This is a genomic window from Sphingomonas sp. BL-S-29 (assembly GCF_055521495.1).
The window spans coordinates 4,990,040-5,047,710 of the sequence record NZ_CM145482.1; the positions used below are offsets into that span (position 1 = coordinate 4,990,040).

At 66.4% G+C, this 57,671-nt stretch carries 50 protein-coding genes and 1 tRNA gene (2 of these 51 running past the window's edge); 31 read left to right on the forward strand and 20 right to left on the reverse strand.

Annotated elements, in window-relative coordinates:
* From ACZ1I2_RS23550 to ACZ1I2_RS23560, 3 genes are all read right to left on the reverse strand, one after another.
* Positions 1-320: the 5' portion of a hypothetical protein gene (locus ACZ1I2_RS23550; protein WP_465175619.1), read on the reverse strand. It extends 460 nt beyond the left edge of the window; 320 of the gene's 780 nt are visible here — the first part of the coding sequence; it begins with the start codon at positions 318-320; its stop codon lies beyond the left edge, outside the window.
* A 216-nt stretch (positions 321-536) separates the two neighbouring features.
* The gene (cobS, locus tag ACZ1I2_RS23555) at positions 537-1,541 is read right to left on the reverse strand and encodes a cobaltochelatase subunit CobS (RefSeq protein WP_465175618.1); all 1,005 of its coding nucleotides are present in this window, start codon (positions 1,539-1,541) and stop codon (positions 537-539) included.
* 106 nt (positions 1,542-1,647) lie between these two features.
* A complete protein-coding gene (locus ACZ1I2_RS23560; protein WP_465175617.1) occupies positions 1,648-2,367 on the reverse strand; it encodes a winged helix-turn-helix transcriptional regulator in 720 nt (239 codons plus the stop codon).
* A gap of 75 nt (positions 2,368-2,442) precedes the next feature.
* Here ACZ1I2_RS23560 and ACZ1I2_RS23565 point away from each other — a divergent pair, with 75 nt between their 5' ends.
* From ACZ1I2_RS23565 to ACZ1I2_RS23590, 6 genes are read left to right on the forward strand one after another with little or no spacing between them, the layout of a single operon-like run.
* Positions 2,443-2,883 (forward strand): VOC family protein, encoded by a 441-nt coding sequence (locus ACZ1I2_RS23565; RefSeq protein ID WP_465175616.1) that lies wholly within the window; start codon positions 2,443-2,445, stop codon positions 2,881-2,883.
* Positions 2,884-2,935: 52 nt separating this feature from the next.
* Entirely contained in the window at positions 2,936-3,655 is a 720-nt protein-coding gene (locus tag ACZ1I2_RS23570) for a DUF1428 domain-containing protein (RefSeq protein WP_465175615.1), read from the forward strand.
* A gap of 41 nt (positions 3,656-3,696) precedes the next feature.
* Entirely contained in the window at positions 3,697-4,476 is a 780-nt protein-coding gene (locus ACZ1I2_RS23575; RefSeq protein WP_465175614.1) for a VOC family protein, read from the forward strand.
* Between the two features lie 16 nt (positions 4,477-4,492).
* Positions 4,493-4,981, forward strand: coding sequence for a VOC family protein (locus ACZ1I2_RS23580; protein ID WP_465171778.1), 489 nt, complete (start codon positions 4,493-4,495; stop codon positions 4,979-4,981).
* Entirely contained in the window at positions 4,978-5,439 is a 462-nt protein-coding gene (locus ACZ1I2_RS23585) for an SRPBCC domain-containing protein (RefSeq protein ID WP_465175613.1), read from the forward strand. The genes ACZ1I2_RS23580 and ACZ1I2_RS23585 overlap by 4 nt, the downstream gene beginning before the upstream one ends.
* A gap of 27 nt (positions 5,440-5,466) precedes the next feature.
* Entirely contained in the window at positions 5,467-6,852 is a 1,386-nt protein-coding gene (locus ACZ1I2_RS23590) for a DUF899 family protein (RefSeq protein ID WP_465175612.1), read from the forward strand.
* 63 nt (positions 6,853-6,915) lie between these two features.
* On the opposite strand, the gene ACZ1I2_RS23595 is transcribed toward ACZ1I2_RS23590, so the two are convergent.
* The 3 genes from ACZ1I2_RS23595 to ACZ1I2_RS23605 form a co-directional block, all read right to left on the reverse strand.
* A complete protein-coding gene (locus tag ACZ1I2_RS23595) occupies positions 6,916-7,293 on the reverse strand; it encodes a hypothetical protein (protein WP_465175611.1) in 378 nt (125 codons plus the stop codon).
* A 4-nt stretch (positions 7,294-7,297) separates the two neighbouring features.
* Positions 7,298-9,493: a hypothetical protein gene (locus ACZ1I2_RS23600; RefSeq protein ID WP_465175610.1), complete on the reverse strand. Its 2,196-nt coding sequence runs from the start codon at positions 9,491-9,493 to the stop codon at positions 7,298-7,300.
* A 150-nt stretch (positions 9,494-9,643) separates the two neighbouring features.
* A complete protein-coding gene (locus ACZ1I2_RS23605; RefSeq protein ID WP_465175609.1) occupies positions 9,644-10,255 on the reverse strand; it encodes a J domain-containing protein in 612 nt (203 codons plus the stop codon).
* Between the two features lie 40 nt (positions 10,256-10,295).
* Here ACZ1I2_RS23605 and ACZ1I2_RS23610 point away from each other — a divergent pair, with 40 nt between their 5' ends.
* The 5 genes from ACZ1I2_RS23610 to ACZ1I2_RS23630 are packed head-to-tail and all read left to right on the forward strand — an operon-like array spanning position 10,296 to position 13,601.
* The gene (locus ACZ1I2_RS23610) at positions 10,296-10,580 is read left to right on the forward strand and encodes a BolA family protein (RefSeq protein WP_465171771.1); all 285 of its coding nucleotides are present in this window, start codon (positions 10,296-10,298) and stop codon (positions 10,578-10,580) included.
* Between the two features lie 2 nt (positions 10,581-10,582).
* Positions 10,583-11,284, forward strand: coding sequence for a glutathione S-transferase (locus ACZ1I2_RS23615; RefSeq protein ID WP_465175608.1), 702 nt, complete (start codon positions 10,583-10,585; stop codon positions 11,282-11,284).
* Complete coding sequence (locus ACZ1I2_RS23620) at positions 11,281-11,724, forward strand: NUDIX hydrolase (protein ID WP_465171769.1); 444 nt, start codon at positions 11,281-11,283, stop codon at positions 11,722-11,724. The genes ACZ1I2_RS23615 and ACZ1I2_RS23620 overlap by 4 nt, the downstream gene beginning before the upstream one ends.
* Positions 11,724-12,623: a pirin family protein gene (locus ACZ1I2_RS23625; RefSeq protein WP_465171768.1), complete on the forward strand. Its 900-nt coding sequence runs from the start codon at positions 11,724-11,726 to the stop codon at positions 12,621-12,623. Before ACZ1I2_RS23620 ends, ACZ1I2_RS23625 begins: the two co-directional genes overlap by 1 nt.
* 51 nt (positions 12,624-12,674) lie before the next feature.
* Positions 12,675-13,601, forward strand: coding sequence for an alpha/beta fold hydrolase (locus tag ACZ1I2_RS23630; RefSeq protein WP_465175607.1), 927 nt, complete (start codon positions 12,675-12,677; stop codon positions 13,599-13,601).
* A 295-nt stretch (positions 13,602-13,896) separates the two neighbouring features.
* On the opposite strand, the gene ACZ1I2_RS23635 is transcribed toward ACZ1I2_RS23630, so the two are convergent.
* Entirely contained in the window at positions 13,897-14,994 is a 1,098-nt protein-coding gene (locus ACZ1I2_RS23635) for a DUF2332 domain-containing protein (protein ID WP_465175606.1), read from the reverse strand.
* Between the two features lie 61 nt (positions 14,995-15,055).
* On the opposite strand from ACZ1I2_RS23635, the gene hisG reads away from it, so the two are divergent.
* The 12 genes from hisG (at position 15,056) to ACZ1I2_RS23695 (ending at position 27,269) form a co-directional block, all read left to right on the forward strand.
* Complete coding sequence (hisG, locus tag ACZ1I2_RS23640; protein WP_465175605.1) at positions 15,056-15,718, forward strand: ATP phosphoribosyltransferase; 663 nt, start codon at positions 15,056-15,058, stop codon at positions 15,716-15,718.
* A 132-nt stretch (positions 15,719-15,850) separates the two neighbouring features.
* Complete coding sequence (hisD, locus tag ACZ1I2_RS23645; protein ID WP_465175604.1) at positions 15,851-17,161, forward strand: histidinol dehydrogenase; 1,311 nt, start codon at positions 15,851-15,853, stop codon at positions 17,159-17,161.
* Positions 17,158-17,613: a transcription antitermination factor NusB gene (gene nusB, locus ACZ1I2_RS23650; RefSeq protein WP_465171762.1), complete on the forward strand. Its 456-nt coding sequence runs from the start codon at positions 17,158-17,160 to the stop codon at positions 17,611-17,613. Before hisD ends, nusB begins: the two co-directional genes overlap by 4 nt.
* 126 nt (positions 17,614-17,739) lie before the next feature.
* Positions 17,740-18,639, forward strand: coding sequence for a thiamine-phosphate kinase (gene thiL, locus ACZ1I2_RS23655; protein WP_465175603.1), 900 nt, complete (start codon positions 17,740-17,742; stop codon positions 18,637-18,639).
* 99 nt (positions 18,640-18,738) lie between these two features.
* On the forward strand, positions 18,739-20,877 hold the full coding sequence (locus ACZ1I2_RS23660) for a sodium-translocating pyrophosphatase (RefSeq protein ID WP_465171760.1): 2,139 nt from the start codon (positions 18,739-18,741) through the stop codon (positions 20,875-20,877).
* 223 nt (positions 20,878-21,100) lie between these two features.
* Positions 21,101-23,023: an alpha/beta hydrolase family protein gene (locus ACZ1I2_RS23665; RefSeq protein ID WP_465181545.1), complete on the forward strand. Its 1,923-nt coding sequence runs from the start codon at positions 21,101-21,103 to the stop codon at positions 23,021-23,023.
* A 31-nt stretch (positions 23,024-23,054) separates the two neighbouring features.
* Entirely contained in the window at positions 23,055-24,983 is a 1,929-nt protein-coding gene (locus ACZ1I2_RS23670; protein WP_465175601.1) for a S9 family peptidase, read from the forward strand.
* A 164-nt stretch (positions 24,984-25,147) separates the two neighbouring features.
* On the forward strand, positions 25,148-25,366 hold the full coding sequence (infA, locus tag ACZ1I2_RS23675) for a translation initiation factor IF-1 (protein ID WP_010162480.1): 219 nt from the start codon (positions 25,148-25,150) through the stop codon (positions 25,364-25,366).
* Positions 25,367-25,422: 56 nt separating this feature from the next.
* Positions 25,423-25,992, forward strand: a complete 570-nt coding sequence (locus tag ACZ1I2_RS23680; RefSeq protein ID WP_465171757.1) for a Maf family protein — start codon at positions 25,423-25,425, stop codon at positions 25,990-25,992.
* Positions 25,985-26,953 (forward strand): ribonuclease, encoded by a 969-nt coding sequence (locus ACZ1I2_RS23685; RefSeq protein ID WP_465171756.1) that lies wholly within the window; start codon positions 25,985-25,987, stop codon positions 26,951-26,953. Before ACZ1I2_RS23680 ends, ACZ1I2_RS23685 begins: the two co-directional genes overlap by 8 nt.
* A gap of 1 nt (position 26,954) precedes the next feature.
* Positions 26,955-27,152 (forward strand): DNA gyrase inhibitor YacG, encoded by a 198-nt coding sequence (locus tag ACZ1I2_RS23690; RefSeq protein WP_465171755.1) that lies wholly within the window; start codon positions 26,955-26,957, stop codon positions 27,150-27,152.
* Positions 27,153-27,193: 41 nt separating this feature from the next.
* Positions 27,194-27,269, forward strand: a tRNA-Phe gene (locus ACZ1I2_RS23695).
* 7 nt (positions 27,270-27,276) lie between these two features.
* On the opposite strand, the gene ACZ1I2_RS23700 is transcribed toward ACZ1I2_RS23695, so the two are convergent.
* Positions 27,277-28,860 carry a Na+/H+ antiporter gene (locus tag ACZ1I2_RS23700; RefSeq protein WP_465175600.1) on the reverse strand — a complete coding sequence of 528 codons (1,584 nt, stop codon included), beginning with the start codon at positions 28,858-28,860 and terminating at the stop codon, positions 27,277-27,279.
* A 230-nt stretch (positions 28,861-29,090) separates the two neighbouring features.
* Here ACZ1I2_RS23700 and ACZ1I2_RS23705 point away from each other — a divergent pair, with 230 nt between their 5' ends.
* Both ACZ1I2_RS23705 and ACZ1I2_RS23710 read left to right on the forward strand, forming a co-directional pair.
* Positions 29,091-29,849 carry a FadR/GntR family transcriptional regulator gene (locus ACZ1I2_RS23705; RefSeq protein ID WP_465171753.1) on the forward strand — a complete coding sequence of 253 codons (759 nt, stop codon included), beginning with the start codon at positions 29,091-29,093 and terminating at the stop codon, positions 29,847-29,849.
* Positions 29,850-30,001: 152 nt separating this feature from the next.
* Positions 30,002-30,985: a right-handed parallel beta-helix repeat-containing protein gene (locus tag ACZ1I2_RS23710; protein ID WP_465175599.1), complete on the forward strand. Its 984-nt coding sequence runs from the start codon at positions 30,002-30,004 to the stop codon at positions 30,983-30,985.
* A 42-nt stretch (positions 30,986-31,027) separates the two neighbouring features.
* Here ACZ1I2_RS23710 and ACZ1I2_RS23715 read toward each other — a convergent pair whose 3' ends face one another.
* Positions 31,028-32,341, reverse strand: a complete 1,314-nt coding sequence (locus tag ACZ1I2_RS23715; RefSeq protein ID WP_465175598.1) for a sensor histidine kinase — start codon at positions 32,339-32,341, stop codon at positions 31,028-31,030.
* Entirely contained in the window at positions 32,331-33,731 is a 1,401-nt protein-coding gene (locus ACZ1I2_RS23720) for a sigma-54-dependent transcriptional regulator (protein ID WP_465175597.1), read from the reverse strand. The genes ACZ1I2_RS23715 and ACZ1I2_RS23720 overlap by 11 nt, the downstream gene beginning before the upstream one ends.
* A 161-nt stretch (positions 33,732-33,892) precedes the next feature.
* Here ACZ1I2_RS23720 and ACZ1I2_RS23725 point away from each other — a divergent pair, with 161 nt between their 5' ends.
* The 5 genes from ACZ1I2_RS23725 (at position 33,893) to ACZ1I2_RS23745 (ending at position 41,158) form a co-directional block, all read left to right on the forward strand.
* Positions 33,893-34,021, forward strand: a complete 129-nt coding sequence (locus ACZ1I2_RS23725; protein WP_465171749.1) for a hypothetical protein — start codon at positions 33,893-33,895, stop codon at positions 34,019-34,021.
* A gap of 131 nt (positions 34,022-34,152) precedes the next feature.
* Positions 34,153-35,478 (forward strand): efflux RND transporter periplasmic adaptor subunit, encoded by a 1,326-nt coding sequence (locus ACZ1I2_RS23730; protein ID WP_465175596.1) that lies wholly within the window; start codon positions 34,153-34,155, stop codon positions 35,476-35,478.
* 3 nt (positions 35,479-35,481) lie between these two features.
* Positions 35,482-36,162 (forward strand): ABC transporter ATP-binding protein, encoded by a 681-nt coding sequence (locus ACZ1I2_RS23735; protein ID WP_372857923.1) that lies wholly within the window; start codon positions 35,482-35,484, stop codon positions 36,160-36,162.
* 22 nt (positions 36,163-36,184) lie between these two features.
* Entirely contained in the window at positions 36,185-38,641 is a 2,457-nt protein-coding gene (locus ACZ1I2_RS23740; protein ID WP_465171746.1) for an ABC transporter permease, read from the forward strand.
* A gap of 9 nt (positions 38,642-38,650) precedes the next feature.
* On the forward strand, positions 38,651-41,158 hold the full coding sequence (locus ACZ1I2_RS23745; protein ID WP_465175595.1) for an ABC transporter permease: 2,508 nt from the start codon (positions 38,651-38,653) through the stop codon (positions 41,156-41,158).
* A gap of 48 nt (positions 41,159-41,206) precedes the next feature.
* On the opposite strand, the gene ACZ1I2_RS23750 is transcribed toward ACZ1I2_RS23745, so the two are convergent.
* The 10 genes from ACZ1I2_RS23750 to ACZ1I2_RS23795 form a co-directional block, all read right to left on the reverse strand.
* A complete protein-coding gene (locus tag ACZ1I2_RS23750; protein WP_465175594.1) occupies positions 41,207-41,752 on the reverse strand; it encodes an NADPH-dependent FMN reductase in 546 nt (181 codons plus the stop codon).
* Positions 41,752-43,320 (reverse strand): aldehyde dehydrogenase (NADP(+)), encoded by a 1,569-nt coding sequence (locus ACZ1I2_RS23755; RefSeq protein ID WP_465171743.1) that lies wholly within the window; start codon positions 43,318-43,320, stop codon positions 41,752-41,754. The genes ACZ1I2_RS23750 and ACZ1I2_RS23755 overlap by 1 nt, the downstream gene beginning before the upstream one ends.
* A gap of 187 nt (positions 43,321-43,507) precedes the next feature.
* Positions 43,508-44,734, reverse strand: coding sequence for an SGNH/GDSL hydrolase family protein (locus ACZ1I2_RS23760; RefSeq protein ID WP_465177092.1), 1,227 nt, complete (start codon positions 44,732-44,734; stop codon positions 43,508-43,510).
* 116 nt (positions 44,735-44,850) lie between these two features.
* On the reverse strand, positions 44,851-45,963 hold the full coding sequence (locus ACZ1I2_RS23765; RefSeq protein WP_465175593.1) for an endo-1,4-beta-xylanase: 1,113 nt from the start codon (positions 45,961-45,963) through the stop codon (positions 44,851-44,853).
* Entirely contained in the window at positions 45,960-47,426 is a 1,467-nt protein-coding gene (locus ACZ1I2_RS23770) for a mannitol dehydrogenase family protein (protein ID WP_465175592.1), read from the reverse strand. The genes ACZ1I2_RS23765 and ACZ1I2_RS23770 overlap by 4 nt, the downstream gene beginning before the upstream one ends.
* Positions 47,427-47,529: 103 nt before the next feature.
* Complete coding sequence (uxaC, locus tag ACZ1I2_RS23775; RefSeq protein ID WP_465175591.1) at positions 47,530-48,942, reverse strand: glucuronate isomerase; 1,413 nt, start codon at positions 48,940-48,942, stop codon at positions 47,530-47,532.
* Positions 48,939-50,285 carry an MFS transporter gene (locus ACZ1I2_RS23780; RefSeq protein WP_465175590.1) on the reverse strand — a complete coding sequence of 449 codons (1,347 nt, stop codon included), beginning with the start codon at positions 50,283-50,285 and terminating at the stop codon, positions 48,939-48,941. Before ACZ1I2_RS23780 ends, uxaC begins: the two co-directional genes overlap by 4 nt.
* Before the next feature lie 34 nt (positions 50,286-50,319).
* Positions 50,320-51,531: a D-mannonate dehydratase ManD gene (gene manD / locus ACZ1I2_RS23785; RefSeq protein ID WP_465171736.1), complete on the reverse strand. Its 1,212-nt coding sequence runs from the start codon at positions 51,529-51,531 to the stop codon at positions 50,320-50,322.
* Positions 51,532-51,583: 52 nt separating this feature from the next.
* Positions 51,584-53,953, reverse strand: a complete 2,370-nt coding sequence (locus ACZ1I2_RS23790; protein ID WP_465175589.1) for a glycoside hydrolase family 3 N-terminal domain-containing protein — start codon at positions 53,951-53,953, stop codon at positions 51,584-51,586.
* Positions 53,950-56,346 (reverse strand): glycoside hydrolase family 3 N-terminal domain-containing protein, encoded by a 2,397-nt coding sequence (locus tag ACZ1I2_RS23795; RefSeq protein WP_465177091.1) that lies wholly within the window; start codon positions 56,344-56,346, stop codon positions 53,950-53,952. Before ACZ1I2_RS23795 ends, ACZ1I2_RS23790 begins: the two co-directional genes overlap by 4 nt.
* A gap of 156 nt (positions 56,347-56,502) precedes the next feature.
* Between ACZ1I2_RS23795 and ACZ1I2_RS23800 the strand changes: the two genes are divergently transcribed.
* A protein-coding gene (locus ACZ1I2_RS23800) for an alpha-glucuronidase family glycosyl hydrolase (protein WP_465175588.1) crosses the window boundary here: on the forward strand, positions 56,503-57,671 show its 5' portion. The gene runs 979 nt beyond the window's last position; 1,169 of the gene's 2,148 nt are visible here — the first part of the coding sequence; the start codon lies at positions 56,503-56,505; its stop codon lies off the right edge, out of view.

Genomic DNA, 57,671 nt, shown 5'->3' on the forward strand with positions numbered 1-57,671 from the left:
CCGACCATTGCCTTGGCGAGCGACGGATCCTGCTCGGTTTCACAGAACACCACGGGCGGATCGCCCGGAATGCCATCGACGCGGGCGGATTCGAACACCGTCTCGCGCGTGAAATGGCGCTTCTGGCCGAGCCGGTCGAGGTCGATCGGATCGACCAGCAGCACCGTTTCCGGCCGGCCGAGCGGGCTTTGGGCGATGATCGCGCCGGGGACGGCGATCTGCTCGCCCTTGAGCGTGCGGCCGGGAAGCAGCGGGACCGAAGCCGGCTTGACCTTGTAGTCGGGGGTTTTGGCGGCGGTGAGCAGGATTACGGCGGCCATGACGGCCGTCGCTTTTGCCAATCTACTATTGCCGGGAGGGAAGCCGGGCCTGACGTTCATTGCCAACACCTCGACATCACCCGATTAGAGCTTCCCCGGCGGAGGCCGGGGTCCAGTTCCGGAACAGAAAGAGACGGGCGCTTCGGCCGATCAGAAAAGTCCCCCAACTGGACCCCGGCCTTCGCCGGGGAAGAAGATTATGGGTGGAACCGAGGCTCAACCCTTGCCGACCACGCTCTCGGGCAGATCCTTGCCGAACACGCGCTGATAATATTCGGCGACCAGGGCCCGCTCCGCCTCGTCGCACTTGTTGAGGAAGCTGAGGCGGAAGGCGAAGCCGACATCGCCGAAGATCAGCGCGTTCTGCGCCCAGGTGATGACCGTACGCGGGCTCATCACGGTCGAGATGTCGCCGTTGACGAAGCCACGGCGCGTGAGATCCGCCACACGGACCATGTTGTCGACGACCTGCTTGCCCTCGGGCTTGTCATATTCGCCCGATTTGGCGAGCACGATCTGCGCCTCGACCGCGGCGGGCAGATAGTTGAGCGTGACGACGATATTCCAGCGGTCCATCTGGCCCTGGTTGATCTGCTGCGTGCCGTGATAGAGGCCGCTCGTATCGCCGAGGCCGACCGTGTTGGCGGTGGCGAACAGGCGGAACCAGGGGTTCGGGCGGATCACCCGATTCTGGTCGAGCAGGGTCAGCTTGCCCTCGGTCTCGAGCACGCGCTGGATGACGAACATGACGTCCGGACGGCCGGCATCATATTCGTCGAACACGAGCGCGGTCGGGGTCTGCAGCGCCCAGGGCAGCAGGCCTTCGCGGAATTCGGTGACCTGCTGGCCATCCTTCAGCACGATCGCGTCGCGGCCGACCAGGTCGATGCGGCTGATATGCGCATCGAGGTTGATGCGGATGCAAGGCCATTTCAGGCGCGCTGCGACCTGCTCGATATGAGTCGACTTGCCGGTGCCGTGATAGCCCTGGACCATCACGCGGCGATTGTGCGCGAAGCCGGCGCAGATCGCGAGCGTGGTGTCGCCGTCGAACACATAGGCCGGATCGAGATCGGGCACGCGCTCGTCGGCTTCCGAAAAGGCGGGAACCTCCATGTCCGAATCGATGCCAAAGAGCTCACGGACCTTCACCCTCTTGTCGGGTGCGTCCATGATCGTCGTCTCGCGGCTGTCGGGCTGGGTGTTGGGTATGTCCGTCATGACCTCGTACCGTTCGGGCTGATCTGCAGAAGCCCTGCTCCTCTTCAACGATCGAGAAGGAAGAACGGCACTTCGACAAACTCAGTGCGAACGGAAACAGAGTTCGTCAAGCCGAACCCGTCTTGGGCGGCAACGGAAACAGCGTGACGAACTGCTCCGCAAGCCCCCGATTGCCCGATAATGTCAACGATCCGGCCGATTCCGCGTCTCCGATCGGGCGGCCGCCATAGACGACCGAGGCGAGCGTCACCGGGTCCGTATCGAGCATCACATCCGCCTCGCGCGGATCAGTGCGGCGAATCGCAATGCCCGCCACGTCGACGGTCGCGACGAACTCGTCGTCGCCGAAGCGGAATCCGATCGTGCGGTTCACCTCGCCCGAGCGCGAGCGGTCGATCATCGTGCGGAACGACAGCATGATCGACGCGGCGCTGAGCGGCAGCGTGGTGTCATGCCGGTGCGACTGGACCGCCCAGCGGCCAAGCTCCTGGATCGCGGTTTCGCTCGCATAGCCCCAGGGGGTGAGGCCATAGACCTGCACCGAGGCGGGCGGCGGCAATTTCTGGCGGGTGAGGATGCCGACCTCCTCCATGCCCTCGAGCCGCTGCGTCAGCACGTTCGCGCTGATCCCGCCGAGCGCCTTCTTCAATTCGCCGAAGCGACGCGGACCGAACATCAATTCGCGCACGATCAGCAGCGACCAGCGCTCGCCGACCAGTTCCATCGCCAGCGCGGTGCCGCAAGCATCGTCATACCAACGCTTTTCCGTCTTTTTGGGCGCATTGTCCGGCGCCTCCGACGAGTCGGTTATTTTTTCTAACTCCATGGTTGCTTTTAATAACCCGATGAGTCATCACCGTCAAACAGTGATTCGCCAGAAACGCACAGGAAAGGATTGGCCATGCCAAAGATGATCTTCGTGAACCTGCCCGTGGCGGACGTCGAGCGCTCGGCCGTCTTCTACCAGGCGATCGGCGCGACGAAGGACGAGCGCTTCTGCCAGGAAAACACCACCGCCCTGCTGATGTTCTCCGATACGATCAGCCTGATGGTCCTGAGCCACGCCCGCTTCGCCGATTTCACGTCCAAGACGATCGCCGATGCGCGTACCATCTGCGAAGTGCTGATCTGCCTGACGGAGGATAGCCGCGATGACGTCGACGCGACGCTTGGCAGGGCGATCGCCGCCGGAGCCCGGCCCGACCCGGTTCCCGCGCAGGACCATGGCTTCATGTACGGCCGCAGTTTCGAGGATCCCGACGGCCATATCATCGAGCTGACCTGGATGGACGTCGACGCGGCGATGGCCGCCATGTCCGGCAGCGAAACCGTCGACGCCTGAACGTCACAACGACTGCCTTCATGAGCGGGCAGCGAGCGAGGAGAGAGAAGCGATGACCTATATTCAGGGTTTCGTGCTGGCCGTACCGGCCGCCAACAAACAGGCCTATATCGAACACGCCACCAGGGCAGTGCCGTTCTTCCGTGAATTCGGCATGACGCGCATGGTCGAGAATTGGGGCGACGAGGTGCCGGACGGCACCGTCACCGATTTCAAGCGCGCGGTGAAGGCGAAGGACGACGAGGTCGTGCTGTTCAGCTGGATCGAATGGCCTTCGAAAGAGCTGCTCGAATCCGGCATGCAGAAGATGATGGAAGACCCGCGCATGGCCGAGATGGCCAATTGCCCGTTCGACGGCAAGCGCATGATCTATGGCGGTTTCGCGCCGTTGCTCGATCATGGTTCGGGCGGATCGACCGGCTATGTCGATGGCTATCTGGTGCCGGTCGAGGACGGCAGGCAGGACGCCTATCGCAGCCTCGCGGGCCTGGCGTCCGAGGTGTTCCGCGATCACGGCGCGACGCGTGTGGTCGAGGCCTGGGGCGATCATGTGCCCAAGGGCGAGGTCACCGATTTCCAGGGCGCCGTGGCGGCGACCGACGGCGAAAACATCGTCTTCTCCTGGGTCGAATGGCCCGACAAGGCGACCCGCGATGCCGGCATGGCCAAGGTGATGGAGGATGAGCGGATGAAGCCGTCCGCCGACCAGGAGATGCCGTTCGACGGCAAGCGCATGGTCTATGGCGGCTTCGCCCCTATCCTCGACGCCTGAACCCAAATCCTCCCCAAGCCCCCAATCCCAGGAGAGCGACGATGACCAATCCCGAAGGCACGCCGATCTGGTACGAGCTGATGACGACCGATCCCGAGGCGTCCAAGGCCTTTTACGACGACGTGATCGGCTGGACGGTGCAGGACAAGCCGGCCGGCGACATGGATTACCGCATGATCGACAGCGGCAACAATGGCGAATTCGTCGGCGGCGTGCTCCGTCTGACCGAGCCGATGGTCGCGGGCGGCGCGAAGCCGACCTGGCTCCTCTATATCGGCGTGAACGACGTCGATGCCTCGGTCGAGAAGATCAAGGCGGCCGGCGGCAAGGTGGTGATGCCCGCCTGGGACATTCCCGATGTCGGCCGGGTCGCGATGGTGACCGATCCGCAGGGCATTCCCTTCTACATCATGCGCGGCGCCAGCGACGGGACCAGCACCGCCTGGGACCGGATGGGCATGGGCAAGTGCAACTGGAACGAGCTGTCGACACCCGACCAGGCCGGCGCCAACGCCTTCTACGCCGAGGTGTTCGGCTGGACCTATCCGGACAAGATGCCGATGGGCGACATGGGCGACTATATCTTCGTCGAAGCGGGCGGCCAGACGATCGGCGCGACCATGCAGACGCCGCCACAGGGCCAGCCTTCCGCCTGGCAATTCTATTTCCGCGCCCCGGATATCGAGGCAGCCGCCGCCAAGGTCGTGAAGAATGGCGGAACCGTCCATGCCGGCCCGATGGAAGTGCCCGGCGGGGACCGGATCATCGTCGCGAGCGATCCGCTCGGCGTGATGTTCGGCGTGGTCGGGCCGGGCCAGTAAGAAAGGAGAGAAGGTCATGACGAAGATCACCCCCTGCCTCTGGTATGACGGCACGGCCGAGGAGGCCGCGGCCTTTTACGCCGCCACCTTTCCGGATTCGCGGATCGACGCGGTCCACCGCGCGCCGGCCGACTTTCCCGGCGGGCATCAGGGCGATGTGCTGACGGTCGATTTCACGGTGCTGGGCATGCCCTTTCTGGGGCTCAACGGCGGACCGACCTTCACCTTCGACGAGGCGGTGTCCTTCCAGGTTCATACCGAGGACCAGGAAGAGACCGACCGATACTGGAACGCGATCGTCGGCAATGGCGGCGCGGAGAGCGCGTGCGGCTGGTGCAAGGACAAATGGGGCTTGTCCTGGCAGATCACCCCGCGCGCGCTGAGCGATGCGATGACCAACCCGGACCGGGAAGCCGCCGGGCGCGCGATGGAGGCGATGATGACGATGCGCAAGATCGACATCGCGACGATCGAGCGGGCGCTGGCCGGGGAGGTCGCGGCATGAGCGCGGCGCATGAATTGTCGGTCACCCGGCTGATCGACGCGCCCGTCGCCCTGGTGTGGCAGATCGCCACCGAACGACTGGCCGAATGGTGGTGCCCCAGGCCGTGGACGACCGAGATCGTCGAGCAGGACTGGCGGCCGGGCGGGCGATCCGCGATGATCATGCACGGACCGGAGGGTGAGGCGCATGCGATGGAGGGCGTGTTCCTGGAGGTGGTGCCGCGCCGGCGCTTCGTCTTTACCGATGCGTTCAGAGCGGGGTGGATACCACAGACCGCGTTCATGCTGGGCTTTTTCGAGTTCGCCGACGAGGGCGGCAAGACCCGTTACACCGCCGGCGCGCGCCACTGGAGCGAGGATGCGCTGAAGCAGCATGAGGCGATGGGCTTTGTCGAAGGCTGGGGCAAGGTGGCCGAACAGCTCGCCGCGCTGGCCGAGGCGGAGACGGCCAAAGCCTGAATCGGCCGGCCTAAAGGGAGTATTCCCATGAGAAAGATCATCGCGGGCGCATTCCAGTCGCTCGACGGCGTCATGCAGGGCCCGGGCGCGCCCGAGGAGGACCCGACCGGCGGCTTCACCCTGGGCGGCTGGAGCGCCACCCTGTGGGACGACGTGATGGGCCAGCATATGGGCGACGTGCTGGACGGCGATTTCGACCTGCTGCTCGGGCGGTTCACCTATGACATCTTCGCCGCCTATTGGCCTTTCCAGCCTGGCGATCCGATCGGCGCGAAGTTCGATGCGGTGACCAAATATGTCGTCACGTCGTCGACCGAACCGCTGGATTGGATCAATTCGGTCGCGATCAACGGCGATGCGGCGGCGGGCGTCGCCCGGGTGAAGGCGAGCCAGGGCCCCGACCTGCTGATCCAGGGCAGCACCAGGCTCTATCCGGCGCTGCTCGAGGCGGGGCTGATCGACCGGCTGTTCCTGATGACCTTTCCGGTGGTGCTGGGCGGCGGGAAACGGCTCTTCGCCGAGGGCGTGACATCCGGCGCGATGACACTGGTCGAGTCGAAGGTATCGACCACGGGCGTGATCATCGCGACCTATGAGCCTGCCGGGCCGGTGCCGATCGGATCGTTCGCGACACAGGCGCCGTCCGCACTGGAGATCGCCCGGCGCGAGAAGATGGCGCGACAAGGAGCTATCGTCATGGAACATCTCGCCTTTCCCAATGAGAGCCAGGACTATCGGACGGCGCGCAATGCGTTGCTGGATGCGGAAATGGCGTTGCGCCGGCAGATCGAGACAGTCGCCGCGATGCGCCGCGCGCTGCCGCCGGGTGGGGTGGTGGCGGAGGAATATGTGTTCGAGCGGATCGGCGCGTTCGAACGGCCCGAGCAGGTGACGCTTTCCGAGCTGTTCGACGGCAAGCCGAGCCTGATCCTGTACAGCTTCATGTACGGGCCGGAGCGCGACCTGCCCTGTCCCGGCTGCACGCATCTGCTCGACGGCCTGGATGGTGCCGCGCGGCATGTGTCGCAGCGCGTGCCGATGTGGATCGTCGCCAAGTCACCGATCGCACGGCTGGTCGCCTGGGCGAAGGATCGTGGCTGGAACCATCTCCGTTTCCTGTCCACCGCCGGAAACAGTTATGACGCCGACTATTTCGGCGACACGGCGGGATTCTCGCCGGCGATGCGCGCCGAGCGCGGTCTGGAAGACGGTCAGAACTGGGACGAGACGATGTTCAACGTCTTCCGGAAAGACGGGGACACGATCCGGCATTTCTGGGGCAGCGAACTGGTCTTCGCGCCCGAGGAGCCGGGGCAGCATCACCGTGCGGGCGACCTCGTAGATCCGGTCTGGGGGCTGCTCGACCTGATTCCCGAGGGGCGCGGCGAGTTCTTCCCGAAGCTGACTTACTGACCCGCGGCCAGCGAATGCTGGTGCGGGCCCTCGCGCAATTTCCGCGGTCCTGATCGATGCCTCCTATAACGACGGCAAGCGATCCTTGAACCTCCGGACTGCCTCACCAACAGCGACGCCGTCGATAACCTTGCTTTCGAGTTCGATCTCGATGTCCTGCCCGACTCCCGCCTTCTGGGCAGCATCCGAAGTGAGACTTATAACAATGCCCGTATCGGTTTCGCGGATATCTTCAACCAAGTCATACCCTTCAACACGTAGCGCCCCAGCATCGATATGGATGCCATCGAGGCCCAGCCTCAACTCCTGCTCGTCCGGCTCATTTGCCAAGTCGAGCATGACATAGTTAGCAGGCTCAAACGGGTCGTCCGCAAACGCCAACAGCGTCGCATCTCCATCATCACTGAAGCTGGCTGCCTTGGCCAAAAATGCTGTCTTCATTCTCTCACTTCCGTTTCGGCGTCGCTAGCCAAGTTAGTGTCTTTCCGCCCTCACGCCATTGATATTTGATTGTTGCGCCCGCTTCAGTCGCAGCTCGATTCATCGCCCCCCGACATGGCTTGCAGGGCGGCAATTGCCCAGTGATCGTCACGGTATCACCTGGACGCAGATCGAGTCCCCGGACGGCACGAGCTTCGGTATGTGAAGCCAGCATACTCTTGGGGAACCCCAAGGCCTTTTCCTCCGCGGTCATGCTTCCGCTGACGAGGCGCTGGTGGGTGACGATCTTTCCTGACGCATCACTGACAAGCACGTTTGCATTATGATGAGCAGTATCCACGCCCTTCCACCCCAAGCGCGGAACAAGGTTTGCAACTCCTTTATCCGCAGCGCTAAACTCGGTTCTCAGAAAGCCCGCCGCCTTGCCCCAGGGCAGGACAGCGGCCAAGTCGAGAACTCCGGCGGCAATGCCATTGCCAGTCAAATGCCACCTGTAGATACCCCGATTCTCTGCCGGATAGTCGAAGAAGGAGAGGCCAGGATTTACTGCATGATAGTCCGAGCTGAGGGGCGCGGACATTGCGTCGTTTATTTCACGCTGCCCCGCCAAAGCTGCGTCTGATCTATCCTTGTAGGCTCCATTTTCGGTGCCGTCCCAATTTCGGCCCGCGAGTATATTGCCCAAACCTGATAGAAAACCATGCGTCGTGTCATATTCGCGCTTCTGTCGTTCGGTCATCGGCTGGCTGATGGTTGTTCCATCTTCCGGTTCGATGTCGGCCGGAGTAGAGGCCTTCCCTGGCTCGTCTGCCTGGATTGGTTCGGGTACGTCCTGATAGCTCGCGTCGACCACTTCCCCGCGTACGATGGGCACAACAAACTGGAGGTCATCCCCAGCCATCGCGCTGAACACGCACCGCCGCGTCGAAGTGCCTGTTGTCGCTAACCCCTGCGGGATCCGGCCGAACCTCGCATACTCCTCAGGCGTGACCTTGGCGCGGATCAGTCGCAGGTCCTGCTTGGCGAACGCGGCCGGGTTTTCGGAGGCCATGATGTTCATCATCAGCGCCGCCTCGCCGCCCGGGGCGGCCGGCGTAGGATCGAGATTGGCCAGCGCCAGGCGCCGCAACGCCTGATCGGTCGCGTCGTCGAGATCGCGGCGCACGGCGGCGGGGATCTGCGTGATCGAGGTGAAGTCCGATCCGAGCTGCCCGGCGGTCGCGAGGCTGGCTTCGCGAGCGGTGTCCGCCGCCTGCTTGCGGGCACGCGCCTGGAACGCGCCGCGATCCTCCAGATCGTCCAGGGCATAGCGCTTCAGTGCGCCGCTCAGGGGCTGGGCCTCGATCTCCTGCGCGATCGCCGCGCGCCGTTCGGGGGAGAGCGTGCCGTCCCACTCTTCGGGAAGCAGGTGCTTGTCCACCTCCTGCGCCGCCAGTTGGTGGGCGAGCGGCTCGAACATCATCTCTTCGGTTGCCTGCCGATCCGCGGGCGTCATCCCGTCGCGTGCCAGACGATAACGATTGGCCGCCGCGATCGGATCGTGGTCGACCATGTCCTGCACCGCGCGGCGCTGGACGCCGGAGCGATAGGCGGTCACGCTGCGCTTGATCATGGCCGGGTCCTCGCCGCGCGCCCTTGCCCGGGCCACCAGCGATTCCACCCCGGTCTCCAGATGCTTGTCGAACAGCGCCGGATCGTCCCGGGTGTCGACTGCATCGTCGGCCGCATTGCGCTCGATCCGCTGGCTCTGCTGCTCCTGGCCGCGCCGCATCGCCTGTTCGGCGCTGCCGAGCGCGCCGGAGAGGTCATAATCGAAGCGCTCGGCGATGACATGGTCGAACTGGCCGCGCTGGCGCTCGTTCTTCAACCCGCTGCGGATCCAGTCGCGCAAGCCGCCATAATCCCGCGTCAGGCTGTCCAGCATGCCCTGCGGATCGGTGTCGAACTTGCCGAGCGCCTCCGCCCGGATGCCCCGCGCGCCTTCGGCATAGGCGTTCCACGCCTTCTTGACCTCGAGCTCGTCGTCGCGATCCTGCCGCGGCCGCATCTCGCCGGCGATGGTCGCGCCCGTACCGCCGAGCTGCCGCATCCCGGCGCCGAGCGCCTGCAGGCCAGTGCCGGCATAATCACCGGGCTGGAGTTTTGCATCCGTCACGCCGGCGATGCCCGCGCGGTTCTGCTCCGTGGGGACTGTCGGCATCTCAGTGCGCCGATCGCGTATCGAGGGAAATGGCGGTCATGCGCTCCTCCTTTGGTTCAGGAGGGGCTTAGGACGGAGCGCGCGCAGGTTGAATCGACCGGCGCCGTGACTCGAGCACCACACAAGCTATTTCAGTGACGGGTCGAGGGCTCAGGCGAAGGCCGGCGCGCCCTTCAGCTGCGTGTACGCCGCGATCACTTCCTGCAGTATCTTTTCATGGCTGCGGTCGCCGCCATTGCGGTCGGGATGGTAGCGGCGGACCAGTTCGGCGTAGCGCTGGCGCAGGCCGCGACGGTCGACGTCGGTGGGCAGGCCGAGCACCTTCAGCGAGCGGCGGTCGCTTTCCGACAAGGGCCGGCCATCCTTCCGGGCTTCCTCCATCCTGCGCTGGAAGCGCGCACCGATCGCGTCGAGCGGGTCGCTGAAATCGGCCCATTTGGGCGGGCGGTCCGCGCCGCCGCTATGCGTGAAGGCGCGGGTCTCGCGTTCCCAGCCCGAAAAGGGGCGCTGCGCATCGTGGATCTCGTCGGCGCTCATGCCCTGGAAGAAATTGTACCGCGCGTTGAATTCGCGGACATGGTCGAGGCAGAACCAGCGGTACGGCCGCGGTCCCTCGAAGCCATTGGCCGGCCCTTCCTCCGGCGGCGCGCGGAATTCACCCGGCACCTCGCAGCCCGGATGCGCGCACAATCGCCCCGTCCCTTCCACGCGTCCGTGGAAGCGAGCATTCGGCCGATCCTTCTTTTCACTATCCCGCGCCACGCGGCTCCCCGATTTGAACAAAGCGGCCTATATAGGTGTCATGACAAATCTCGCCACCGGCTCCGTCGCTTCCGAAATCGCGGCCCGTCTCGCCTCGGCGCTCGACCCGACGCATCTCGACGTGATCAACGACAGCCACCAGCACGCCGGGCATATGGGCGACGACGGCACGGGCGAATCGCACTTCACCGTGATCGTCGAAAGCCCGGCGTTCGAGGGGCTGAATCGCGTCCAGCGTCAGCGGCTGGTGAACCAGGCGCTCGCCGATCTGTTGTCCTCGCGCATTCACGCGCTCGCCATCCGGGCACGCGCGCCGGGAGAATAAGCATGGCCTACAGGCTCTGGTACTGGCCCTCGATCCAGGGGCGCGGCGAGTTCGTACGGCTGCCGTTGGAAGCGGCCGGCATCGCCTATGAGGATTGCGCGCGCGATCAGGGCGCGAAGGCGCTGATGGACAACATGGAAAAGCACGGCGCCCAAGGGCCGTTCGCGCCGCCCTATCTGGAGACGAAGGACGGGACGATCGCGCAGGTCGCCAACATCCTGTTCTATCTCGGCGAGCAGCATGATCTGGCGCCGACGGGGCAGCGGTACTGGGTCAACCAGTTGCAGCTCACCATCGCGGACCTCGTCGCCGAGGTGCACAACGTCCATCATCCGGTGAGCATCTCCGACTATTACCACGATCAGAAACCAGAGGCGGCGCGCGCGGCGAAGACGATGCGCGAGGAGCGTTTGCCCAAATTCCTCGGCCATTTCGAGGACGCGGCGACGGCGCAGGATGGCGACTGGCTGACCGGCGCCCGGTGGTGCTATGCCGACACCTCGCTGTTCCAGATCGTCGAGGGGTTGCGGTACATGTTCCCGAAGCGGATGGCGGCGATCGAGGGCGACTATCCCGGACTGATCGCGCTGCACGACCGGGTGGCGGCGCTGCCCGGCATCGCTGTCTATCTGAAGAGCGAGCGGCGCATCGCGTTCAACGAGGACGGCATCTTCCGCCATTATCCCGAGCTCGACGCGGCATGAGCCTGGCCGAGCGCCCCGCGGCGCGCATCCTGCTGATGGACCCCGCCGGACGCGTGCTGCTGTTCCGCTTCGTCGCGGCCGACCGCCCGCCTTTCTGGGCGACGCCGGGCGGGGCGGTCGACCCGGGCGAGACCTATGAGGAGGCGGCACGGCGCGAGTTGATCGAGGAGACGGGCATCCATGCCGAGCCCGGGCCTGAGATCTTCCGGCGGCTGGTCGAGTTCGTCACGCTGGAGGGCGTGCATGTCACCGCCGACGAGCGCTATTTCCTGATCCGCACCGACACGGCCGAGATCGACACCGCGCGGCACACCGAGCTGGAACAGCGGGTGATGCAGCACTGGCAATGGTTTGACCGTGACGCCATCGCCGCGCACCATGAACTCATCTATCCCGAGGACCTGGCCGAGATCCTGCTCGGCCTGAACGGAGCCGCCTGATGCTCGACGATTTCGTGCTGCAGACCATCCTGCCGACCACCCACGACCTTGGCGGGTTCAAGGTGCATCGCACCCTGCCGTCCAGGCCGCGCACCATGGTCGGCCCGTTCCTGTTCTTCGACCAGATGGGGCCGGCGCATCTCGAGGTCGGCACAGGGATCGACGTGCGGCCGCATCCTCATATCAACCTGGCGACAGTAACCTATCTGTTCGAAGGCGCGATCGACCATCGCGACTCGCTCGGCACCTTCGCGACGATCGAGCCGGGCGCGGTGAACCTGATGACCGCAGGGCACGGCATCGTGCATTCGGAACGCTCGCCTGCGAGCCAGCGCGCGCAGGGACCGGACCTGTCGGGCATCCAGACCTGGATCGCGCTGCCCGAGGCGCAGGAGGAAATGGACCCGGCGTTCGAGCATGTCGAGAAATCGGCGCTGCCGGTGATCGAGGCGCCCAATGCCCGCGCCCGGATCATCATGGGCAGCCTGTGGGGCCAGACCGCACCGACCACGACCTATGCCGGGACGATCTATGCCGACATCGTGCTCGATCCGGGCGGCGAAGTGCCGGTCGACGCCGATGCCGACGAGCGCGCGGTCTATCTGGCGCTGGGCGAGGCGAGCCTGGACGGCGTGCCGCTCGCGCCGATGACGCTCTATGTTTTGAAACCCGGTGTGGCCACTTCGCTCAAGTCGCGGGACGGTGGGCGCGTCATGCTGTGCGGGGGCGATGCCTTTTCGACGCCGCGGCATGTGTGGTGGAACTTCGTCTCGTCGAGCCGGGAGCGGATCAACCAGGCGAAGGCGGACTGGCAGGCCGGGCGGTTTCCGAAAGTACCGGGGGATGAGAAGGAGTGGATTCCGATTCCCGAGGTCCCGAAGACCGTGAGTTATCCGTGACGCATTCCCCTCCCGCTTGCGGGAGGGGTCAGGGGAGGGCATGTTCCTCGAATGGACAGCGAACAGGCCCTCCCCCACCCCCTCCCGCAAGCGGGAGGGGAGTTGAGCCTCCAGCGAATCGACCTCCCCACCGGCGTCTCGCTGGACGTCGCCGTCGCGGGCGACCCCGCCAATCCCGCGATCATCCTGCTGCACGGCTTCCCGGAATCGCACCGCACCTGGCGCCACCAGATTCCGGAGCTGGCAAAGACCCATTTCGTGCTCGCCCCCGACCAGCGTGGCTTTGCGCGGTCGTCCAAGCCCGCGAATGTCAGCGACTATACGCCCGACAAGATGGTCGGCGACCTGATCGCGCTGGCGGACCATTTCGGCATCGCGACCTTCACCCTGGTCGGCCATGACTGGGGCGGCGCCATCGCGTGGATGGCGGCGCTGACCCGGCCCGACCGCATCGCGCAGCTGATCATCGTCAACGCGCCGCACCCGTTCGTCTTCCAGAAATCGATGTTCGACGACCCGGCGCAGCGCGAGGCGAGCCAGTATATCCGCGCCTTCCGCAACCCCGATTTCGAGAAATATATCGACTCGATCGGCCTGCCCGCCTTTTTCGACGGCAGCTTCATGCGCCACACCGATTTCGGGAACGTCGCGGCGGAGAAGGAGGCCTATCTCGACGAATGGGGTCAGCCGGGCGCGATGACCGCGATGCTCAACTGGTACCGTGCCAGTGCGATCGTCGTGCCGGATATCGGCGAGGAAGCGGCACGCCCGGCGTTCCTAAACGCGCCTTTCCCGCCGGTCAAACAGCCGACACTGGTGATCTGGGGCATGGGCGACAAGGCATTGCTGCCGAGCCAGCTCGAAGGACTCGAGACGCTGGTGCCCGACATGACGTTGGTGAAGGTCGATGCGGGGCATTTCGTGCCATGGGAAGCACCGGAGGCGGTGACACACGCGATCCAGGAGTGGCTCGGCTAAGGTCATCATGCGCGTGGGATAGCCGCAGCCGACAGCGTGTTGAATCAGGCCTGGGCTCAAGCGGTCCGACGATTGAGAATGTCAGGGCGGTTATCCCTCTTCTTCCCTGCGAAGGCCGGAGCCCAGCAGGGAGACAGAAGGAAACGGCCGGAGCGCCCATCTCAAAAGTCCCCCAACTGGACCCCGGCCTTCGCCGGGGAAGCCATGCTGGGAGGCTGAGATCGCCAAAATGTCAGTAGGGTCACTGACATTCTGACCGGACATTGTACAACAACTTGTACAATGTCGGCTTTCGCTAGACCGAGATCTTCGCCGCCTCGGGCAAGTCGATGCCGGCGCGGTCGCGTTCGGGCTGGCCGGTGTCGATCCAGGCGGCATGGGCGTGCGAGGTCGCGACGGTCTGCCAGGCACCGTCGCCGGGCCAGCTGCGCACGCGGATGACCTGGTGCGCGAGCGCGCGGTCGGGTTCCATCATCACCCAGCCGAGCGGGCGATCGGCGGTGGCGCGGGCGCCGGCCGCCTTCATCGCGATCCTGATCCGTTCGGCGATCGCTTCCGGCAGATATTGCCAGACGACCGAATGCATCAGCACGCGCGTGACGCCTTCGGCCTGGGGCTCGGCGAGGCGCGCCTCGACCCAGTCGGCGGCATCGGCATGGTCGAGTCGCACCGGGCGGGCGCGCAGCATGGCGATGGCGGTCTTCAGGCGCGTCGCGCGATCGGGCTTCTCCGCCCAGACATAGGCGGCGAGGCGCACCTCGGCCGCCGGATCGGTCGCGTCGATAGGCTGGACGTCGCAGCCCCGGGTACTGACGATATGGATCGGCACGTCGGGCGGGGGCGGCCCCTTCCACTCGGGCACGATCGTCACCGGCGAGGCGGCCGGGCCGACCATGGTGCCGCCCAGATCGAAGCGGTAGCGATCGATCATCAGGTTAAGGCCAGCGCTGGAGCCGATTTCGAGGATTTCGATTTTTGGCCCGTGACGGCGCGCAATCTCCAGCAGGCCGGTCATCAGCGCGGCGGAGCGGCCGGGCTCGTTGGTCTGGGGCGGGCCATCGAGCCAGGGAAGCAGCTCGGCGTCATGCGCGACGAGCACGCCGGCGAGTTCGGCCTCGATCGCCTCCGGGTCAGTGATGCTGCCGTCGAACAGCGCTGCGAGCCCGGCGTCCTTCCCCGCCAGCACCAGCGCGTGCAACCCGCCGACGAGTCGCAGCGGCAGCGCGGCGCGCGTCGGTTCGCCCGGCCAGTCGAGCAAGGTCGCGCCGACCCGACTGTCGCGGTTGAGACCCCTGGCCAGCGCCGCGCAGATGCGCGCATAAGCGGGCGCGGCCATGGCATTGCAATAATGTTCCTGGATCAGGAACGCGCCGCGGACATTCTGCTCGGACATAGGGCCTCCTCGCCGCGTCTGTTGCGCCCACGCAGGGGCGCAAGTAAAGCCCCGCTCATCCATGGCCGATCCAATCATCATCGCCGTCCCCAAAGGGCGCATCCTCACCGAGGCCGTGCCGCTGCTCGAGCGCGCCGGAATCTCGCCCGAAGCGGCGTTCGGCGACGAGGATAGCCGCGCGCTGCGCTTTTCCACCAGCAACCCCGGCATCGACCTGATCCGGGTGCGCGCCTTCGATGTCGCGACCTTCGTCGCGCATGGCGCGGCGCAGCTGGGCATCGTGGGATCTGACGTGCTGGCGGAGTTCGATTATTCTGAACTCTACGCGCCGGTCGATCTGGGCATCGGCCATTGCCGGCTGTCGGTCGCCGAGCCCGCCGATATGGCCGCGGGCGATGATCCGCGCGGCTGGAGCCATGTGCGCATCGCGACCAAATATCCGCATGTGACGCGCCGGCATTTCGAGGCGCGCGGGGTTCAGGCGGAGTGCGTGAAGCTCAACGGGGCGATGGAACTGGCGCCGACGCTTGGGCTGGCGCCACGGATCGTGGATCTCGTCTCGTCGGGCAAGACGCTCAAGGAGAACGGGCTGGTCGAGGTCGAGGTGATCGCCGAGGTCACGTCGCGGCTGATCGTCAACCGGGCGGCGTTCAAGACACGGCCCGAGGTGGTGCCGCTGGTGGATGCGTTCCGGCGGGCGGTGGAGATGCGCGATGCGGCGTGATGCTCTGCGCCTCCCGGAGTGTGACTCCTTCCCCCGTTCGTTTCGAGCAAAGTCGAGAAACTGGCCAAAGACGCCTGACCCAGGTTTCTCGACTTCGCTCGAAACGAACGGGTTAGGTAGGTCACGCCGCTCATGATCCGTCTTTCCACTTCCGACCCCGGGTTCGAGCGCGACTTCACCGCGCTCGTCAACGCGCGGCGTGAGGCTGACGCCGATGTTGCGCGCGACGTACGCACGATCGTCGCCAGTGTGCGCGACGAGGGGGATGCGGCGCTTCACGCGTTCACCAGGAAGTTCGACCGGCACGATCTCAACGAGACCGGCTGGCGGATCGAGAAGGCCGACTGGCTGGACGCGCTGAACGGGCTCGAGCCGGAACTGCGCGCGGCGATCGAGCTCGCGGCGGAACGGATCGCTGCCTATCACCTCAAGCAGAAACCCGAAGACAGCGACTCGACCGACTCGGCCGGCGTCCGGCTCGGCGCGCGGTGGAACGCGATCCAGAATGCGGGCATCTATATCCCGGGCGGCCGCGCGGCCTATCCTTCCTCGGTGCTGATGAACGCGATCCCCGCCAAGGTCGCCGGTGTCGAGCGGCTGGTGATGGTGACGCCGACGCCCGACGGCGAGGCCAATCCGCTGGTGCTGGCCGCCGCCTATATCGCCGGCGTCGACGAAATCTGGCGGGTCGGCGGGGCGCAGGCGATCGCCGCCCTGGCCTATGGCACCGGGCGGATCGCCGCCGTCGACGTCATCACCGGCCCGGGCAATGCCTGGGTCGCGGAGGCCAAGCGCCAGCTTTACGGCGTGGTCGGCATCGACATGGTTGCCGGGCCAAGCGAGATCGTCGTTGTTGCCGACGGCAGGAACGATCCCGACTGGATCGCCGCCGACCTGCTCAGCCAGGCCGAGCATGACCCGACCAGCCAGTCGATCCTGTTCACCGACGATGCCGCGTTCGGCAAGGCCGTCGCCGAGGCAGTCGACCTGCAGATCGGTCAGCTTTCCACCGCGAAGGTCACCCGCGAGAGCTGGGATGCCAACGGCGCGATCATCGTCACCGCCGACCTGTTCGAGGCGATCCCGCTGGTCGACCGGCTCGCGCCCGAGCATCTCGAACTTGCCTGCGACGATCCCCAGGCCTTGTTCGACCGGGTCCGCCATGCCGGATCCGTGTTCCTGGGCCGTCACACGCCCGAGGCGATCGGCGATTATGTCGCCGGGCCCAACCATGTCCTCCCGACCGGCCGGCGCGCGCGCTTCGCCTCCGGCCTGTCGGTGCTCGACTTCATGAAGCGCACCAGCTTCCTCCAGCTTGATCATGCCGCGCTCGGCGCCATCGGCCCCGCGGCCGTGGCACTGGCGGAGGCGGAAGGGCTCCCTGCCCATGCGAAATCAGTGGCGCTCCGCCTCGCGGGCGACCAGACGGAATTGAACCTATGAGCCGAACTTCAGCCCGCTCCACGGCCCGCGCCGCCGCCCGGCTTGCCGCAACCCAGGCACTCTATCAGCACGAGATGGAGGGCACGGCGATCGCGCCGCTGCTGCATGAATTCCATCAGCACCGGCTCGGCGCGACGATCGAGGACGCCGAATATGCCGAGGCCGAGGTCGATTTCTTCGACGATATCGTGAAGGGCGCGGTCGCGCGCCAGGCGGAGATCGACGAAGCGATCAGGGGCAAGCTGGCCAAGGGTTGGGCGCTGGAGCGGCTCGACCGGTCGATGCGCGCGATCCTGCGCGCCGGGACCTATGAGCTGATCGCGCGGGCGGATGTGCCGGTGGCGACGGTGATCACGGAATATGTCGATGTGGCGCATGCGTTTTTCGACAAGCGCGAGGCGGGGTTCGTGAACGGATTGCTCGATGCGATCGCGAAGGATGTTCGTTCTTAATCCTCCCCGGAACGGGGAGGGGGGCCGTCCGAAGGACGGTGGTGGGGGCTCGCCCCAAGCGTTTCGTCTGAGGAAGCCCCCCTCCACCGCTTCGCGGTCCCCCTCCCCGTTCCGGGGAGGAATTGTTTGAACGAAACCGAATTTCTTGCAGCACTCCGCACCCTGCCGCTGCACCCGGCGGCGCGAGGGCTGCTGGACGATACCGCCCTGCTCGACGCGGGCGGCCCGCTCGTCCTGACCAGCGACACGATCGTCGAGGGCGTGCACTTCCTCGCCACCGACCCGGCCGAGGACGTCGCCTGGAAGCTCGGCGCGGTGAATCTGTCGGATCTTGCCGCCAAGGGCGCGCTGCCGGTCGGGATGATGCTCAATTATGCGCTGGCGGGGGATTCCGACTGGGATGCCGGCTTCATCGAAGGACTGCGGCAACTCGACTGCGCCCTGATCGGCGGCGATACCGTGTCGCTGCCTTCCGGCGCACCGCGCGTGCTGACCCTGACCGCCTTCGGTATCGACGCCGCCGCCCCGCCGCGCAACGGCGCTCAGGCCGGCGATGCGCTCTATGTCACCGGCACGATCGGCGATGCCGGTGCCGGGCTCGCCATCGCGCGCGGCGCGGAAGGGCCCGACAGCCTGCTCGCCGCCTATCGCCGGCCGGTGCCGCGCATCAGCGACGGCCGGGCGCTCGCGCCGCTGGTTCATGCGATGATGGATGTCTCCGACGGGCTGCTGATCGACGGCGCGCGCATGGCCGAAGCGAGCGGGCTAATGCTGGAGATCGACCTGGCCGCCGTGCCGTTGTCGGCCGCCTGTCGTGCCTTTGCCGGCGACAGCCGCGCCGCCCGCATCGCGGCCGCGACCGCGGGAGACGATTACCAGTTGCTGTTCGCCGCCCCGCATGGCTTCGCCCTGCCGGTGCCCGCCACCCGGATCGGCCGCTTCGCCGCCGGATCGGGCCTGAGCCTGGTCGATGCCACCGAAGCGGTGGCATTACCGGCGCGGCTGGGCTTTCTGCACGCCGTCTGAGCGGCTTGCGCTCGCGTCGAGCGCCTCTATACCTTCCGCCCAAACGCCGACAGCACAGGCCTCAAGGTCTGGCGTGGCGCCAATAGGGGAAGGATATCTATGACGATAGTCTATGCGGCCATGATCTGCGGCCTGATCGCCGTGCTTTATGGCATCATTACCAGCCGGCAGATTCTCGCGGCGAGCGCCGGCAACGAGAAGATGCAGGACATCGCCGCCGCCATCGCGGAAGGCGCCAAGGCCTATCTCGGCCGGCAATATCGCACCATCGCCATCGTCGGCGTCGTCGTCGCCGTGGTGGTCGGTTATTTCCTCGGCATCACCTCGGCCGTCGCCTTCGCGATCGGCGCGATCCTGTCGGGCGTGACCGGTTTCATCGGCATGAACGTGTCGGTAAAGGCCAATGTCCGCACGGCGGAGGCCGCGCGCACCTCGCTGCAGGGTGGCCTGACCATGGCCTTCCGCTCCGGCGCGGTCACCGGCATGCTGGTCGCGGGCCTCGGCCTGCTCTCCATCACCGGGCTGTTCTGGTACCTGATCGCACAGGCCCATATGGACCTGGCCGTGCAGGCCGATCGCCGCATCGTGGTCGACTCGCTCGTCGCGCTGGCGTTCGGCGCCTCGCTGATCTCGATCTTCGCGCGTCTCGGCGGCGGCATCTTCACCAAGGCGGCCGATGTCGGCGCCGACCTGGTCGGCAAGGTCGAGGCCGGCATCCCGGAGGACGACCCCCGCAACCCCGCTACCATCGCCGATAACGTCGGCGACAATGTCGGCGATTGCGCCGGCATGGCGGCCGATCTGTTCGAGACCTATGTCGTCACCATCGGCGTGACCATGGCCTCGATCGCGCTGCTCCTCCCGAACGCCGACCATCTGTTCCAGCTGATGACCCTGCCGCTGCTCGTCGGCGGCGTCTGCGTCATCACTTCGATCATCGGCACCTATATGGTCCGCCTGGGCGCCAACAATTCGATCATGGGCGCGCTCTACAAGGGTTTCTGGACCACGGTGATCCTGTCGATCCCGGCGATCTATGGCGCCACCCAATATGTGCTCGGCGACATGAACAAGGTGATCGGCGGGGGATCGTTCCTCGACGGCGGCACCGAAGTCTCGACCGGTTTCACCGGCATGGCGCTGTTCTGGTGCATGATGATCGGCCTCGCGCTCACCGGCGCGCTGGTGTGGATCACCGAATATTATACCGGCACCAATTATCGCCCGGTCCGCTCGATCGCCAAGGCGTCCGAGACCGGGCACGGCACCAACGTCATCCAGGGTCTCGCGGTCAGCCTCGAGAGCCCGGCGCTGCCAACGCTGGTGATCTCGGTCGCGGTGATCGCGACCTATCAGCTTGCCGGCGTGATCGGCATCGCCTTCGGCGCGACCGCGATGCTGGCGCTGGCCGGCATGGTCGTGGCGCTCGACGCGTACGGCCCGGTCACGGACAATGCCGGCGGCATCGCCGAAATGGCGGGCCTGCCCGAGGATGTCCGCCACCGCACCGATGCGCTCGACGCGGTGGGCAACACCACCAAGGCCGTGACCAAGGGCTATGCGATCGGCTCCGCAGCACTCGCCGCTTTGGTGCTGTTCGGCGCCTATACGACCGATCTGGGGATCTACTTCCCCGATCTCGCGGTCGATTTCTCGCTGAGCAATCCGTACGTCATCGTCGGCCTGTTGCTCGGCGCGCTGCTGCCGTTCAGCTTCGGCGCGTTCGGCATGACCGCAGTGGGCCGCGCGGCGGGATCGGTCGTCGAAGACGTCCGCGCCCAGTTCCGCGACAATCCGGGGATCATGGCGGGCACCAGCCGCCCCGATTATGCCCGCACGGTCGACCTGGTCACCAAGGCAGCGATCAAGGAGATGATCATCCCGTCGCTACTGCCGGTGCTCGCACCGATCGTCGTGTATTTCATCATCACGGCGGTGGCCGGCCAGGCGAGCGGCTTTGCGGCGCTCGGCGCACTGCTGCTGGGCGTGATCGTGTCGGGCCTGTTCGTCGCCATCTCGATGACCTCGGGCGGCGGCGCGTGGGACAATGCGAAGAAATATATCGAGGACGGCAATCACGGCGGTAAGGGCAGCGAAGCCCATAAGGCCGCGGTGACCGGCGACACGGTCGGCGATCCCTACAAGGACACGGCCGGTCCGGCGGTGAACCCGATGATCAAGATCACCAACATCGTCGCCCTGTTGCTGCTCGCGGCGCTGGCGCACGCGGTCGGCTGATCTCGCCGCTCACGGGCGGCGCGCCGCCCCTGTCACAAGGCCGCGTCGGGAGCGATCCCGGCGCGGTTTTGGCAGGAAGCCAAATGCTTCATTTCGGCGCCAAAATGCGGCGGCTCCCGCTTTGCGATGGCCCCTCGCCGCGCTAGACAGGGGCGGGGAATCAGGGGGCTTGTGAATGCGTTGGGTGTTGTTCTGTGGGGTTGCGGGCCTGGTGTCCGCCCCGATGAGCGTCGCGGCACAGGACAAGGCCGCGGCCCCCGCCCCCGTCCCGACCGCCGCCGCGCCCCAGGCCAAGCTGCCGTCCCCGATTCCGCTCGAGCTGTTCGCCCGGTTGCCCTTCATGGAAAGCCCGAAGCTGTCGCCCAATGGCAGCAAGGTCGCGACTCGCCTTGCGATCAAGGGCGTGCAGCGCCTGGCAATCATCCCGCTAGACGATTTCCAGAAGACCCGGCAGCTCAGCATCGGCGATTCCGACCTGAACGGCTGGGCCTGGGTCAATGACGACTGGCTGGTCGCCAAGGTCGGTGCGGTCTCCAATGTCGGGGGCTCCGACTGGTATATCCGTCGCGCGATCGGCGTCAGCGCCGATGGCAAGGCGATGCAGATCCTGGGCAAGAACGACGCCGCGCAGAATGCGGACGATCTGCTGTGGATCGCCAGCGACGGGTCCCCCAACGTGTTGCTGGCCATGCAGACATCGGTTTTTTCCGACGATCCCGGATTCTGGCCCGAGGTGCTGCGATTCGACGTGTCGACCGGCAAGGGCAAGCGGGTGCAGAATCCCGTTACCCAGGTGTTCGACTGGTATGCGGACGGCGCCGGAACCGTGCGGATGGGCATCGCCTATGACGATGACCGGCGTAGTTCGCGGCTGCTGTACCGGGACAATGCCGACGCCTCTTTCCGCACCGTCGTCAAGGCCCGCGGCAAGGATGCGACGCTGGGCAACGTGCCCGCGATGTTCCTGCCCGAGCCCGGCAAGGCGGTCGCCTATGACGACGCCGACGGGTTCGACGCCGTCTATGATCTCGACCTCGCTTCGCTGAAGACGGGCAACAAGCTGTTCGGCGTGGCCGGTTATGACGTCGACGATCTGATCACGGGCGCCGGCGGCACCAAGATGATCGGCGCCGCCTATGTCGACAACCGCCCCCGCACTCACTGGTTCGACCCCGTCCTGGCCAAGGTACAGGCGGATCTGGACAAGGCGGTCGGCACGCGCCAGGCGCTCATCACTTCCTGGAGCCGCGATTTCAGCACGCTGATCGTCTATGTCGGCGGCGCGGACCGGCCCGGCGCCTATTATCTGTACCGGCTCGACGATGGCGTGATGCATGTCCTCGCCAGGGTGAACGAGGATCTGGGCAACGACGCGCTCTCCCCGGTGAAGACGATCCGCTACAAGGCGCGCGACGGCCTGGAGATCCAGGCGTTGCTGACCATGCCAAAGGGCGGGGCGGCAAAGAACCTGCCGCTGATCCTGATGCCGCATGGCGGCCCGTTCGCCCGGGACGACGAGAGCTGGGACTGGTGGGCCCAGTTCCTCGCCAGCCGCGGTTATGCGGTGCTTCAGCCCAATTACCGCGGCTCCTCCGGCTTCGGCAACGCCTTTGCCGAAAAGGGCCGCGGCCAATGGGGCCTGGCCATGCAGGACGACCTGACCGACGCCGTGAAATGGGCGGTGGGCGAAGGCATTGCCGATGCGAAGCGCGTCTGCATCGTCGGCGGCTCCTATGGCGGCTATGCCGCGTTCCGCGCGGCGCAGCGCGACAAGGGCGTCTATCGCTGCGCGGTATCCTATGCCGGCGTCGCCGACCTGCCGGCGATGGTCCGCTACGACGGCAGCTTCCTGAATTCGGGGCGGCGCAAGGACTGGCTGCGTGCCCAGGCACCCGACCTGAAAGCCGTATCGCCGATCAACTATGCCGCGGATTTCTCGATCCCAATCCTGATCATGCACGGCAAGGCCGACCGGGTCGTGCCGGTGAAGCAATCGCGCGAGATGGTCGAGAAGCTGAAGGCGGCCGGCAAACCCTATCGCTATGTCGAACAGCCCAAGGGCGACCATCATTTCTCGGAAGAGGCGGACCGGGTCCAGTGGCTGAAGGAACTCGAGGCGTTCCTGAAGGAAAACAACCCTGCGTGAGCGATCGATGCTCGGCGCGTGGAGACGATCGATGTGGCGTGAAGCCCTGGGTGCATTCCTCCTGATTTCGCCGGCGTACGGCATTGCCGCTGCGGAGAAAGTGGCCCCGACCGAGCCGGTGCCGATCGCCACCTTCGCGGAACAGCCGTTCATCAACAATCCCGTTCTCTCCCCCGACGGCAAGTCCATCGCGGCGGAATCGACGGTGGGTGGCAAGACCTCCCTCTGCGTCTTCGCGCTCGCGGATATGAAGCTGATACGCCGTGTCGATCTGGGCGATGCGGGAATCGCGGAGATCCAGTGGGCGGGAAATGGCCGCATCCTCCTCACGAGATCGATGCAGGCGAGCTTCTTCGGCAGCGATATCGAAATCACACAGCTCTATGCCGTGGATTTGACGACCGGAGAGGCAAAGGTCCTGAATCCCAAGGGCCGCTCGCTTTCCGCCGGCGATGTCATCTACACCGATCCCACCGGTCGCTGGATCCTGCTGTCCAGCCAGCAGAACATGTCCCTCACTCCCTCCGTCAAGCGCGTCGACCTTCTCACCGGTGAGATCAAGCTCGTCGAGCCTAGCCGCTCGAACATCTGGAACTGGTACGCCGACGGCAACGGCGTCGTTCGTACCGGCATCTTTTATGACGGCGACCGCTGGACCCTATGGTATCGCGATGTGCCCGACGCGCCGCTCAAGGCGATCCGCGCACGCAACGCCGTGAAGAACAACGACGGCGCGGTCGATGGACTTTATTTTCTGGGCGGAGCCGACACGGGGCTGATCGTTACCAATGCGAAAACCGGGCGCTTCGCCGCCTACAGGATCGATTTCCGCACCGGTGAAGTCGGTGAGCCGATCTATGAGAATGGCGAAGTCGACGTGACGGAGGTCAGGATCGACCCGGTCACGCGCAGGGTGACAGGCGTGGGGTACGAAAACGACCGCTACCATATGGAATGGCTCGATCCCGAAAAACGGCAGCTTCAGACGACGATCGATCACGTCTTCCCAAAGGCAGACAACAGAATCCTGAACAGCAGCAACGATGGCCAGCGCGTGCTCATCTGGTCCGGCGGCGGCGACGATCCCGGAACCTATTATATGTTCGATCGGACCGCCAAAAGGATGCAGCGAGTCGCCGCGCCGTACGAGAAGCTCCTCGGTGCGAAGCTGTCCCCTGTCAACGCCATCCGATATACGGCCCGGGATGGGCTCTCCATCCCGGGCTATCTCACGCTCCCCAAGGATCGGCCTGCCAGGGACCTGCCGCTGATCGTCATGCCGCACGGCGGCCCTTTCGCCCGCGACAACTGGGATTATGATCGTTTCGTCCAGTTCCTTGCCAGCCGCGGCTATGCGGTGCTGCAGCCTCAGTTCAGGGGATCCACCGGCTATGGCAAGGACTTCGTGCGGCGCGGTTACGGCCAGTTCGGAAGAGCGATGCAGGATGACCTGGACGATGGCATGGATTGGCTCGTCAGGTCAGGCCAGGTCGACCCCAAGCGCGTCTGCATCATGGGCGGGTCTTATGGCGGCTATGCGGCGCTGTGGGGTGCGATCCGCAATCCCGAACGCTATCGCTGCGCGGTGAGCCTCGCAGGCGTGACCGATCTGCCGGGAATTCTCCGATACGACAAACGGATGTTCTCCGCGCCCCGCTACTTCAAGGCCTGGCAGCGCAAGGTGAAGGGCGAAGCGGACAACGAGACCGATCTGGAATCGGTGTCCCCTCTTCTTCAGGCCGATCGCCTGACGGTGCCGGTGCTGATCGTGCACGGCGACAAGGACTATACCGTACCGGTGAAGCAAGGCCGGCAGATGGTCGCCGCCCTGGAACGCCGGAAGGCGTCCGTGCAATCGGTCTTCTACCCCGAAGAAGGACACGGCCTGCAAAAGGAAGAAGACATTGCGGACTTTCTGAAGCGTCTCGATGCCTTTTTAACCACGAACAATCCGGCCTGAGCCATTGCTGCTCCCGCTATCCGAACCTGTCTCGATCCCGCTGGCGAATGGAGAGTTCTGCTGACAATGCCCGCTCCTACCGCCCGAATCGGCAGAGCTTCCCTTTTGGGCGCTTTGGCGCTAAGGCGCCCGCTCACGATTTCCCAACATCGCTAGAGGTTTGTTTGGCCAAGGAAGAATTGCTCGAAATGCGCGGCCAGGTGGTGGAGCTTCTGCCCAACGCCATGTTCCGCGTAAAACTCGAAAACGACCATGAAATCCTCGGCCACACCGCCGGCAAGATGCGCAAGAACCGCATCCGCGTATTGGTGGGCGACGAGGTGCTTGTCGAACTGACCCCGTACGACCTGACCAAGGGTCGCATCACCTACCGCTTCAAGTGACGCGCGCAGCGCGGCATCCCGGCGAAGGCCGGGATCCAGCATAAAAGGAGCCGCCAGTGCGGCTCGTCCTCGCTTCCACTTCTCCGCGCCGCCGCGATCTGCTTGCGCGGCTCGGTGTCGAGCCGGCGCGCGTCGCCGACCCAGCCATCGACGAGACCCCGCTGCCCGGCGAGGCGCCGCGCGTCCATGCGCCGCGCCTGGCCGAGGCCAAGGCGCGCGCGGTCGAGCGAGGCGGGGGCGAGATCGTGCTGGCCGGCGATACGGTGATCGCGCTCGGCCGGCGTATCCTGGGCAAGGCGGAGGACGAGGCCGAGCTGCGCCACATGCTCGGCCTGCTTTCCGGACGCCGCCATCATTGCCTGACCGCGGTCTGCGTGATCGACACCGCGGGCAAGGCGCGCACCCGCCTGTCCGACACGATCGTCGCGTTCAAGCCGCTGACCGAGCGCGAGGTCGACGCCTATGTCGCCAGCGGCGAAGGGCTGGGCAAGGCGGGCGGCTATGCCATCCAGGGCCGGGCCGAGGCGTTCGTGCGCTTCCTGTCAGGTAGCCATTCGGGCGTGATCGGCCTGCCTTTGTTCGAGACCCGCGCGCTGCTGATCGCGGCGGGCATGCCCCTTGGTTGAGTGCCCCTCCATCGAATGGCTGTACGAGGCCGGGATCGGCGAGGCGCGCGCCGCGCTGGTCGAGGACGGCGCGATCGTCGAGGCGCGGATCGAGCTGGATGACGGCGCGCTGCGGGTCGGCGCGGTGCTCGCGGCCCGGCTGGTCGAGATCACCGTCAAGGGCCGCGAAGGGCGCGTGACGGTCGAAGGGGGCGAGGCGGTCCTTTCCCCACTACCGATCGGCATCACCCAGGGCGCGGCGCTTACGGTCGAGATCGTGCGCGAGGCGATCCCGGAGGCAGGCCGCGCGAAGCTCGCCAAGGCCATGCCCGCCGAAGCGGGCGCTGCCCCTGCCCCCGCGCCGGACCTGCTCGCCCGGATCACCGCGTCGGGGCACCCGGTGCGCACCCTGCGCGCGCATGAGCCCGACGCGCTGGAAGCCGCGGGCTGGTCCGAAATACTGGAGGAAGCGCTGACCGGCGAGATCGCCTTTCCCGGCGGCGCGCTGCGCCTGTCGCCGACTCCCGCGATGACGTTGTTCGATGTCGACGGCTATCCGCCGCTGGAGACGCTGGCGGTCAATGCGGCGCGTGCAGTGGGCGCGGCGATCCTGCGGCATGATATCGGCGGCTCGATCGGCATCGACTTCCCGACGATCGAGGGCAAGGCAGCGCGCCAGGCAGTGGCGGCGGCGATCGACGCGGCACTACCGTTGCCCTTCGAGCGTACCGCGATGAACGGGTTCGGGTTCCTGCAGATCGTGCGGCGTCGTTCACGGGCATCGCTGCCCGAACTGCTCCGCGCCGACCGGGCGGGGGCCGAGGCGCGCGCGTTGCTCCGCACGATCGAACGCACCCCGCCACCGGGCATGCGGCACCACAAGGTTCGTCCGGGCGTTCTGGCCTGGCTGACGGCGCGGCCTGCGCTGCTCGCCGAACTAGCGCGTCGCACCGGCATGAACCATGATTTCGAGGCGATCTGATATGGCGAAGAACGACAAATGCCCGATCTGCGGCAAGCCCGTGTCCCGGGAGCATACGCCGTTCTGCAGCCGCGGCTGCCGCGACCGCGATCTGCTGCAATGGCTCGGCGAGGGCTATCGCATTCCCGCGGGGCCCGCCGATCCGGAAGAATCATCCAGTGCCACAGCCGGGCTGGACAGCGCCAACGACCGCGATTAAGAGGCCCGCTCTTTCCGGCGCCCATCAGGCGCGCCGGCCATGCCCGGGTAGCTCAGTTGGTAGAGCATGCGATTGAAAATCGCAGTGTCGGCGGTTCGATCCCGTCCCCGGGCACCACTCCTAGCTATCCGTCGCGCTGCAGGATGATGCCCAGTTCCTCGACGTCGAGATCGCGTTCGAGATTGTGCAGAACTTCGTCCTCGATCAGCCCGGCGCGGTGGATGCGGATCAGTTCGGCGCGCCCGGCGGCAAGGCCGATCAGCACGACGTCGAAATGCGTGCGGATACCCACCATGAACGAATCCGCGTCCGCCGCGTAGCGCTGGATCATGGCGAGGCGCTTGCGAGATTCCTCGAGCAGCTTCGGGTGGATCAGGGTGCCGTCCGGCGCAAAGGCATGCGCCTCCACTGCCTCGGTCCGGGCGCGGACGATGGCGGCTTCCGATGCGGCCATGCTCATTTTCGCGGGCGGATCCTTGTCGACCGGACCGACCCATCGGATCAGCCAGCCGAGACTCGCGCCCTGGATGACCACGGTGGCGAAGATCACGGCAAAGGCAGTGACGAGCATCAGGTCCCGGCCCGGCATCGATTCGGGCAGGGTGAGCGCCACCGCCAGCGTCACGACGCCGCGCATCCCCGCCCAGCTCAGCACCGTCGCCTGCCGCATGCCGAGCGGGCGCGCGCGCTTCCACCCCAGCTCGCGCAGCGCGACGAGCACCCCGTCGCCGCCGAAGATCCAGACGAAGCGCGCCGCCGTGACCGCCAGCACCACGCCGAGCACGGGGACGGCCATCGTCGTCGAGACTGCCGCGATGCCGCCGACCCGGTCCAGTACGCCGCGGAGCGTGAAGCCGACCAGGATGAAGACCAGCGCTTCCAGCACGAACACCAGGGTCTGCCAGAAGGCGCCGCCGCGCAGCCGGACCTGTGCGGGCAGGAGGATATGCTGATACCAGCCAAGCACCAGGCCGGCGACGACCGTCGCGATCACGCCGGACACATGCGCCGCCTCGCCGGCGATATAGGCGACCCAGCACATCAGCGTGTTGGCGAGGATGATCAGCGTCTGATCTTTCAGGCGCCGGACCGCGACCATCCAGACCCCCGATACCAGCAGGCCGGCAATGACACCGCCAAGCGCGAGGAAGAGGAAGTTCGATGCCGCTGCGGCGGCGTTGAACGCACCGCTCAGCGTCGCGGCGACGGCGAAACGGAACAGCACCAGGCCAGTCGCGTCGTTGAGCAGGCTTTCCCCTTCGAGCAACGCGGACAGGCGCCGGGGAAGCGTGACGCCCTGCAGCACCGCGCGGGCGGATACCGCATCCGGCGGCGACACGATCGCACCGAGCGCAAAACAGGCCGCCCATGGCAGGGTCGGGACGAGCCAGTGGACGACGACGCCGACGACCAGCGTGGTGAACATGACCGCGCCGACGGCGAGCGACAGGATGCCCGGCAGATGCTGCCGGAACCTGCCCAAGGCGGTGTAATAGGCACCGTCCATCAGCAGCGGCGGCAGGAACAGCACCAGCGCCAGCTCGGGATCGAGCGTGACCGGGGGCAGCCCGGGCACAAAGGCAAGCAGCCCACCGCCCACGAGCAAGGCAGTGGCCGATGGGAGGCCGACGCGCCGCGCGGCCCAATGCAGCGCGACAACCACGGCGAGCAGAGTCAGGATAAGTTCGAAGGTTTCGACAGGGTGCATCGGCTCTCCCGCACATCACCAGACCGATGCGCCGGTGTGGCATGGTTGATCCGGTTCCCACTGTGCCATTGCGCGCCGGCGGGAGCAAAGCCGGAAGCGGTCATGCCACCTGCCTTCTTCGCCCCGGCATCGACGGCGCCGCGATCAGCGGATAACCTTCCCGCGTCAGGCGATCGCGGACCAACCGCGGCGCCGGCGCGCGACGACACCGCCGATGCGAAAGGGAGCGATTGGCAGGGGAAACAGGCATTCCGGACCGTCCGGGCGAACCGGACCATGGCGGACGCAATCTCACCGGCAGGATAGTGCATGATCTCGGCCGCGCCATCGTGACCGAGCAATATTCGAGAGGCTCGCCCTTCCCGGTCGAAGCGGAGCTGTGCCAACGCTTTGGCGCGAGCCGACCGGTGGTGCGCGAAGCCGTGAAGATGCTGACGGCCAAGGGCCTGCTTATCGCCCGACAGCGCAAGGGGACGCTGGTCCAGCCCGAGGCGCGGTGGAACCTGCTCGACCCCGACATCCTCAAATGGATGCTCGAGCGGGATTTCTCGATCGACCTGCTGATCGACTTCACCGAAATCCGCATCGCGATCGAGCCGCGCGCCGCGGCCCGCGCCGCAGAGGGCGCGACCGGGCCGCAGCGGCGGGCGATCGTGCGCGCGATCGAACGGATGTTCGCGGCGGAACGTGGCGAGGAGGACTCGCTCGCGGCGGACATCGCCTTCCACACCGCCGTGCTGGAGGCGAGCAACAACCGCTTCATGCGGCAGTTCACTGACCTGTCGGAGACCGCGCTGCGCTTCAGCATCCGCCAGACCAACGCGTACAAGGGCGTGACCCGCGCGAGCGCGATGGAGCACAAGCTGATCGCCGACGCGATCGTCGAGGGCGATCCGCGGCGCGCGGCGCGACAGATGCGCAGCCTGATCCAGGCGGCGCTCGACCTGCTGCTTCAGGCCGCGGGGCACCGACCCTTTCCGGAGATATGATCGCCGCGGTGACGGCAAGACGTCATAATGAACGAGGCGATGCCGCTTAATATCGGACGGTGGCCGTAAAAGATTCGAGTCGTCGCCAATGCTGAAATTCGCTAATATCGCGCCTCCATTTGCCGCTCTTCGGCACCGTGGGGGAGGACAATATGACATCGATCTGGAATCGTCTTGCGCTGTTGCTTGCAACGCTTTGCGCAACGTCGCTTTTCTACGCTGCGCCGGCGTCCGCGCAGGCGACGCGCACCTGGATTTCCGGCGTCGGGGACGACGTCAACCCGTGCAGCCGCACCGCACCGTGCAAAACCTTCCAGGGCGCGATCGCGAAGACGGCCGCGGGCGGTGAGATCAACTGCCTCGATCCGGGCGGCTTCGGCTCGCTGACGATCACCAAATCGATCTCGCTGGTGTGCGACAATACCGAGACCGGCGTGCTGGTGGCGGCGACCAATGCCTTCATCATCAACAGCACGACCGCTGTCGTCCATATCAGCGGCTTCGATTTCGAAGGCCTGGGCCAGACCGGATCGGCCGGCGTGAACGGCATCTATATCCTGAATGCCGCCGCGGTTCATGTGCGCAACACGAAGATTCGCGGGTTTCGTAACGGCTATGGGGTCAATTTCTCGCCGGCCAACGCCAGCGGCCAGCTGTTCCTCGACAATGTAACGATCTCCGAATCGGGTGTCGGGGGCAACGCGAACACCGGCGGTATCCTGGTCAACCCGGCCGCCGGCTTCTCGGCAAAGGTGACGATCAGCAACAGCCTGGTGTCCAACAACACCAATTTCGGCCTGAAGCTGGACACCACCGGAATCGTCGGCTCGTCAATCAACGCGACCGTCACCAACACCGTCTTCTCGAACGACGGAACGGGCGTGCTCGTCACGAGCCCGGTCAACACCGGCACCTCGCAGCTGTTCCTGCGGGACTCGGTGGTGACGCACAACGTATCCTACGGCATCATCGCCAGCGGACCCGGTTCCACGGTTCGGGTGGGCAACACCTCGATCACGGATAATGCGACCGGCATCGCGATGTTCAACACGGCGATGAAAAGCTATGGCGACAATTATCTCGACGGCAACACGACCGACGGCGCGTTCACCGCACCGAACCTCGCGAAGAAGTAACGGGCGTAGATACCGGCACTCGCCCTGGGGGCGGGTGCCGGCCTAGAGGATGATGCGGAACAGCGCGCCGCCAGCGCGGCCGTCGCCGATGTCGATCGAGCCGCCATGCGCCACCACGACCTGCCGGGCGAGGTTCAGCCCGACGCCGGTGCCCTCGGCCCGGGTGGTGAAGAAGGGCAGGAAGATATCGCGGCGCAGATTCTCCGGCACGCCCGTGCCGCTGTCCTCCACCTCGATCCAGACACGGCCAGCGACATGCGACAGCGACAGCCGGACCCAATGCTCGTCGGTGCCGCGATGCGCCGCCTCGGCTGCGTTGCGCAGCAGGTTGATCAGCACCTGAGCCAGCAGATCGGGATCGGCGTCGAGCGTGACGTCCGCCTGCACCTCGAGCGTCAGCGGCACATCGATCCATTCGGCGGCGAACAGCTTGGCCAGCTCCGCGGCAAAGGGTCCGGCGTCGAACCGGCGGCGGCGCAAGGTCGGCGCGTGCGACACGGCACGATAGCTGTCGATGAAGCGGCGCAGCCCCTCGGCACGGCGCGATAGCGTGGTCACCGCGACGCGCGCGTCCGGCACGTCGGGCGGTTCGGCATCGAGCAGCATCTCGGCGGTGCCGGCGAGCGAGGTAACCGGGGTGAGCGAGTTCAATATCTCATGCGTCAGCACGCGGACGAGATCGGTCTGGGCGGCCATCTCGACCGTGTCGAGCGTGCCCTGGACAGGTTCGACCGTCACCGCACGGATACGCAGGCCGAGGCGTTCGAGCGAGGCCGAGCGGACGATCGCGCGCTGCGGCCCGCCAGGCATGCGCAGGATCAGCAGTTCCTGCCGGGTCTCGCCATCGACCTCGAGCCGCGAGGCGAAGGTCTCGCCATAGATGGCATAATCCTGCGGCCGGACGCCCTGGTGCCGGCTGAACAGCCGCCGCGCCGCCTTGTTGGCGGGGGTCACACCGTGCGCCGCGTCGATCGTCAGCAATGCCACCGGCATGTCGTCGACCAACGCCTCGAGATAGCGCATCTCGCGCGCCGAGCGGTCGCGCTCCTCCTGCAGCCCGCGCATCGCGGCGTCCATCGCCCCGCCCAGCTCGCTGAAGCCGGCACCGCCGCGCCCGTCGAACCTTGTGGCGAAATCCTTGCTGTTCAGCGCCTCGACGAAGCGCGCGACGGTACGGTTGGTGCGATCGACGTGATTCCACAGCCCGCCCGCCGCGGAGAGCACGATCAGCCCGGCGACGATGCGCGCCGCGCCCAGCCCGTCGACCTCGAACGACCAGATGAACCCGGCCAGCGCGACGAGCAGCGCGCCGATCCAAAGACCCAGGGTGAGCGTGAAACGGCGGTCAAAGCCCATGCTTCTCCATCCGCCGATAGAGCGCCGCCCGCGACAGGCCGAGTTCGGTCGCCGCCATGGATATATTGTAGCCGTTCTTCTTCAGCGCCTCTTCCACCAGCCGCCGCTCGACCTTTTCCAGATTGAGCTCCGACGCGGCCGGCGCGACCACCGCCTCGGGCGCGACGCGCGGCGCCGAGGGGGCGCCGAGCGGGAAATCCTCCGCTTCGAGCGGTGCATCGCCCGCCAGGATCACGGCGCGCTCGATCGCGTGGCGCAGCGCGCGGACATTGCCCGGCCAGTCATGCGCGGAAAGCGCCGCCCGTGCGCCCGCGGTCAGCTCGGGCGCGGGACGGTTGTAGCGGCGGGCATAATGATCGAGGAAATGCGTGACGAGCGCCGCCACGTCCTCGCGCCGGTCGCGCAGGGGCGGCAGCTCGATCTCGACCGTGTTGAGCCGGAACAGCAGATCCTGCCGGAAATGCCGGTCGTCGCGCAGCATCTGCGGGGTCATGTTGGTCGCGGCGATCACGCGGATATCGACAGGGATGGGACGATTGGCACCGACCGGCGTGACCTGGCGCTGTTCGAGCACGGTCAGCAGCTTGGGCTGCAGATGCAGCGGCAAATTGCCGATCTCGTCGAGAAACAGGGTGCCGCCGTCCGCCGCCTGGATGCGGCCGATACGATCGGCCCGGGCATCGGTAAAGGCGCCCTTCACATGGCCGAACAATTCGGAATCGATCAGCTCGGTCGCGATCGCACCGAGATCGACCGTGAGCATCGGCGCACGCGCGCGCAGCGACCTGGCGTGAAGCTCGCGCGCGACGATCTCCTTGCCGGTGCCGTTTTCGCCCAGCACCAGCACGTTCGCCTCGGTCGGGGCGGCACGGGCGATCAATGACTGGACGCGCGCCATGGCGGGCGACTTGCCGATCAGCGGGGTGCTGGCGCCAGGCTTGGTGTCCGTGATCGCGACCACCCGCGCCTTCTCCACCGCGACCGCGCGGCGCGAGCGGCGGAGCGAGGCAGCGGTGCGCACGGTGGCGAGCAGGCGCTCGTTCGACCAGGGCTTGGACACGAAATCGGTCGCGCCGCGCTTCATCGCCTCGACCGCGACATTCACCCCGGCATGCGCGGTGATCATCACCACCACCAGTTCGGGATCGATCGCGAGCAGCCGGTCGAGCCAGGCCAGCCCTTCCGCCGCATCGGTCGCGCCGCGCGCGAAATTGGCGTCGAGCAGGACGACGTCGGCCGACCGGCCGGCGATCGCGGTGATCGCCTCGTCGGGCGCGCGCGCCGTCACCACCTCATTGAACAGGCCGCGCAGCAACAGCCGCGCGGCGGTCAATATATCCTCGTCGTCGTCCACCACGACGCAGAGATCGAAGTCCGCCGATTTCCCCATTGACCGCTCCCGTACAATCCGCGTGCGAATTCGGACAGTCAATTTCCGTGCCAGGATTGTCCTCCCGGTCACGAACCCCCGTAAATCCGCCAGTTTCCGCATTTGGCACGCGCCATGCTGAACGGATCATTGCCAATCCGGCACATTCAAGGAGAAGACCGATGAAACTCACTTTCACCCCGCAGATCCTCAGCGCCATGGCCGCGATCGCCATCACTACCTGCCTGACCATCGCGTCGTCCGCGCCCGTCGTGACCGTCGCCTCGATCGTCAGCGGCCAGATCGCGTGACCGGGACTCGCGTCCGGTTCCGGACGGCACTGTCCGGAACCGGACACTCGGCCAAGGCCTGACCCGCGATGTTCCGCGATATCGAGGCTGGCACGCCGCTTGCTGAGCATGGCCCGACCAGGGGAGCACAGATGAGTGTCGTACGCATGAAGGGTGACCAGCCGGGCGGAGACCGCCCGGTCACGGGTAGCGGGATGGACCGCGCGGTCGAGACGAAGAAGCTCTCGACGCGCACCAAGCTCGCGCTTGGCGGTGCATTGTTGTTGGTCGCCATCCTCGCCTTCTGGTTCTTAGCGCCGCGCGGCGGATCGCAGACCGTCGCCACCGACCGGCTGACCATCTCGCCGGTCCGCACCGGCCAGTTCGAAGACTTCATTCCGCTCCGTGCGCGTGTCACCCCGCTCCTCACCGTCTATCTCGACGCGATCGAGGGCGGCCGGGTCGAGAAGGTGATCGCCGAGGACGGCGCCAGCCTCGCCAAGGGCGAGTTGATCGTCGAGCTGTCCAATGCCGAGCTTCAGCTCTCCACGCTCGCCCGCCAGACCGAGGTCGAGCAGCAGATCAACAATATGCGCAGCCAGGAGCTTGCGCTCGCCCAGACGCGCCTCGCCAATGAGCGGTCGCTGATCGACGCCGATCTCGCCGCGACCAAGGCGCGCCGGCAATATGAGCGCGAGCAGCCGCTCGCCGCGCGCGGCTTCGTCTCGGGTAAGCAGTTCAACGATACGCGGGACGAATATATGTCGGCGCAGAAGCGCATGGACGTGACCCGCCGCAGCCAGGCGACCGACGAGCGGCTGCAAGGCAGCCAGCTCGCGCAGCAGCGCGCATCCGCCGCGTCGATGCAATCGAGCCTCAAACTCGCCCGTGCCAATCTCGACGCGCTCAACCTGCGTGCGCCGGTCGCCGGCCAGCTGTCGGGCTTCTCGATCCAGGTCGGCCAGTCGCTCCAGCGCGGCGAGCGGATCGGCCAGATCGACAGCCCGGGCCGCAACAAGCTGATGGCGGGCGTCGATGAATTCTATCTCGGCCGGGTCCAGCTCGGCCAGAAGGCCAGCGTCGAGTGGAACGGCAAGACCTTCGCCGCCCGCGTCACCAAGATCTATCCGCAAGTGCAGAACGGCCAATTCCAGGTCGACCTGCAGTTCCTCGGCACCGAGCCCGCCAATATCCAGCGCGGCCAGACGATGCAGGCCAAGCTGACGCTCGGCGACCCCGCCCCGGCGCGGCTGATCCCGGCCGGCGCCTTCTACAACGAGACGGGCGGCAACTGGGTGTTCGTGGTCTCGCCCGATGGCGGCAGCGCGGTGAAGCGCCCGGTCCGTCTGGGTCGCCGCAATCCGGATTCGATCGAAGTGCTCGAAGGGCTCGACCCCGGCGAGCGCGTCATCACCTCCCCCTATACCGGTTTCGCAGACAAGGACCGTCTCGACCTGACGGCCAAAGGAAAGGACTAAGCCATGCTCGAAATGCGCGCGCTTTCGCGGACCTACCGCACCGACACGATCGAGACGACCGCGCTCGACGCGATCGACCTCGATATCGCCGACGGCGAGTTCGTTGCGATCATGGGCCCGTCCGGCTGCGGCAAATCGACCCTGCTCAACCTGATGGGCATGCTCGATTCGCCCAGCAGCGGCTCCTATGTGTTCAACGGGCAGGAAGTCGCCGGCCTTGGCGAAAGCCGTCTCGCCGAAGTGCGCAAGGCCAATATCGGCTTCATCTTCCAGAGCTTCAACCTGGTCGACGAGCTGTCGGTACGCGAGAATGTCGAGCTGGCGTTGCTCTATCACGACGTGCCCGCCGCTGAGCGCAAGCGCCGTACCGACGCCGTGATGGACCGCGTCGGCATCGCCCACCGCGCCCGCCACCGGCCGAGCCAGCTCTCGGGCGGCCAGCAACAGCGCGTCGCCGTCGCCCGCGCGCTGGTCGCCGAGCCCAAGCTGATCCTGGCCGACGAGCCGACCGGCAACCTCGACACCAATCACGGCGACGAGGTGATGCGCATGCTGCAGCAACTGAACGCGGAAGGATCGACCATCGTGATGGTCACGCACTCCCCGGCGCATGCCGATTATGCCAGCCGCGTCGTCAACATGCTCGACGGCCGCATCCTGCAGCAGCACCGCCGCGCGGCCTGAACGACACGGGGAGGCTCAGGGGATGTGGCGCAACTATCTGCTGATCACGCTCCGCATGCTGGCGCGGAACCGCGTCTATGCGGCGATCAACATCGGCGGGCTCGCGCTCGGGCTCGCCGGTTGCCTGCTGATCCTGGGCTATGTCCAATATGAGCGCAGCTACGATAGCTGGCTACCCGACAGCGCCCGCGTCCATCAGATCCAGACGACGATCCGTCCGCCGGCCCAGGCCATCGTCCATACCCAGGCGAGCCCGTTTCCGCTTCACGACAGGCTGGCTGGCGGCTTTCCGCAGATCGAAGCCATTACGTCAGTCTCCTTGGGAAAGACCGTCACCGAGCATGACGGCCAACCGATGTTCATCGACGTGATCACCGTCGACCCGGAGTTCTTCCAGGTATTCGCCTTGCCCTTCGCCCAGGGCTCGGCGGCGACCGCGCTCCGCGACCCCCATACGGTCGTGCTGACCGAGCGCGAGGCGATCCGCCAATTCGGCACCGCCGATGCGCTGGGCAAGCGCTTGAGCCTCGGCGCCGGGCCGGGCAAGCGCGACCGTCGGGTCAGCGGCGTGCTGCGCGACCTGCCGCGCAATACCAGTCTGAAGCTGGGCATCGTCGTCCGCCGCGATCCGGGCCAGAGCCCGGATCGCGGCTGGGGCAATTTCAACCAGCAGCATTTCGTCAGGCTGCGCGCCGGCGCGGACGTCGCGGCGGTCAATGCCGGGCTCCCCGCCTGGGAAAAACGCGCGATCGAGCCCGAGACGATCGACGGCAAGCCGGCATCGATGGCCGATCTCATGGATTTCACGCTGGTGCCGATCGAGCAGGTCCATCTGGGCGCGGCGCAGGAAGCAGCGATGATGCCCGGCGGTGACCCGCGTTCGCTCGCGACCTTCGCGATCGTCGCGCTGCTGACGCTAGGCATGGCGGTGATGAACTTCGTCAACCTCTCCACCGCGCGCGCCACGCAGCGCGCCCGTGAAGTGGCGCTGCGCAAGGTGCTGGGCGCATCGCGCGGTCAGCTGATCGGCCAGTTCCTGGGGGAGAGCCTGATGCTGGCGGCCTTCGCGATGCTGTTCGCGCTGACCATCGTCGAGCTGGCGACTCCGTGGATCGCGGCCTGGATCGGCGCGGATCTCCACATCCAGTATCTGGGCAAGGGCGGCATGCTGTGGCCCGCACTGGGGCTGTACGTCGCGACCGGGCTGCTGGGTGGCCTCTATCCGGCCTTTTATCTCAGCCGTTTCCAGCCCGCCGCCGTGCTCCGCGCCAACAGATCCTCGGTCGAGACGCCGGGCAGCGGCCGGTTCCGCGCCGCGCTCGTCCTTTTTCAGTTCGCCATCGCGATCGGGCTGATTGTCTGCACCTCGGTGATCTATTCCCAGACGCGTTATGTCGAGGCAGTCGACCCCGGCTATCGCCGCGACGGGCTGGTGCAGATCGCCAATGCCTGGCGCTTCACCCAGGGCTCCGAATATGAGGCCGCGCGCACCGCGATGCTCGCCATTCCCGGCGTCACCGGCGTCGGCCGCACCGGGCTTGGACTCGCGTCGACCGACAAGCCCGTCCGGCTGATGCAGGCGTCGGGCGCCCCCGACCATGTCTCGATGGGGTTCTACGGCATCGACACCCAGTTCCTGCAGACGATGGACATCAAGCTGCTCGCCGGCCGCCTGCTCGGCGATCGCGTCGCCGCCGACCGGATCGCCGGCACGACCCCGAACGACCTCGCCGCGCGGGGCATCAACGTGGTGATCAACCGCTCCGCCGCCGCCAAGCTCGGCTATCGCTCCCCCCAGGCAGCGATCGGGCAAGTGGTGCGGATCGCGTTCGACGGATGGGTGATGGTCCCCTCGACGATTGCCGGCGTCGTCGAGGATACGCGATTCCGCACCGCACGGGATGCGATCGAGCCGATCGTCTATGCCTATGATCCCGAGCACACCGACCAGGTGCTCGTCCGCTATGCGGCCGCGCGCCCGGGCGATGTGATGGCGGCGCTGAACAAGGTCTGGCGCAAGTTCGAACCCGAAATTCCGTTCGAGGCGCGCTTCGCCGACGACATCGTGCGCGAGCTCTATGCCGCCGACCGCGCACGCACCGCACTGTTCGCCGCGTTCTCGCTGCTCGCGATCGTGATCGCCTGTCTCGGCCTCTACAGCCTCGCCTCCTTCGCCACCGAGCGGCGCACCAAGGAGATCGGCATCCGCAAGGTGCTGGGTGCCAGGGTGCGCGACATCGTCCGCCTGCTCGCCTGGCAGTTCTCCAAGCCCGTGGTGCTCGCCAATCTCGTCGCCTGGCCGGCGGCGTGGTGGGCGATGCGCGACTGGCTCAACACCTTCGACACGCGGATCGCGCTGACGCCCACTCCCTTTGCGCTCGCCGGCCTGATCGCGCTCGCCATCGCGCTGGCGACCGTCGCGGGCCAGTCGATCCGTGTTGCCCGCCTCAACCCCATCCACGCCCTCCGTTACGAATAGGACAAGGACATGTGGCGCAATTACATGACCGTCGGCATCCGAGCGCTCGCCAAGAACCGCGCTTACGCCTTCATCAACATCGCCGGCCTGGCGCTGGGCATCGCCGCATGCCTGCTGATCCTCGGCTTCGTGAAATATGAGTTCAGCTACGACAGCTGGCTACCCAATGCCGACCGCACCTATGAGCTGCAGGATTTCTACCATGCGACGCCCCAGGGCGGCGAGGACATGAAGCTGCAGGTGACGAGCTATGTCTCGGGCGTCGCGCTGAAGAAGGATTTCCCGCAGGTCGAGCATGCCGTCTACGTCAAGAACACCGATGCGGTGGTCATCAAGGACGGGCAGCCGGCCACTATCGACGACGGCGTGTTCACCGATGGACCGCTCTTCTCGGTGCTGGAAATGCCCTTCATCTATGGCGATCCGGCGCATGCGCTCGACGATCCGCATGCGATGACGCTCAGCCAGACCCAGGCGAAGAAGCTGTTCGGCGCGGGCAATCCGGTCGGCCGGACCGTGACCCTGACCGCCGGCGACATGACCGCGGACTACCGGATCACCGGCGTGTACCGCGACCTGCCGAAGAACACGTCGCTGGCGATGAACATGATCGCGCGCTTCGATCCGGGTGCTTTTTTCGCCCGGGTGCCGTCCGTGCTGACGAGCTGGAACAGCCAGGGCGGCAATTATTTCGTCCGGTTGAAGCCCGGCGCCGATGTGAATGCGATCCATGCCGCGCTCCCGGCCTGGGAGAAGCGCAACATCCCCGACGAGAATGACGGCAGCCGCAAATATAATGCTGGCGACGACCAGGACTGGAAGCTGGTCAATGTCCGCGACATCCATCTTGGCGCGGGGCAGATGGCGTCGATGCGGCCCGGCAATGATCGCGGCACGATCATCACCTTCGCGATCATCGCGCTGCTGATCCTCGCCATGGCGTGCGTGAACTTCACCAACCTGGCGACCGCCCGGGCGACTCAGCGGGCCCGCGAAGTAGCATTGCGCAAGGTGCTCGGCGCGACCCGGCGGCAGCTCATCACCCAGTTCATCGGCGAATCGATCCTGCTTGCCGCGATCGCGATGCTGGTCGCGCTGGCGCTGGTCGAACTGGCCCTGCCCGCCCTCAACGCCTTTCTGAAGGCCGATATCGAGCTGCGCTATTTCGCACTCGACGGGCTGATGCTGCCGGTGATCGGACTGACCCTGCTCGTCGGACTGGCGGGCGGCGTCTATCCAGCGCTGGTGCTGTCACGCTTCCAGCCGGCGCGCGTGCTCAAGGCGAACAAATCGGCAGCCGATGCGGAAGGGTCGGGCCTGCTGCGCAACGTGCTGGTGGTCGGCCAGTTCGCGGTATCGATCGGCCTGATCATCTGCACCGCGATCGTCTATTCCCAGACCGTCTATGCTCGCACGGCGGACGCTGGCTACAAGCGCGACGGCCTGTTGCAGGTCGGCAATATCGCCCGCCCCCAGGTGGACCGGGTCTCACGGTCGCTGATGGAGGAAATCCGGCGGATTCCCGGCGTCACCTCGGCCGCGCGCTCGACCATATGGGTCAATCCGGGCAATAATTCGGTGACCACGGTCAATTTGCCGGGCAGCACCAACCCCGTCGCACTCGGCATCTACGGCGTCGATCCCGACTTCTTCAAGACGATGGGCATCAAGCTGGTCGCAGGCCGCACCTTCTCCGAGAACCAGCCGCGCGACGACGCGACCACGCCCCAGCCGGCGGTTCCCGAGGCGGAGCGGGCGCTGGTCCAGCGCGGCGTCAACATCATCCTGAGCGAGGAGGCAGCGCGGCGGCTCGGCTTCACCGATCCGCAGACGGCGCTGGGCAAGACGGTCATGACCGGCATGACGCTGGCGGAATATGGCCAGGTGCCGGCAACCGTGATCGGCATCGTCAGCGACGTGCGTTATCGCTCGGCGCGCGATCCGCTTCAGCCGATCTTCTATTTCTATCAGACCAACACTTTCTACAGCATGGCCGTGCGCTTCCAGGGCGTGGCGCCCAAGGCAGTCTATGACCAGATCGAAGCGATCTGGAAGCGCCAGGTTCCCGACATCCCGTTCGGCGCCAAGTTCGTCGATGACGTCGTCCGCGACCTCTACAATGCGGATGAGGCACGCGCCCAGCTGTTCGGCATGTTCGCGATCCTGGCGGTGGTGATCGGCTGCCTCGGCCTGTTCGGCCTGGCGTCCTTCACGGCGGAACGGCGCACCAAGGAGATCGGCATCCGCAAGGTGCTCGGCGCACGGACGCGGGACATATTAAAGCTGCTGGTGTGGCAGTTCAGCCGGCCGGTGCTGATCGCTAACCTGATCGCCTGGCCGGTCGCCTGGTGGGTGATGCGCGGGTGGCTGAACGGCTTCGACACGCGGATCGCGCTGACGCCGGTGCCGTTCCTGCTCGCCGGGCTGCTGGCGATGGTCATCGCGATCGGCACGATTTCGGCGCACGCCTATCGCGTGGCAAGGACGAGCCCGATCCGCGCGCTGCGCTACGAATAAACGGGACGTCGCGGCAGGCTCTTTTCCTCGGCCTGCCGCGGCACCATCCTAGAGGGAAGCGACGAACCCCGCCATGAAGCGCGCGAGCTTCGCGCGTACGGCATCGTCGATCAGGTTACCTTCGGCATCGAAGGCCTGACCGGCGCCGGACACCAGCAGCCTCTGCCCGGTCCAGAGTTCGGTGCCGAGCGTACGCAGGATCGGCAGCCAGCCATTTTGCGACAGGATCGTGCCGAAATTGCCGGGCGAGGCACCAATCATGGCGACGGGCTTGCCACCGAACACGCGCGCGACGTCCGAGCCGGGCCGCGACATCCAGTCGATCGCGTTCTTGAACACGCCCGGCACGCCATTGTTATATTCGGGCGTGACGAGCAGCAGCCCGTCCGCTTCGGCCACCGCGTCCTTGAGCAAGGTGACCGCGTCCGGGATGCCTTCCGCCTCGACATCGGCATCATAGAGCGGGACGCCGGCGATCGAGTGGATCGCCAGCGCCGCGCCCTCGGGCATGGCATCGCGCGCTGCCCGCAACAGGCCGGCATTGAAGGAATGCCGTCTCAGGCTTCCCGAAATGCCGACCAGCCGCAGTCCCATCAACGCTTGCCGTCGACGAGGCGCTCGATGCCCAGCGGATTTGCTTCCCGGAGTGCTGCGGGCAGCAGGCCGTCCGGCAGATCCTGGTACGACACCGGGCGCAGGAAGCGGTCAATCGCCTTGCTGCCGACCGAGGTCGAACGGCCATCGGCGGTCGACGGATAAGGACCGCCATGGACCATGGCATGCGCCACTTCCACGCCAGTGCCGAAGCCGTTGACCAGGATGCGGCCGACCTTGCGCTCGAGATGCGGGATCATCTTCGCTGCCTCGGGATGATCCGCCTCGACAATGTGGATCGCCGCGGTGAGCTGGCCTTCGAGATGGTCGACGACATTGGTCACCGATTCCAGATCGGCGCAGCGCACGATCAGCGAGGCAGCGCCGAAGATCTCGTCCTGCAGCTCGTGATGCGTCAGGAAATCTTCCGCGCTGGTCTGGAACAGGCCGGCCTGGCCCTGGCAATGATGACCCGGCTTGCCGCGCGCGACCGTCTCCACCGTGTTGTGGCTGCCGATCGCCTCGACGCCGGTCTGGTATGCCTTGGCGATACCCGGGGTGAGCATGGTCGATGCCGGCATGTCGCCCAGCGCCGCCGCCGCCGCCGCGACGAAGGTATCGAGATCGGGGCCGTCGAGCGCGAGGATCAGGCCCGGATTGGTGCAGAACTGGCCGGCGCCAAGCGTGAGCGAGCCGACGAACGCCTTGGCGGTCGACTCCGCCTTCTCCGCCAGCGCGTTCGGGAACAGCACGACCGGGTTGATCGAGCTCATCTCGGCATAGACCGGGATCGGCTCGGGACGGTTCTGCGCGATCTTCATCAGCGCGGTGCCACCGCCGCGCGAGCCAGTGAAGCCCGCCGCCTTGATGCGCGCATCGGCGACCAGGCCCTGGCCGATGGTGCGGCCCGAATCGAACAGCAGCGAGAAGACTCCTTCGGGCAGGCCGCACTGAGCGACGGCGTCCTTGACCGCGCGACCGACCAGCTCCGAGGTGCCGGGATGCGCGCTGTGCGCCTTGGTCACCACCGGGCAGCCCGCGGCGAGCGCCGACGCCGTGTCGCCGCCGGCGACCGAGAAGGCGAGCGGGAAGTTGGAGGCGCCGAACACCGCGACCGGGCCGATACCGATGTTGCGCAACCGCAGATCGGGCTTGGGCGCGGGCGCACGGGCCGGATCGGCATGGTCGATGCGCACGTCGAGATAATGGCCGTCGCGCACGACCTGAGCGAACAGGCGGAGCTGGCCGCAGGTGCGCCCACGCTCGCCCTCGAGGCGGCCGCGCGGCAGGCCGGTTTCGGCCATGGCGCGCACGATCAGATCGTCGCCGATGGCGATGATGTTGTCGGCGATGGTTTCGAGGAACTTGGCGCGATCCTCGGGCGAGGTCTCGCGATAGGTGTCGAACGCCGCGTCGGCGAGGGCGCAGGCAGCATCCAGGTCTTCGAGCGTGGCGCCGCCGAACGCGGGCTCCATCGGCTCGCCGGTCTCGGCCTGGACCGCGCGGATCTCGCCCTGGGTACCGCGTACGGCACGCGCGCCGATGAACATTTCGCCGTTGATGGTCATGCTGATCTCCTTGGCCGCTTCCGCGGTCGGTTCGGGGTGTAAATAGTTACGGTTGCGGCGCGTTCGAGGGGCGGGGAGCCCTGAATCGCCTTTTGCCTCTAAATTCCGTGCCGCGATCCGGACCAGCGGCGCGGCTCGCCTGTGCCGTGGCCGGTGTCGCGGTGTCAAAGCCCTTGTTCGATCCCCTTCATTTGAACAGCGCCAGCGATACGGCGTCCCCCATCGCACGGTGGCCGGCGACGCTCGGGTGAAGATGATCGCCCTTGTCGAGATCGGCGCGCAGGCGCATCGGATTCTTCGGGTCGCGCATCACCGCGTCGAAATCGACCACCGCGTCGAAATTGCCGGGCGTGCGGATCCAGGCGTTGATCGCCTGACGATCGGCCTCGTTCCGCGCGTCGGGATGATAATAGTCGTTGCCGCCATAGGGCAGGATCGTCCCGCCGATCGCCTTGATGCCGGCGGCGCGGGCGCGGGTGACGATCTGGCGATAGGCGCCGATGATCCGGCGAACGAGCGCGGCATGCGCTTCCGGCGTCTGCGGCGCATCGCGGGTGAAGGTGCCGAGATCGTTCACGCCCTCCAGCACGATCAGGTAGCGCACCCCGGTCTGCGCCAGCACGTCGCGGTCGAAGCGCGCGAGCGCATTGGGGCCAAGCCCGTCGAGCAGGAGCCGGCCGCCGCCGATGCCGTGGTTGAGCACCGAAATCTTGCGCGTGGCGGGCGAAGCCTGGAGCCGGTCGGCCAGGCGATCAGGCCAGCGATCATTGCCGTTGGTGGTCGAGCCATTGCCGTCCGTGATCGAATCGCCGAGCGTCACGACCGCGCGTGCGCCGACGGGGGCGAGCACCTCGACTCCGGCGATCTGGTACCAGTGATCGACCGTCTTCGCGCCAGTCAATTCGGGCAGCGTCACCTTGTTGCCGGGCACGACATAGGAGGTCGCGCGCGAGCCGGGATGACCGGTCTGGCGCACTGGTGCGTCGGGCAGGTGAAGCGTGATGGCAAGGCTGGCCAGCGCCGGTACGCGAAGCGCCACCGGATCGGACAGGTAGCTGGCGCCCGCGGGGATCGTCACGTCGGACACGCCGTCAAAGGTCAGTGCCCGGTCGCTCGCCGGGTCGATCTTCGAGGTGGCGCTTCCCGCCGAGAGGGCGACATGCGCCGCGTCGACGCGCAGCGGCTCGGTGCCGAAGGCGTTGGACAGCATCACCCGTATCTGTTGTCCGCCGACGGTGACGCGCACCACCTGGCGCAGGGTCGCGTCCTTCAGGTCGGCATCGGGCAGGGCGTTGTTCGGCTCGGGAATCTGCTGCGACGACGCCCAGTTCCGCAGCCAGCGCTGAGGCGGCGGCGCGGCGGAGCCGGCCACGGCCATGCACAACAGGGATGCGGCGAACACGCGCCTGATCATGCTCATCGGCAGGTCCCCTCTTATCGTTGCGATCACACTCCTTGTGCTCCCGCGAAGGCGGGAGCCCAGGCTGGGTCCCCACCTTCGCGGGGACACAAGAGGCAGGCGCTGGCTGATCATCGTTGCGCCGCGCCGCCAAGCGCGGCCGCAACTGCCTCGCGGATCGGCTTGGGCTCATAGTCCATGCCATAGGGGCAACAGCGCTTGGCCAGCCCGTCGAAGCGCGGCGTCAGGCCCTGCAGCCAGCTATAGTTGTCGGCGAGCCCCCAGAACAGGATCGTATCCAGCTGCGGATAGGCGAGCAGGGAGTCGAGGAACGCCCTGGCATAGTCCGCGACCGCGCGGTCGCGCGCGACGATGTCGGTCGGCAGCAGCTTGTCGTTCACGTCCATCTCGGTGACGAGCAGTTTGAGGCCCATGCCGGTCACCGCGTCGAGAAAGGCGCGCCACGCCTTTTCGTCGCGCGTGCCGAACGGGGCGCCATTGCCGCGGCCGGGCGCGCCGATATGCGACTGGATGCCGAGCGCATCGACCGGGGTGCCACGCTTCTTCAGCGCCTCGAGCAGCTTGAGCACGCCGCTGCGGTGAAGCTCGTTGCCGGGCTCCCAGCTCATATAATCGTTATAGACGAGCTGCATGTCCGGCGCGGCGGCACGGGCGGTGCGGAAGGCGATGTCGATGACGGTCTCCGCGCCGAGTGGCGTGGTCAGCACGGTCTCGCGCAGTTGGCCCGTCTTCTCGTCGACGGCCTCATTGACCACATCGAAGCTGGGTAGGGTCTTGTAGCGGCCGGCGACCGTCGAGACATGCTCGGTCAGCAAGCGTTCGGCCTCGGCGCGCGGGCTGGTGCCGAAATCATGCTCGACCAGCCATTTCGGATAGCGCTCGGTCTTCTGCCACAGCAGCGTATGGCCGCGTGTCGCGAGCCCGACCGATTTGGCCCAGGCGATCAGCGCATCGGCGCGGGCGAAATCGAAGGTCTTCGCATCAGGACGGAGTGCCTGCCATTTCAGCTCGTTCTCGGGGACGATCAGCCCGCATTGCTCGGCGATCAGCGCGCGGTAGCGCTGGTCCTGGAAACCCGGGCCACCCAGACAGGTGCCGAAGCGGATGCCGCGCTGCTTGCCGATCGCGTCGAGCCCCGGCGCTGCCGCCAGCGCCTCGCCCGGCACGAGCAGGGCCGCCGCAGCAGCAGCGCCGAGCGCTTCACGGCGGCTGAACCCGGTCACAGTGCCTCCACCGTGGCGCGTGCGCCGTTGGCGGCGAGCGATGTGAGGTGCCGCACCAGCGCGGCTCGGAAAATCTCGTCGGCGGCAAGCGCCGGCGGGAACACTGCGTCGATCGAGAGCAGCGCCGCGACCTGTGCTGCGGGATCGGTTACGCCATCGAGCCGGGCGGCGGTGACGGCGGCGAGCGGATCGTCGACGACATGCGTCGCGCCGCTATCGTCGCGCGCGCCCTGCCAGCGCATCCACGCCGCGACGGCGAGTGCCAGCGCGTCCACCTCGAGCCCCTCCGCACGCCGCGCCGCGATCGGCGCCAGCAGGCGTTGCGGCAGTTTCTGCGACCCGTCCATCGCGATCTGGCGCGTGCGATGCTGGAGCGCCGGGTTGGCGAAGCGCTCCATCAGCGCCGTGCGATAGGCGGCGACGTCGAGCCCCGGCGGCGGCGACAGGGTCGCTTCGGCCTCGTCCCACAAAGCCTCGACGAAGCGCTTGAACGCCGGGATCGCGACGACCTCATGGACGAAGTCGATACCGGCCAGCCCGCCGAGATAGGCAATGCCCGAATGCGCGCCGTTGAGCATGCGCAGCTTGGCTTCTTCCCACGGCGCGACATCGGCCGTGATCTGCACGCCGAGCTTCTCGAACTCGGGACGCGGACCGCAGAAACGATCCTCGATCACCCATTGCAGGAAGGGCTCGGCCTTCACCATCGCCTGGTCGCTCGCCCCCAGGGCGGTTTCGAGTTTCTCGACATCCGCCGGGGTGGTGGCGGGCACGATGCGGTCGACCATCGTCTCAGGGAACGCGCCATGCGCCTCGATCCACTCGGCCAGCGGCGCGCCGTGTGCCCGGGCGATGGCGAGCACTGCCTGTTCGAGGCGCCGGCCATTATGCGGCAGATTGTCGCAGGAGATGGCGGTGAAGGGCGGCAGGCCCAGGTCGCGCCGCGCGGACAGCGCCGCGACGAGGAATCCGGGCGCCGTCTTCGGCGCGGTCAGATCGGCGCAATCCGCCGCGACATCGGGGTCGCCCACGAGCAGCGCGCCAGTCGCCGGGTCGAGCTTGTAGCCCTTTTCGGTCACGGTGAGCGTGACGATGTGGGTGTCGGGATCGGCGAGCCGCTCGACCAGCGCCTCCGGACTTTCCGGGGCGACGAGTACCTCGCGCACGGCGCCGATCACTTTCAGCGCATCGCCCGACCCGTCGCGCGTGACGACGGTGTAGAGCCCATCCTGCGGGTTCATCTCGTCGCGCACGCCGGCGGAACGCAGCGACGCGCCGGTGATGCCCCAGCGCAGGTCGCCGGATTCGAGCGCTGCCTCGAATATCGCGGCCTGATGTGCGCGGTGGAAGGCGCCGATACCGAGATGCACGACGCCAAGTTTTACAGCGAAGCGATCGTAGGAAGGGACGGCGACGTCAGCCGGGAGCGCGTCGAGCGTTTCATTGGAGAGGCGCTCTACCATTTTGCTTCCCCGGCGAAGGCCGGGGCCCAGTTACGACCGGCCCGATACTGGGCCCCGGCCTTCGCCGGGGAAGCAGAAAGGGCGAGAGGAGAAGGGAGGTTCGTCACAGCTTGTACGCCGCCTTCACCAGATCATAGGACAGCGCCTTCGCCACCTGATGCGCTTCATCCTCTTCAAGCCGGTGCTCGGCAACGAGCTGGGCGAGGAAGGTGCAGTCCATCCGCCGCGCGACATCGTGGCGCGCCGGGATCGACAGGAAGGCGCGGGTGTCGTCGTTGAAGCCGACCGTGTTGTAGAAGCCCGCCGTCTCGGTCGCGCGCTGGCGGAAGCGGCGCATGCCCTCGGGGCTGTCATGGAACCACCAGGGCGGGCCGAGCCGCAGCGACGGATAATGGCCGGCGAGCGGTGCGAGCTCTCGGCTATAGGTGTCCTCGTCGAGCGTGAAAAGGATCAGGGTCAGGCGCGGATCATTGCCATAGGCATCGAGCAGCGGCTTGAGGTTGTGGACGAACTCGCTGGGCAGCGGGATGTCGGCGCCCTTGTCGCGGCCGAAGCGCGCGAGCACGCCCGGGTTGTGGCTGCGGAAGGCGCCGGGATGGAGCTGCATCACCATGCCGTCCTCGATCGACAGGCGCGCCATCTCGGTCAGCATCTGGCCGCGGAACAGCTCGGCCTCGGCAGCGCTCGCCTGGCCCGTGCGGACCTTCTGGTAGAGCGCCTCGGCCTCGGCGGCGGGCAAATTGGCGGTGAAGGCGCTGGGATGACCGTGATCGGTCGAGGTCGCCCCGGCCTCACGGAAGCGCGCGCGGTGGAACTGGTGCGCGCGGAGATAGCTCGCGAAGGTCGCGATATCCTCGCCCGCCTTCTCGCCGAAGCGCGCGATATTGGCGAGGAAGCCGGCGGCCTCCGGGTCCATCACGGGATCGGGGCGATAGGCCGTCATCACCCGGCCGCTCCAGCCACTCTCGCGGATCGCGCGGTGATGGTCGAGCGGGTCGAGCGGGCTTTCGGTCGTCGCGATCGCCTCGATGCCGAAACGCTCGAACAGCGCGCGCGGGCGGAAGGCGGGTGTCTTCAGCGCGGCATCGATCGAGTCGTAATAATGGTCAGCGGTCGACGGATCGAGCCGCTCTTCGAAGCCGAAGCATTCAGCGAACACCCAGTCGAGCCACATCGACGACGGCGTGCCGCGGAACAGATGATAATGGTCAGCGAAGATCTTCCAGATCGCGCGGCCGTCAGTTTCGGTCGGGCTGCCATCCTCGGTCGGCACGCCCAATTTCTCCAGTGGCACGCCCTGGCTGTAGAGCATGCGGAAGACATAATGATCGGGCACGATCAACAGCTGCGCCGGATCGGCGAAAGGCTGGTCATAGGCGAACCAGGACGGATCGGTATGGCCGTGCGGGGAGACGATCGGCAGGTCTTTGACACCGGTGTACAAGGCACGCGCAATGTCGCGCGTGCGGCCCTCGGCAGGGAACAGGCGGTCGGGGTGGAGCGTCAGCTTGGTCATGGATTGCCTTCGTTGTGCGCGAGAACGGCCGGCTCCCAGCGCGGCACGATCAGGTGGACGACAAGCAGCGCGAGCAGATAGGAGCACGCCGCGAGAATGAAGATCGGCTGGAAGCTGCCGACGGTCGCCAGGATATAGCCTGCGTATTTCGCCATCAAGGCGCCGCCGATCGCGCCGGCGAGGCCGCCGAGCCCGATCACCGAGCCGGCGCGCCAGCGTGGGAAGAGATCGCCCGGGATGGTATAGACATTGGCCGAGAAGCCCTGATGCGCGGCGCAGGCGAGCCCGATCAGCCCGGCCGCGACCCACATGTTCGGCGCGGCGGTGGCAAAGGCGATCGGCAGCGCAAACAAGGCCATGAAGAACATCGCCGTCTTGCGCGACCGGTTGATGGAATAACCCTTGCCGATCAGCCGCGACGAGATCCAGCCGCCCGCCACCGAGCCGATATCCGCGATCAGATAGATCATCACCAGCGGCGGCCCGAATTCGAGCATCTTCACATTATATTGCTTGTTGAAGAAGTCGGGCAGCCAGAACAGGAAGGTCCACCACACCGGATCGATCAGGAAGCGCCCGGCCATATAGGCCCAGGTCTGACGGTGGCGGAACAGCGCGCGATAATCCTGGAACAGCGCGATCACGCCCTCGACAAACCCGCGCTTCACCCGAACCTGCTCGGGCTGGGCCGGATCGGATTCGATGAAGGCGAGTTCCTCCGCCGAGACACGCGGATGCTTTGACGGGCGGTTGTAGAAACCGAGCCAGGCGACCAGCCAGATCACCGTCAGCAGGCCAGTCAGGATGAACGCCCAGCGCCAGCCGAACGCGATGGTGATGATCGGCACCAGCAGCGGCGTGACGATCGCGCCGATATTGGAGCCGGCGTTGAAGATGCCGATCGCGAAGGCGCGCTCGCGTTTCGGAAACCATTCGTTCGCGGCAGCCAGCGCGGAGGGGAAAGTACCCGCCTCGCCGAACGCAAGGGTCAGCCGGGCGATCATCATGCCCGTCGTGGTGGTGAAGAAGATGTGGGAGACGTGCCCGATCGTCCAGAGCGAGACGGCGATGGCATAGCCGATCTTCGCGCCGACCCGGTCGACCACCCGCCCGAAGATCACATAGGCAACGCCGTACGTCAGCTGGAACGCCACCGCGAGATCGGCATAACCCTGCTCGGTCCAATGATATTGCGCGGCGAGATCGGGCTTCAGCACCGACAGGACGAGCCGGTCGATATAGCTGAGCACGACCGCCGCGAAGAGCAGTCCGCAGACGATCCAGCGAACCTTGCCTGACGGCTTGGGCAGGATCGGCGCCTCGGCGCTGACGGTCGCGTTCATTCGGATCCCCTCACCTGTCGTTGCTTCGGCATGATCACCAGTTCGTCATCGTGCCGTCTTCAAGGCGGTTCACCGGGAGATAGGCGCGCTTGTATTCGTACTTCGCGGCCAGTTCTTCATCGAGATCGACGCCGAGGCCCGGCTTGTCGCCCGGGTGCATCAGGCCGTTGTCATAGCTATAGGCATGCGGGAAGACCGCATCGGTCTCGTCGGTGTGACGCATATATTCCTGAACGCCGAAATTCGGCACCGACAGGTCAAAATGGAGCGCCGCCGCCATGCACACTGGCGACAGGTCGGTTGCGCCGTGGCAGCCGGTGCGGACATTGTGCATGTCGGCAAAGCTCGCGATGCGGCGCAGATGCGTGATGCCGCCGGCATGGACGACGGTCGCGCGGATATAGTCGATCAGCTGCTCCTCGATGAGCTGCTTGCAGTCCCAGATCGAGTTGAAGATCTCACCGACCGCGAGCGGGCTGGTGGTGTGCTGGCGGATCAGGCGGAAATTCGCCTGATTCTCGGCCGGGGTCGCATCCTCGAGCCAGAAGGGGCGATATTGCTCCAGGTCCTTGCCGAGGCGACCGGCCTCGATCGGGGTCAGGCGGTGATGGATGTCGTGCAGCAGATGCACGTCCCAGCCGAGCGCTTCGCGGGCCTTTTCGAACAGCGGCGGCACCGAGCGGAGATATTTCTCGCTCGACCAGACATTCTCGGTCGGCAGGTCGGCATCGGCCGGCTCGTAGAAATAGCGATCCTTCGACACGCCATAGGTCGAGGCAAGGCCGGGCACGCCCGACTGGAGCCGGATCGCCTTGTAGCCGAGCGACTGGTAATGAAGCGCGTTGTCGATCGTCTCCTCGATCGTCTTGCCGTTGGCATGGCCATAGACCATCACGCCCTCGCGGCTCGCCCCGCCGAGCAGCTGATACACCGGGAGACCGGCGATCTTGCCCTTGATGTCCCAGAGCGCGGTGTCGACCGCGGCGATCGCCGACATGGTCACCGGGCCCCGGCGCCAATAGGCGCCCTTATAGAGGAACTGCCACACATCCTCGATGCGGTGCGCGTCGCGCCCGATCAGGCAGGGCACGACATGATCCTGCAGATAGCTCGCGACGCTCAGCTCACGGCCGTTGAGGGTCGCGTCGCCCAGGCCGTAGACGCCCTCGTCGGTCTCGATCTTCAGGGTGACGAAATTGCGCCCGGGGCAAGTGACGATGACGCGGGCATTGGTGATCTTCGGCATCAGAGCTTTCCGTTAGTGACGATACACCCTGCCCCGTTCGGGAGAGAGGGCATCATGCTATTACCAGTGTCGTGCTTTTGACATTGGCGGAGCTGTTCCCCGCCATGATTTCCACCCGACCCCCCTCTACGACTTCCTTCATCGCGACGTTCCAGATGCGAAAAGCCTTGGGCCCGAGCATGAAGCGGACCGTCTTCCGTTCGCCCGGCGCGAGCGTTACCCGATCGAAGCCCTTCAAGGCCATCACCGGTTGCGTGACCGAGGCATCGAGATGGCGGATATAGACCTGCACCACCTCATCCCCTGAGAGCGCGCCGCTATTGGCGACCTCGACCGAGACGGTGACGTTGCCGTCCGGTGCGATGGTGGTCGCGGACAGCGTCGGCGCGCCGATAGTGAAGCTGGTGTAGCTGAGGCCGTGCCCGAAGGGGAAAAGCGGTGCGGCATCGTCAAACAGATAGCCACGCCGCGCGCTCGGCTTGTGGTTGTAGAAGAACGGGATCTGGCCTGCGTCACGGATCACCGTGACGGGCAGCTTGGCGCCCGGATTCACGTCGCCGAACAGCGCCTCGGCCATGGCGGTGCCGCCTTCCTGCCCGACATACCAGCAATCGAGGATCGCGTTGGCCTTGGCCGCGACGGTCGGCCAGCTCGCCGGCCGGCCATGGATCGCGACGACCACGACCGGCTTGCCCAGTGCGTGCAGCGCCTCGAACAGGGCATTCTGCTCGCCGAGCAGATCGACGCCGGTCCGGTCGCCGAGATGGTTCTTCGCGAAACCCTCCCGGCTGGTCAGCTCATTGTCGCCGACCGCCAATATGATCACATCGGCTGCCCTCGCCGTCTCGACCGCTTCGGCGATCATCGCGCGGTTCTCCGCGGGATCGGCGAGGATTACCTCATTGTCGGTCGGGTTCTCGCTGGTGGTGATGGCGACGCCCCGGGCGTGGATCACCTCGCCGCCGAGCCTGGCCCTGATGCCGTCGAGCAGGCCGATCTTCTGCTTGGGAACGCTCGAATAACCGCCGAGCCGCGCCGGGGCGGCATTGGGGCCGATCACCGCGACCTTCTGCGCGCCGGCCTTGAGCGGGAGAATGCCGTCATTCTTGAGCAGGCAGATGCTCTTGCGGGCTGCCTCCAGCGCCAGCGCGCGGGCTTCGGCGTTGCCGGTGATCTGCGCGGCGAGCGTGGCGTCGCCATAGGGATTCTCGAACAGCCCGGCGCGGAACTTCAGCGTCAGCATGCGCGCCACCGCGGTATCGATCGCCGCTTCGCTCACCCGGCCCGCGCGCACCTCCTCGGTCAGCATGCGATAGGCGATGCCGTCGGGCAGCTCGCAATCCACGCCCGCGGCCAGTGCGCGCCGTGCTGCATCGGACTTGTCGGCGGCGACATGGTGGATACGGTCGAGTTCCTCGACCGCGCCATAATCGCTCGCGACCACGCCGTTAAAACCCCATTCGCCGCGCAGCACATCCTGCAGCAGCCAGTGATTGGCATGGCTCGGTACGCCGTCGATTTCGTTATAGGACGGCATCACCGCACCGATCGCGGTGCGCTCGACCACTTCGCGGAAGGGTGGGAAGAAATTCTCGCGCAGCTCGCGCTGCGAGATCTGGGCGGGGCCGACATTGGTGCCCGATTGCGGCTGACCGTGCCCGGTCATGTGCTTGAGCGTGGCGAACACCTTGTCCTTTGCCAGCCGCTCGCCCTTGCCGATGCCCTGCAGTCCCTCGACCGCCGCGACACCCATCTCGCCGCAGAGATAAGGGTCTTCGCCGAAGGTCTCCTCGATCCGGCCCCAGCGCGGATCGCGCGCGATATCCACGACGGGCGACAGCACATAGGGCACGCCCCGCGCCCGCGCCTCGCGGGCGATCACAGCATTGACGCGGCGGACCAGGCTGGTGTCGAAGCTGCCCGCCAGCGCGATCGCCTGGGGAAAGCTGGTCGCCTCGGTCGCCATGAAGCCGTGCAACGCTTCCTCATGGAACAGCATGGGGATGCCGAGGCGGGTCTTTTCCAGCGCCCAATTCTGCGCAGCATTGTTGAACGCGATATTGTCCGCCGGCGTTCGCCAGCGCGCGCCGGTGCCGCCTTCGGTATTGACGATGCCCGGCCCGCCGCGCTTGTCCGACGGGCGGCTGATCTGGCCGATGCCATTGGGATAGGCAGTGCTCGCCCTGGCCGGATCGAAGGCCAGGCCGTCCATGATCTCCGCCTTGGTCGCCCAGAGCGCGATGGTCTGTGCGACCTTCTCCTTGAGCGTCATCCGTCCGAGCAGGTCCTTGACCCGCTCGGCGATCGGCGCGCGCGCGTCCTTGTAGAGCGGCTTCGCGGCGCGCGCGAAAGCGACCCCCGGAGTCAGCGCCGCGACGCTGGCCGAGGATAGCCAGACCAGGAGCTGGCGCCGGCCGATCATGGCGCGACCGTCAGGGTAGCGGACTTCAGATCGACCGAGTTCGGACCGGTCATGATCTCGAACTGACCCGGCTCGACCACCCGCTTCATGTCGAGGTTCCACATCTGGAAGGCGCGGCGATCGAGCGTGAAGCTCAGGGTCCTGGCCTCGCCCGGCTGCAGCGTGACGCGCCTGAACGCCTTCAGCTCCTTCACCGGCCGGGTCACCGAACTGACCATGTCGCGGACATAGACCTGCACGACCTCGTCACCCGCACGCTTGCCGGTATTGGCGACATCGACCTTCACCTCGACCTGGCCATCAGGGCGGATCGTCGTCGCCGACAGCTGCGGCGCACCGACCGTGAAGCTGGTATAGCTGAGCCCAAAGCCGAACGGGAAAAGCGGCGTCGCCTCGCTGAACAGATAGCCGCGGTGCGCCGATGGCTTGTAGTTGTAGAACATCGGCAGTTGCCCGACCGAGCGGGCGATCGTCACCGGCAGCTTGCCGCCCGGATTGACGTCGCCGAACAGCGCATCGGCGACCGCGTTGCCGCCCTGCTCGCCGAGATACCAGCCCTCGATCACGGCATTGGCTTCCGTCGCGACCTTGTTGATGGCGAGCGGCCGGCCGTTGATCATCACGACGACGATCGGCTTGCCCAACGCCTTCAGCGCATCGAACAGGTCCTGTTGCTGGCCGACCAGGTCGAGGCTCGACCGGTCACCGAGATGGTTGTTCGCCCAGCCTTCGCGGCTGGTCTGCTCGGTATCGCCGATGGCGAGAATGATGGTGTTCGCGCCCTTCGCGAGCGCGACCGCCGCGGCGATGCGCTTCGCATTCTCGGACGGGTCGGCCAGGGTGACCTTGTCCTCCCACCAATCGTCATTCTCGGTGATCTTCACGCCTTCCGACGTGACGACAGTGGCGCGCGCGCCGAGCTTTGCCCTGATCCCATCGAGGATCGAGACCGTCACCGGCGGCTGGCCGTAATAGCCGCCGAGCCGCGCCACCGCCGCGCTCGGACCGATCACCGCGATGGTCGGCTTTGCCGCACCCGTCGGCATGGCGAGCGGCAGCGTGCCGTCATTCTTGAGCAGTATCATCGACCGCGCCGCCGCGGTCCGCGCCAGCGCGCGTGCCTCGGCATTGTTGGTGATCTTCACCGCGGCCGCGACATCGGCATAGGGATGCTCGAACAGCCCGGCACGGAACTTGATCTCCAGCATTTTGCGCACGGCAGAGTCGATCACGGCCTCGGAGACCTTGCCCGCGCGGACCGAGTCGACCAGCGTCTTGTAGCTGTCGCCCTCGGGCAGATCGGAATCGACGCCGGCGTTGATCGCCAGCAGCGCCGCCTCGGTCCGGTCGGCTGCGATATGGTGGATCGAGCGCAGCTGATCGATCGCATCGTAGTCGCTGGTGATCGCGCCAGTGAAACCCCATTCGCCGCGCAGCACATCGCCGAGCAGCCATTTGCTCGCATGACTCGGCGTGCCGTCGATCTCGTTATAGCTCGGCATCACCGCGCCAGGCGCGGCGCGGGTGATCGCCTGTTCGAAGGGCGGGAAGAAATTCTCCCGCAGCTCGCGTTCGGAGATTTGCGCGGGTCCGATATTGGTGCCGCTCTCGGGCTGGCCGTGGCCAGTCAGATGCTTGAGCGTGGCGAACACCTTGCCCGGTGCGAGCTTCTCGGCCTTGTCCGCGCCCTGCAGGCCCTGCACCGCCGCGACGCCCATTTCGCCGACGAGATAGGGATCCTCGCCGAACGTCTCCTCGATCCGCCCCCAACGCGGATCGCGCGCGACATCCACCACCGGCGACAGCGCGAGAGTCACGCCGCGCGCCGCGATCTCGCGCGCGGTGATCGTGTTGATCTGACGGATCATGTCGGGGTCCCAGCTCGACGCCAGGCCGATCGGCACCGGGAAGCTGGTCGCGTCCCGTGCAGCATAACCGTGCAGCCCTTCCTCATGGAACAGGATCGGGATGCCTAGCCGCGTCTTCGTCAGCGCGTAACGCTGCAGCGTGTTGACCACATCGATCGTGCCTTTCACGTCGTGACCGGGCGTCACCCGCGGCGAGCCGGCACCGAGCGTATCGGACGGGCGCGCAAACCCACCGAACCCGTTGGGGAAGAGCGCGGCGACCTTGGCCGGATCGATCCGCTTCTTCACATCGAGCATCTGCGCCTTGGCGCCCCATACGGTCAGCAGCTGACCGACCTTTTCCTCGAGCGTCATGCGTTTGAGCAGATCATCGACGCGTGCAGCAATGGGTGCGGTAGAATTCTTGTAGAGCGGGCTGGCCTCCGCAACGGGCGCGGGCGGCGGCGCAGCGCCGGCAAGCGCGATCGGCGCGGCGCAGGCGAGCAGAATCGCCAGCGAACGATGAAGAGTACGCGGCGCTACCATCGGCATTTCGGCTACCCCCTCGGTGGCGCTGATTCGTCGGCCAACACCCACGTCAGCGCCTTTTTCTGATAGCGCTACCATGCTAAGTCAGGCAAAGACTGTCAATCGCCGATGGCCAAGCAAAGGGCCATGGCGCGTGCGTTGGAGAGGAATGACATGGGTCGGTTGATTGCCTGGTGCGCGGCATTGTTTCTGACGCTGGGCGCGCTGCCCGGCATCGCGCAGGCCGAGGACGGCTATGATGTCTGGCTTCGCTACCGCCCGCTGCCCACCGATATTCAGGCCCGCGACCGGGCCCAGGCGACGGCCCTGGTGTTCGAGCGCAACGATCCTTCGATCCTCAAGGCAGCGGAAGAACTCGACCGCGCGTTGTCGGGCCTGCTCGGTGCGAAACCGCTGGCCGGCGCCATCCAGCCCGGCGCAATCCTGCTCGGCACGGCCGGCGAGCCCCGCATCCAGGCGCTCAACCTCCCGCTCGGCAAGCTCGGCAACGAAGGCTATCTGATCCGCAGCCTTGCGGTCGACGGCAAGAAGGTCACGGTCGTCGCAGCGAATAGCGGCGTGGGCGTGCTCTATGGCAGCTTCGCGCTGATCCAGCATCTGCAGCGCGGCCTGCCGCTCGACGCGCTCGACATGGCCTCCACGCCGAAGCTCAAGCTGCGGCTGCTCAACCATTGGGACAATCTCGATCGCACGGTCGAGCGCGGCTATGCCGGCCAGTCGATCTGGGACTGGTGGAAGCTCCCCGACTTCAGGGACCCGCGCTACACCGATTATGCGCGCGCCAATGCGTCGATCGGCGTCAACGGCACCGTGCTCAACAACGTGAACGCCAAGGCCGACAGCCTGACCGCGCCCTATATCGCCAAGGCTGCGGCGCTGGCGGATGTGTTCCGGCCCTATGGCATCAAGGTCTATCTCTCGGCGCGCTGGTCCTCGCCGATCGAGATCGGCGGTCTCAAGACGGCCGATCCGCTCGACCCGCAGGTCGCCGCCTGGTGGAAGGCCAAGGCCGACGAGATCTACAAGGCGATCCCCGATTTCGGCGGTTTCCTGGTCAAGGCGAACTCGGAAGGGCAGCCCGGCCCGCAGGATTACAAGCGCAACCATGCGGAAGGTGCCAACATGCTCGCCGCCGCGGTGCGCCCGCATGGCGGCATCATCATGTGGCGTGCCTTTGTCTATCAGCACGAGAATCCCGAGGACCGCGCCAAACAGGCCTATGACGATTTCAAGCCGCTCGACGGCCAGTTCGCCGACAATGTCATCGTCCAGGTGAAGAACGGCGCGATCGACTTCCAGCCGCGCGAGCCCTTCCATCCGCT

Bases quoted from the DNA above. Each gene is read 5' to 3' on its own strand.
- ACZ1I2_RS23630 (WP_465175607.1), top strand. From the start codon at position 12,675: ATGGACAGCGAACAGGCCCTCCCCCACCCCCTCCCGCAAGCGGGAGGG.
- manD (WP_465171736.1), bottom strand. From the start codon at position 51,531: ATGCCGAAGATCACCAATGCCCGCGTCATCGTCACTTGCCCCGGGCGC.
- ACZ1I2_RS23750 (WP_465175594.1), bottom strand. From the start codon at position 41,752: ATGGGACTGCGGCTGGTCGGCATTTCGGGAAGCCTGAGACGGCATTCC.
- nusB (WP_465171762.1), top strand. From the start codon at position 17,158: ATGAGCCGAACTTCAGCCCGCTCCACGGCCCGCGCCGCCGCCCGGCTT.
- ACZ1I2_RS23615 (WP_465175608.1), top strand. From the start codon at position 10,583: ATGGCCTACAGGCTCTGGTACTGGCCCTCGATCCAGGGGCGCGGCGAG.
- ACZ1I2_RS23625 (WP_465171768.1), top strand. From the start codon at position 11,724: ATGCTCGACGATTTCGTGCTGCAGACCATCCTGCCGACCACCCACGAC.
- ACZ1I2_RS23730 (WP_465175596.1), top strand. From the start codon at position 34,153: ATGAGTGTCGTACGCATGAAGGGTGACCAGCCGGGCGGAGACCGCCCG.
- ACZ1I2_RS23745 (WP_465175595.1), top strand. From the start codon at position 38,651: ATGTGGCGCAATTACATGACCGTCGGCATCCGAGCGCTCGCCAAGAAC.
- ACZ1I2_RS23740 (WP_465171746.1), top strand. From the start codon at position 36,185: ATGTGGCGCAACTATCTGCTGATCACGCTCCGCATGCTGGCGCGGAAC.
- ACZ1I2_RS23635 (WP_465175606.1), bottom strand. From the start codon at position 14,994: ATGTCCGAGCAGAATGTCCGCGGCGCGTTCCTGATCCAGGAACATTAT.
- hisG (WP_465175605.1), top strand. From the start codon at position 15,056: ATGGCCGATCCAATCATCATCGCCGTCCCCAAAGGGCGCATCCTCACC.
- ACZ1I2_RS23565 (WP_465175616.1), top strand. From the start codon at position 2,443: ATGCCAAAGATGATCTTCGTGAACCTGCCCGTGGCGGACGTCGAGCGC.
- ACZ1I2_RS23760 (WP_465177092.1), bottom strand. From the start codon at position 44,734: ATGATCAGGCGCGTGTTCGCCGCATCCCTGTTGTGCATGGCCGTGGCC.
- ACZ1I2_RS23790 (WP_465175589.1), bottom strand. From the start codon at position 53,953: ATGATCGGCCGGCGCCAGCTCCTGGTCTGGCTATCCTCGGCCAGCGTC.
- ACZ1I2_RS23720 (WP_465175597.1), bottom strand. From the start codon at position 33,731: ATGGGGAAATCGGCGGACTTCGATCTCTGCGTCGTGGTGGACGACGAC.
- ACZ1I2_RS23755 (WP_465171743.1), bottom strand. From the start codon at position 43,320: ATGACCATCAACGGCGAAATGTTCATCGGCGCGCGTGCCGTACGCGGT.
- ACZ1I2_RS23700 (WP_465175600.1), bottom strand. From the start codon at position 28,860: ATGCACCCTGTCGAAACCTTCGAACTTATCCTGACTCTGCTCGCCGTG.
- ACZ1I2_RS23670 (WP_465175601.1), top strand. From the start codon at position 23,055: ATGTGGCGTGAAGCCCTGGGTGCATTCCTCCTGATTTCGCCGGCGTAC.
- ACZ1I2_RS23575 (WP_465175614.1), top strand. From the start codon at position 3,697: ATGACCAATCCCGAAGGCACGCCGATCTGGTACGAGCTGATGACGACC.
- cobS (WP_465175618.1), bottom strand. From the start codon at position 1,541: ATGACGGACATACCCAACACCCAGCCCGACAGCCGCGAGACGACGATC.
- ACZ1I2_RS23690 (WP_465171755.1), top strand. From the start codon at position 26,955: ATGGCGAAGAACGACAAATGCCCGATCTGCGGCAAGCCCGTGTCCCGG.
- ACZ1I2_RS23620 (WP_465171769.1), top strand. From the start codon at position 11,281: ATGAGCCTGGCCGAGCGCCCCGCGGCGCGCATCCTGCTGATGGACCCC.
- ACZ1I2_RS23570 (WP_465175615.1), top strand. From the start codon at position 2,936: ATGACCTATATTCAGGGTTTCGTGCTGGCCGTACCGGCCGCCAACAAA.
- ACZ1I2_RS23795 (WP_465177091.1), bottom strand. From the start codon at position 56,346: ATGGTAGCGCCGCGTACTCTTCATCGTTCGCTGGCGATTCTGCTCGCC.
- ACZ1I2_RS23780 (WP_465175590.1), bottom strand. From the start codon at position 50,285: ATGAACGCGACCGTCAGCGCCGAGGCGCCGATCCTGCCCAAGCCGTCA.
- ACZ1I2_RS23725 (WP_465171749.1), top strand. From the start codon at position 33,893: ATGAAACTCACTTTCACCCCGCAGATCCTCAGCGCCATGGCCGCGATC.
- ACZ1I2_RS23710 (WP_465175599.1), top strand. From the start codon at position 30,002: ATGACATCGATCTGGAATCGTCTTGCGCTGTTGCTTGCAACGCTTTGC.
- ACZ1I2_RS23735 (WP_372857923.1), top strand. From the start codon at position 35,482: ATGCTCGAAATGCGCGCGCTTTCGCGGACCTACCGCACCGACACGATC.
- ACZ1I2_RS23610 (WP_465171771.1), top strand. From the start codon at position 10,296: ATGACAAATCTCGCCACCGGCTCCGTCGCTTCCGAAATCGCGGCCCGT.
- ACZ1I2_RS23590 (WP_465175612.1), top strand. From the start codon at position 5,467: ATGAGAAAGATCATCGCGGGCGCATTCCAGTCGCTCGACGGCGTCATG.
- ACZ1I2_RS23600 (WP_465175610.1), bottom strand. From the start codon at position 9,493: ATGCCGACAGTCCCCACGGAGCAGAACCGCGCGGGCATCGCCGGCGTG.
- ACZ1I2_RS23715 (WP_465175598.1), bottom strand. From the start codon at position 32,341: ATGGGCTTTGACCGCCGTTTCACGCTCACCCTGGGTCTTTGGATCGGC.
- hisD (WP_465175604.1), top strand. From the start codon at position 15,851: ATGATCCGTCTTTCCACTTCCGACCCCGGGTTCGAGCGCGACTTCACC.
- ACZ1I2_RS23660 (WP_465171760.1), top strand. From the start codon at position 18,739: ATGACGATAGTCTATGCGGCCATGATCTGCGGCCTGATCGCCGTGCTT.
- ACZ1I2_RS23595 (WP_465175611.1), bottom strand. From the start codon at position 7,293: ATGAAGACAGCATTTTTGGCCAAGGCAGCCAGCTTCAGTGATGATGGA.
- ACZ1I2_RS23560 (WP_465175617.1), bottom strand. From the start codon at position 2,367: ATGGAGTTAGAAAAAATAACCGACTCGTCGGAGGCGCCGGACAATGCG.
- ACZ1I2_RS23585 (WP_465175613.1), top strand. From the start codon at position 4,978: ATGAGCGCGGCGCATGAATTGTCGGTCACCCGGCTGATCGACGCGCCC.
- uxaC (WP_465175591.1), bottom strand. From the start codon at position 48,942: ATGACCAAGCTGACGCTCCACCCCGACCGCCTGTTCCCTGCCGAGGGC.
- ACZ1I2_RS23665 (WP_465181545.1), top strand. From the start codon at position 21,101: ATGAGCGTCGCGGCACAGGACAAGGCCGCGGCCCCCGCCCCCGTCCCG.
- ACZ1I2_RS23580 (WP_465171778.1), top strand. From the start codon at position 4,493: ATGACGAAGATCACCCCCTGCCTCTGGTATGACGGCACGGCCGAGGAG.
- ACZ1I2_RS23770 (WP_465175592.1), bottom strand. From the start codon at position 47,426: ATGGTAGAGCGCCTCTCCAATGAAACGCTCGACGCGCTCCCGGCTGAC.